Below are 46,522 nucleotides of genomic sequence, written 5' to 3' on the forward strand. Positions count from 1 at the left end.
ACACGACACGCCGCGGCCCGGCTCCGGGCCGCGGCGTGTCGTGTCCGACGTGGGCGTCAGTGCCGCCGGGGGCGGCTGCGCGTCTCGCGCAGTTCGCGGGCGGCGCGGGTGGCGTGGCGGGGGCTGCGGAACACGAGCCCCTCCAGGCGGTAGAAGTCCGGATGGGCGGCGAAGAACCGGTAGCCCCGGTCCTCCGGGACGACGATGCCGGCGGAGGTCTCGTCGACCTCGACGATGCGGGCTGACTGCATGGCGTGCCTGATCCTCTGGGCCGCCGTGCGGGGCAGGCGGCCGGGTGCGTTCGAACGGGGATGTCGGGAAGGGGTCAGCAGCCGGCGCGACAGCAGTCGCGCACGCTCACGGCCATTCGCCGGGCCTGACGGACTCGTCGGGGGTTGGGCTGCATCGCAGCATCTCCGGTGACGCAGGAGGCCGGAACCGTGGGGCCGGCATCGCGGGGGGCGCCCGCCGCGGCCGAGCCGTGATCGGGGCCAGGACAGGATCGGGGCAGCCCCGGTCCCTGTCAACCGGAATGTTCTTTCTATAGAACAGTTTGAGAGAGAAGGTCGGCCTCCGCCCCCGCCTTGCGGCGGAAGGATTGCTGCGTTCGTCGCGATCGCGCCGGCCGAGCTCCGCCGTTGCCGTCGAAATCGTTCTCTTTACCGAACGAGGCGGCGCCTCCCCCTGGCGCGCCGCTCCGGGCTGACGCAGAATGCCTGGACGGCTTCGGGGGAGGGCAGGGCATGTCGGGCGAGGCGCACGATCATCCGCACGGGCACGACGACGAGGCCCCGCGCTGGAAGCACGACGGGGTCCGGGTCATCACCGGCGACCGGCTCGATCCCAACACGGCCCAGACGCCGGGGATGTTCCGGCAGGCGGCGATCAACCATGCGCGGGTCGGCGCGCAGAAGATCTGGGCCGGGACGGTGGCGATCCAGCCCGACGCGAAGACCGGGGTGCATCATCACGGCCCCCTGGAGAGCGTGATCTACGTGGTGCGCGGGCGGGCGCGCATGCGCTGGGGCGAGCGGCTGGAATTCACCGCCGAGGCGGGACCGGGGGATTTCATCTACGTGCCGCCCTACGTGCCGCATCAGGAGATCAACGCCTCGCCGGACGAGCCGCTCGAATGCGTGCTGGTGCGCTCGGACAACGAGGCCGTGGTGGTCAACCTGCCGCATGTCGAGCCGGTCGAGCCGCCCGAGACGGTCTACTGGATCGATCCCATCCACCGTCATCCGTGACGGTCCAACGGGCCCGAGGTGTGTCCCGTCTGCCAGTCAATTTCAATTGATAACGAATCCTGCCCCGCGCCGGACCAGGTTAACACTTCGTTTACCGCGCGGCGCGACCCTAACGGTCATCAACCCTCAGGTGCGCCATGGTGCAGACGAAGCCCGGATCCCAGACGATCGACGAGACCGACTGCCCCGTTCCGCTGGCCACGCTGGGTGCGCTCTACCGCGGCGATGCCGAGACGATCGACACGATCGTCGCCGGCATCCCGGACCGCACCCGGGCGCGGCTCGCGGCCTATCTGTATGGCAAGAGCCACACCCACGAGATCGGCCTGCGCGTCGCCGCCACCTGTGCGGAGACGGATCTGGTGCAGGTCGCGGGCGTGGCCGGGGCGGTGCTCTACGCCCAGTCGCGCAGCCGGCCCCCGCGTCCGGCCGAACGCATCAGCCCCACCGGGCGTCGCATCAGCCTCGCCGGCTCGACGCGCAGCCGTCACGCCTGAGCGCCCTCAGGCGGGTGAGGCGAGCGGCTTGTCCTTCTCCACCGTGTAGGTGATGGCGAGCTTGGTGGTCGCGGAGCCGTTGCGCGCGGCATGGATGGCGCCCGTCGGAACGAGGTAGCCCTCGCCCGCCTTGACGGTGCGGTCCGGCAGGCCGTCGACGCTCAGGTCGAGCGACCCTTCCGTGACGATGGCGGATTCGACGCCCGGATGCGTGTGCCGCGCGATTACGGCGCCCGGCGCCACCTCCACGGCGGCGAGGATCGACACGAACTTGCCGTCGGGCAGGTCGGCCCTGCCGAGGATGGTGCGGGTGATGCCGCCGGTCTGCTGGGCCGAAACGGTGGTGGCGGCCGAGCCGGCCGTGAGCGTGCACAGCACGCACCCCGCGAAACCGCGCCTCGTCAGCATGCGCTCCCCCCCTGTCTTTGGGAGAGCTTAGCCGTTCTCAAGGCGCGATCAAGATGGTGCGGGTCCCCGGACAGAACAAAGGCGGGCCGGCACCGCGTGCCGCCCGCCTCGGTCAGGGCGATCGCTCGCCGCGGTCAGTGCGCTTCGCGCAGGGCCACCGCGTTCGGCGCGACGCCGAAGCGCTCGGCCAAGTGCCAGCGCAGCTCGCGCGACGAATGGTAGCCGTAGCTCCTGTCGATGAGATGGCTTACGTCGGTCGGGCCTTCGCCCGCTCCGAAGCGGCTGATCTGGTCGACATGAAAGGTGACGCCGTCGTTGAAGACGGTCGGGGCGCCGGAGCGCCGGGTAAACTCGAACAACATGCCTTTTCTTCTATCCTTGCGACGCTCCACGTGTAGGGCGCGTCTGTGACGTTTTGATGCGGAGGCCGGATGCGCCGGTCCTCCCGTGCGGTCCCCACAACCGTTGCCGCAGCCCACGGTTCCCGCCTTGTGCCGGAGGCATCGGTGATGCCTCCCGATCATGCCAGAAGGCATCATGGACGCCTCCCAAGCAAGCCAGGAGGCATCGCGGATGCCTCCCGGTGGGGTCTTCGATCGGCCGCCTCGTGCGGGAGACGGCGTCGACATCGAAGCTCAGTCGACGGCCCGGTGCCGCGGCATTCCGGGCCGTGGGCGGTCACGCCGCCTGAAGGTTTCCGGCCGAGGTCTTGCCGCTGCGCTTGTCGGTCTGCAGCTCGTAGGAGATCTTCTGACCTTCCACGAGGCCGCGCAGTCCAGCCCGCTCCACCGCCGAGATGTGGACGAACACGTCCTTGCCGCCATCATCCGGCTGAATGAAGCCGTAGCCCTTCTGGTCGTTAAACCACTTGACAGTACCAGTATTCAAAAGCGTAGTCCTCGTCTCATGCAGAAAATCCCCGGCCGAAGCGGCCTGGCGGGCCGGGTGGCGCGTCAGAGACTGCGGTTGGGGATCGGGCGACCCGGAGTGCTGCGGCGCCTGAGGCGCGTGAGGCCGGGTCCTGCCGCCTCACTCCATGTAGGGTCGGTATGCGGCCGCAACAAGGCCGTGTGACCGCTGGCCCGCCTGGGATCAGGGATTGGTGCGGCCGCGCTGGTCGGGATCGACCCCGCCCTCGCGCGTGACGTCGTTCGCCACATCACCCTCGATGGTGTTGGCACCCTCGATATCCGCGGGATCGCCGCCTGAGCGGGTCATGCCCTTGCTGGTGCCGATCCCGGGATTGCCCTTCAGGTCGGCGTCGGTCGGCGTGGTGGTCTTCGGCTGCTTCGAACTCATGCACTGCGCCTCTCACGACAGATCCACCGGCGATGGGCCGGGTGAGCTCCCTCAACGGTTGAGCGCCTGCTCCAGTTCTCCCCGGCTCATGCGGGAGCGGCCCGGGATGTTGCGGCGCTTCGCCTCCGCGTAGAGCGTCGCGCGCGTGGCCTCCGCACGGGTCTCGCGCTCCTTGGCGCGGGTGCGGCGGAAGGTGGCGCGGTTCTGCGCGGGCGTCTCCTGGTTCGAGGCGCCGGCCTCGCGCAGCGCGATGGCGATCGCCTGCTTCGGGTTCTGCACGGGCGCGCCGTTGCGCTGGTCGAGATCGCCTTCCTTGTAGGCGTGCATCACGCGGGCGATCGTGGCTTTCTGCGCGTCGGTGGTACGGGCCATGACCCTCTCCGGGCGTGTGGGCGCGGTCCTGGTGAGCGCCTCTCTCGTCCCGTCAACGCGCCGATGCGCGGACTGTTCGGGTGCCATACGCAACCTTGCCTGTCGCATCCGTGCCTCTCTCCCCATATAGGAGCCAAGAACAGACGGTCGGATTGCATGGCGGGTATCTCGGTCTCCCTCGAAGGCGGCAACATCCAGCTCTCGTTCCAGAAGGACGATCAGGCGACCGCGGTGGTGATGGACGCCCGGGCGGCGCGTGCGCTGGTGCGCGCGGTCGGTCAGTTGCTCACGGCCATCGACGAGGGCGAGGAGCCGGAGGCGGACGATTTCGACGAGGAGAGCGTCGCCATGCTGGACGTGACCTCCTCGGTGATCGAGGTGGGCACCGACGAGAGCGGGCAGGCGGTGGTCGCCCTGCAGGCCGGGGCGCTGCCGCCCTTCCAGCTGCGCCTCACCGACGAGGAGGCGCGCCACGTCGCCACCAGCCTCAACCAGATCCTGAGCGCGCCGCGCGACGTGCGCACGTCGCACGGCGGCCATTGACGCGCCTCATGCCGGCGGTCGTTGCCGATGACCGCCGGTTCGGTTCTCGATGTTTCGTCAGATCTTCGATCTGGCGTCAAGCAATCGAGATGCCTCGACGGCCCGATGCGTTAGCATCTTGGGCCATTGATATCAGAAGCGCGTTCCGGGGTCCGTCGGTCCGCCCGGCAGGTAGTCGGGCTCGGAACCGGGGCCCTTGGGGTCGGTGACGCCCGGATCGTTCACCGGATAGGGCGTGCGCGGCCCGGTCGGGCCGGTATCGGGCAGGTCGTCGGGCCCCGGGGGAGGGGGGACGTCGCCCGGGATGATGCCGCCCGGGTTCGGGTCGGAATGGGGCATGCCGGGATTGGCCATGCTCGTGCCTCCTCTCGGTACGGGCTGTGCGGGTCAACCGGACCGCGCCGGAGCGGTTCCGCGCGGGAACCGCCGCGGAGGTGCCCGGTTGGCCCCGGAACCCGGCAGCGCGGAGACTCCCCATGCCCGACATCAAGGCGGCGAAGATCCTCATCATGGCCACCGACGGCTTCGAGCAGTCGGAGCTTGAGGTGCCGAAGGCCAAGCTCGCCGAGGCCGGCGCCCAGGTGACGGTCGCGGCCCCCCGGTCGCGGCAGACGCCCGCCTCCATCCGCGGCTGGGACCAGACGGATTGGGGCCGTCTGGTGCCGGTCGATGCCGACATCGAGAGCGTCGATCCGGCGGCCTACGACGCCCTCGTCCTGCCCGGCGGGCAGATCAATCCGGACAAGCTGCGGCTCGAACCGAAGGCCCTCGACGTGCTGCGCAGCTTCCTCGGCAGCGGGAAGGTCGTGGCGGCGATCTGCCACGCGCCCTGGCTGCTGGTCGAGGTCGGCGCCGCCAAGGGCCGCCGGATGACCTCCTACGCCTCGATCAAGACCGACGTGGTCAATGCCGGCGCCGACTGGCGCGACGAGGCGGTGGTCACCGACAAGGGCATCATCACCAGCCGCAACCCCGGCGACCTCGACGCCTTCTCGGCCAAGATCATCGAGGAGGTGACGGAGGGGCGTCACGACGGCCGGGCAGCGTGACGCCCGTCCGACCGGCGGGCCGCCGCCGCTACAGCATGTGGTTGGCGGTCTCCCGGATGAATGCCGAGAGAGCGGGGTGCTCGCGTCCGCTGACGACGCACATCACGATCTCTACTGGGTCGAGGGCTTTCAGGGCGACACCCCCGATGTTCCCCAGCCGCTGAAGCCCGCCCACCTCGAGCTGGCTCTCGGCCAGGGCGGAGATCCCGATGCCCGCGAAGACGGCACTGCGGACGTGAGCGTAGCTCAGTCCCTCATAGGCGATGCGGTGGGGGATTTTCTGCTCGTCGAGCCGAGTCAACACATGCTGCCGATAGATGCAGCTCTCGTGGAACACCACGAGGGGAAGGGGACGGTCGTGGTCCCAACGGAAGCCCGGTCCAGCGGCCCAGACCAGGGGCTCGCGGCGCACCGTGATGCCCGGCGCTGGGCTCGCGTCGGTGACCAGCCGCTTGATGATGGCGACGTCGATGTCGCGCCGCTCCAGACGCCGTTCGAGATGAACCGAGAAATCTGACACGGCGCTCACGTCGCAATCCGGGTGCATGGCCTTGAACCGGGTCACGATGCGCAGGAGCCAAGTGACGTCGATATCGTCCATGATGCCGATGCGGATCTTTCCCCGGACCGACGGCCTCTCCAGACTCGACCAGGCGTCCTCGACCGTCGCCAGGATCTTGCGCGCGAACGGCAGGAGCCGCGTGCCCGCCTCCGTCAATCCTTCGACATGGCCGCGCGTCCGCAGCACCAGCCGCACACCGAGGATGTCCTCGGCGGAACGGATCTGACGGGTGATCGCCGTCTGCGTGCGCATCTGCGAACGGGCGGCGCCGGTGAAGCTCTGCCGCTCCGCCACGGACACGAAGGCCCGGATCTGCTCCAAGGTGAGCCGTCGAAGATCTCCGGTCATGATGTGTTTCCCGCATTATCGTCGAACATTATTCATTTTATTCATGGTGCAAAGCACAATAAGCCTTAGCTTACGGGAGGAGGTGCTTTTCCACAGCAAGGCTGGGATCATTCCCGGCGTCATGCCGCGTTGAATTATGTTTTCTGAAGGGATAGACGATATGGTCATGAGACTTGCTCAAGGTCATGAGTCGCGCTTGTCGGGATTTTCCATCGACGGGATCCTCGACGAGACTTTGCGCGAGGGGTCTGAGCGGTGTATGTTCTCGGTCCCGACATCTAGCAAGCTGCCGTTGATCCGCTGCATTCTGAAGTCCGGCGTGAAGGACGTCATCTTCGGCAGCGGTCCGAACGACCCGAACGATCTGGCCGACGTGCTGGTGCGGCTCCAACGAGAGGGGGCGCTGGCTGATCAGAAGTTCTCATTCATCCTGCTGTTGAATTGCTTCGAGCCGTTGATGCCGCAGTTCCAGGCCATGGCCGATGCTGTGCGTGACAATATCACAATAAGTTTCGGGATGATCACTCACGACAGCGAGACATGTTTGTTCGAAAGAACGGTCGATCAGTTCCGACAAATGGGGTTCTCAAGTTTCCGGGTCTCCCTTCTGAACAAATTTGGTGGGGAGATCGATGAGCGCGATTACGAGTCGATCGTCCACCAGATCGATCGCGCAATGGCAGTCGGGATCGGGACCATCCGCATCAACGATTCGCTCGGCACGCTCTATCCTGAGGCGATGGCCGTGCTCGCCGCCAATCTCCGGTACGATTACCCAACGGCGAGTTTCTGTCTCCATGCTCACAACGATCGAGGCTTCGCACTCCAGAACGCATTGACGTCGATCTATCACGGCTTCAACCTCATCGAGGGCGGCTTTGCCCAGTTCGGAAACAGATCCGGTCTGCCTGCCATCGAATTGCTGGACCGGATCTTCCAGGCGAAATCGATTACGCTGGCGAGCGGCGCGCTCGATGCTGGCGCCGTCCAAGACGCTTCCCGCTTGTCCGAGGAGACGTTTCTTGTCATTCCTGATCTGTTTCGGCCGATCAGCGGGATGATCGTCGATTGTGAGAACATGGGAGTGACGAACATACCTGACTATCTGGGGTCAAGTAGCGCATCGCGCTATTTCTTGAACACGATCGGCCTGCATCAATCGACCCTACGCAACATTGTGCGCGACCTCGGCTTGAACGATCAGGACGCGATTGAAGAAGTGGCCGAAAAATTCAGGACCTATCTCGACGGCCAGATGCGCGAGATCACCGTCAGGAAGTTGTTCGAGTACAAGGCTCTGCGCGGCATGGTCGAGAATTTCTACACTGACGATGTGCTGTTCTCGGAGCGGGTGTACGATCTTGCTCGCGACTACCTTCAGCATCGCACCGGCATGCCGGCGGACTGAAGCGACCGGCTCGGAGCCGGCGTCGAACGCTCCCGGTTCGGTCGACGATCCGGCAGGTCCTCGTACCGATGCCGACACGCATGGCTGTACCGAGACTGATGCAGCCTCATCTCTCGTCATTCACGACACGAAAGTGGGGCCGGCCGTGGCGCGTTGCTGCGGCCGGTCTTTCGCAAGATCTTTCTCGCAAGACTAGGCACGTCTCTCGGTGGGGTGTGAATGATAAAGATCGTCATTCCTGTCTTTCTGGTTATATTGCTTGGGTATCTCTATGGTCGTCGGAGAAAATCCTCAACCGAAGCAGAGAAGTTGATCAACGAGTACGTGCTCTACATTGCGTTGCCGGCGCTCTTGTTTCTGGCGGTGGCGCGCGCCGATCCGGCAGATCTCGCCCAATGGCCCTTCGTTGCGGCAACGCTCGCCGGCATCGCGGCGGCCTATCTCGGCGGCGCGCTGGTCGCACGGTCGCGCGGAACGCACTCACCGGATGCGTCGATCGTCGGCATGGCGAGCTGTTACGGCACGACCGGCTACATGGGCATCCCAATCCTGATCTCCGCCTTCGGGCCGCAGGCTGCGGTGCCGGCGGCTGTCGCGACGATCCTGCACAACATCCCGGCGATCATGGCGGTCATCATCACGCAGGATCTCGCGGGCCGGAAGGATGTCCGGGTCCTGACGAGCGCAGGCCGGGCCCTCCTGATGACGGTGAGGAATCCGCTCACGCTAGCGGTGCTCGCCGGTGCGGCCTTCTCCCTGACGGGCCTGTCGCTGCCCGCCATGGCCGTGTCGTTCAGCCAGTTCCTGGCCGCGGCGGCCGGCCCTACGGCCTTGTTCGCACTGGGCCTCGGTCTTGCGCGGATCGACGTCGGCCGGGCGCAACTATCACGGCAGATGGCCTGGGTCGTGCCGGTCGTGCTGATCAAGATCCTGGTGCAGCCCGCCCTGACGGTCGCCGTTCTTCTCGTCCTCGTCGGAACCCGGATCGACGTCTGGGCGGCCACCGCCATCGTCATGGCAGCGCAGCCGGTCGGAGCCGGAGCCTACGTGTTCGCCAACAAGTACGACTACTTCCGGGAGGAGGTATCGATCTCCATCATCGTGTCCCTCCTCGTCACCGTGCTGACTTTGACGGCGATCCTGCAGATCTTGGGTGACGTGCTGCAGGTCCGGACCTTCTAAGCAGACTTGCGTTGGCAAGCCAACGCTTCGTCCGCTTAGGTTCTTGTTTTTTCGCAGATTTTCATCGCAAAACCGGCGACCACTTTTGCGAAATCTGCTTAGACCGCGCCGCGAAGGCAGAGGGTGGCGCGCCGCGCGGCAGGAGACCGAGCGGCAGAGTGGGCCGGGCGCTACGCCTCGGGCCCGTCGGCCTCGACCAGGATCTCGCGCTTGCCGGCATGGTTGGCGGGGCCGACGATGCCCTCGCGCTCCATCCGCTCCATCAGCGAGGCCGCCCGGTTGTAGCCGATCTGCAGCCGCCGCTGGATGTAGCTCGTCGACGCCTTCTTGTCCCGCAGCACCACCGCCACCGCCTGCTCGTAGAGGTCCGCCGCCGGTTCGGCGAAGCCGCCCTGGTCGAAGACCGGCGTGTCGGCGGCCGCCTCCGCCGCCTCCTCCTCGTCGGCCGTGACCGCGTCGAGATAGGCGGGCCGGCCCTGCCGCTTGAGGTGGGCCACCACGCTCTCGACCTCGGCATCCGAGCAGAACGGGCCGTGCACGCGCGTGGTGCGCCCGCCGCCGGCCATGAACAGCATGTCGCCCTGGCCCAGAAGCTGCTCGGCGCCCATCTCCCCCAGGATCGTCCGGGAGTCGATCTTGCTCGTCACCTGGAACGAGATCCGGGTCGGGAAGTTCGCCTTGATCGTCCCGGTGATCACGTCCACCGACGGACGCTGCGTCGCCATGATCAGGTGGATGCCCGCCGCCCGCGCCATCTGCGCCAGGCGCTGGATCGCCCCCTCGATGTCCTTGCCGGCCACCATCATCAGGTCGGCCATCTCGTCCACGATGATCACGATGTAGGGCAGGGCCGAGAGGTCCATCACCTCGTCCTCGTACACCGCCTCCCCGGTCTCCCGGTCAAAGCCCGTCTGCACCGTCCGGATGATCACCTCGCCCCGCTCGCGCGCCTCCGCCACCCGCGCGTTGAACCCGTCGATGTTGCGCACCCCCAGGCGCGCCATCTTCTTGTAGCGCTCCTCCATCTCGCGCACGGCCCATTTGAGGGCGATCACCGCCTTCTTGGGATCGGTGACGACAGGGGAGAGCAGGTGCGGGATGCCGTCGTAGACCGACAGCTCCAGCATCTTGGGATCGACCATGATCAGGCGGCACTCCTCGGGCTTCATGCGGTAGAGGAGCGAGAGGATCATGGTGTTGATGGCCACCGACTTGCCCGAGCCGGTGGTGCCGGCCACCAGCAGGTGGGGCATGCGGGCGAGATCGGCGATGATGGCCTCGCCGCCGATGTTCTTACCGAGGCAGAGGGCGAGCTTCTGCTTGGTCTCGGCGAAGGCGGGGGCGGCGAGGAGTTCGCGCAGGTAGACGGTCTCGCGCTTGGCGTTGGGCAGCTCGATGCCGATGGCGTTGCGGCCCTGGACGACGGCGACGCGGGCGGAGACGGCGGACATGGAGCGGGCGATGTCGTCGGCGAGCGAGATCACCCGCGAGGACTTGGTGCCCGGCGCCGGTTCGAGTTCGTAAAGGGTGACGACCGGGCCGGGCCGCACCGCCAGGATCTCGCCCCGCACCCCGAAATCCTCCAGCGTCGATTCGAGCAGGGTGGCGTTCTGTTCCAGCGCGTCGGTGGAGATTGCGGCGCTCGGCGCGAGGCCGCGCGGCTCGGCCAGGAGCGCCAGCGAGGGCATCTCGTAGGCGTCCGGACCGGCAGGCGCGGCCGGCGGCGGAGCCGTCCGGCGGGTCGCGAGCGGGGCGGGCGGCGGCGCGACGCGCCCGCGCGGGCCGGGCTCCTCGGCCGGCGCCTGCGGGCGGGGAATGGCGGGGACGCGCTCGTCCGCGAAGACCGGCTCCCGGCGGCCCGGGGCCTCGGCGGGCTCCTCGTCCCACAGGGCCTCGTCGTTCTCCGAGAAGGCGCGCCGGGCCGCCACGACCGGCGAGTCCTCGGCGAAGTCCGCCGGGCGCGCGAAGCGCGCCGCGCGCCAAGTCTCGATGCGCTCGGCGACGCGGTCGCGGGCGCGCAGGGCCACCTGCGCCACGGCGTCGAGCGAGGCGATGCCGAGGCCGGGGCCGTCGTCGTCCGGCACGGGACCGGGGCCGTGGCGCGAGGAACGGCTGTCGTAGCGCGGGGTCGTGGCCGGATAGGGCTCGGCCTCCTCCTCCTCGTCCTCCAGCACGGCGAGGCTGCAGGCCGCCGTGAGGCTGATCACCGCGGCAATCGCGGCGGCGATGCTCGCCAGCGACCCGGCCGGACCGAGGACGGACTTCGCCGCCCCGAGCAGGCCATCGCCCGCAACGCCCCCGAGCCCGGTGGGCAGGGGCCAGCGGGCGGTGAGGGGCAGAGCACTCGCCGTCGCACTCGCCGCCGCCACGCCGAGCAGCCACAGACCGAGCCGGGCGGGCATGCGGCCGAGACGGTGGGTCCGCAGCAGGCGCACGCCCCAGACCGCCGGCGGCAATGCGAGCGCGAGGGACCCCAGGCCCACGAGCTGCATCCCGAGATCGGATACGATGGCCCCCCCGGATCCCAGGAGGTTGCGCGCGGCGTGGTTGGTGGCGTGGTTGAGGCTCGGATCGTCGATCGACCACGTGGCGAGCGAGATCGTGAACGCGGCCGACCCGGCCACCAGGGCGAGCCCGGTCAGCTCGGTCATGCGCCGCTTCAGGAACGAGCGGAGCGAATCGACGAGTGCATCGTAGGGCGATGCCGAGCGACGAAGCGAGCGCATGGGGAGAGCCGGGTACGCGGAACCTCCCACAACCTAGGGCTGGCGTAGTTAATGCCGGTTTAAGGCTGCGGTCAGCGGAAATCGATATATTTCAACAGCTTAGGTATTTTGGTACCGGGCGCATGAGAAAGGCCCCGGATCGCTCCGGGGCCTGAGGGCGGCGCTGGGGCCCGGCCGTGTCCTGGTGCTAGCGGAACAGGTTCAGGAAGCCGCCCGGCTCGGCGTAGACGCCCGGGCTCGCCGTCGAGCCCTGCCACTTGATGGTGCCGATGAAGGCGTCGCCGCACCAGCGCGAGGTGCCGCCGTTGATGTTGCCGCGGAAGTCGCCGGTCAGCTGGAAGCACTGCGTGGGCGTCAGGTCCGTGGTGTGGAAGCGGACGTCGAGCGAGAGGTTCTTGTAGGCCCAGGTCAGGCCGACGTTGCCGTAATTGTAGCTCGGCAGGTTGAATGAGGCGAACTTCTCGCGGCCGCCGATGAAGCCGTTGACCGAGGTCTTGGAGGCGCCGAGGAAGTAATGGCCGCCCTCGCCCGAGAAGGTGAAGCCGCCCGAGGCCCAGTCCGGCAGGAACGGGAACAGCGTGGCCGGGAGCGTGTAGGCGAGGGTGCCGGAGGCGTAGGTGCCCTCGGTATGCTGGCCGAGGTAGTTCGGCGCGAAGAACACGTTGGCGCCGAGCAGCAGTTCCGGCGTGGCCTGGTACAGGGCCTTGGCGGCGTACTCGATGAAGTCGGTGTTGGCGGTGGTCAGGAAGGCCCCGGTGAACGGATTGATCAGCCGCTGCTCGTTCGGGTAGAAGTAGTAGATCACGCCGAGGTCGAGCGTGAGCTTGTCGAAGGTCGGGCGGATGCCGGCCACCAAGTCGAACTCGAAGTCCGGCCGGGTCGGCAGGCGCGTCTGTCAGGTGTAGAAGCCCGCATACGCGAAGTTGTTGAAGAATTGCGCCTCGAAGAAGGTCTGGTAGCTGCCCTGCAGGTTCGACTGCGAGACACCGCGGAAGTTATAGTCCGTGGCGTAGGCGGAGTAGAATGCGAAGCCGATGAGCGGATCCGGCGCCTTCACCTCGGCCGGCATCACCTTCGGCACAACCGGCAGATCGGCGGCCTGCGCGGCACCGGCACCGAGCAGGAAGGCTCCCGCCACCGCCGCTGCCATGCTTCGCACGAACGTCTTCACAGTCATCGGACCCAGACCCCTTATTCGTATATAGCCAAGGTGCAGGAGTCGAAGCTTGGGCGCAAAAGCAACTTCTATGCATTTGCCTATTTTGTGAGCATTTTCGGGCTTCCCGTGAGGGATGACGCTCCGTTGTTGCGGCCTTGCAACAATCCGGAACCGGGCCAAGACACGGCCGCGACAGCTCGGCCGGCTGCCGACCTTGCGTCCGCCCGGCCGGCCTCGCCTGGAATGGCGTTCCGGTCTCGCCGATCGAGCCACCCGGGCCCAACAGCAAGAAGCCCCGGCTCGCGAGAGCCGGGGCTTCTGGTCGACGACCCGGGGATCGGCCGCCCGGAGGCGGCCGGAGGGGATTCAGTAGTTGTAGGCGCGCTCGCCGTGGTCGGCGAGATCCAGGCCCTCGCGCTCCTCCTCCTGGGTGACGCGCAGGCCAACCAGCAGATCCACGAGCTTGTACAGGATCGCCGAGCCGATGCCCGACCACAGGATGGTGAAGCCGACCGCCTTGATCTGGGCCATGAAGGCCGGGCCGAACTCGTAGGCGGCGGCCACCAGCTCGCCGGGCTTCGTGGCGTAGTCCGGCGCGCCCGAGCCGCCGAGGGCCGGGTTCACCAGGATGCCGGTGGCGAGCGCCCCGATGATGCCGCCGACGCAGTGCACGCCGAACACGTCGAGCGAGTCGTCGTAGCCGAGCGCGTTCTTCACGGTCGAGCACATCACGAAGCAGACCGCGCCCGCGACGAGGCCGAGCACGATCGAGCCCATCGGGCCGGCGAAGCCGCAGGCCGGGGTGACCGCCACGAGGCCCGCGATGACGCCCGAGACGAGGCCCAGCAGCGACGGCTTGCCCTTGGTGGCCCATTCCACGAACAGCCAGGACAGGCCGGCGGCGGCGGTGGCCACGAAGGTGTTGAGCATCGCCAGCGCGGCGGTGCCGTTGGCCTCCAGGTTCGAACCGGCGTTGAAGCCGAACCAGCCCACCCAGAGCAGCGCGGCGCCGATCATGGTCATGGTCAGGGAGTGGGGAGCGAGCAGGTCGCGGCCGTAGCCGATGCGCTTGCCGATGAGCAGGCAGCCGACGATGCCCGCCATGCCGGCGTTGATGTGCACCACGGTGCCGCCCGCGAAGTCGAGGGCGCCCCACTTGAAGAGCAGGCCCGCATCGGCGTTGACGGCGTCGAGAGCGGCCTGCGCGCTCGCCTTGGCGGCGTCGTCGCTGGCCGCGGCCAGCGCCTTGGCGGCGTTGCCCACCGCGTCGGGGCCGCCCCAGTACCAGACCATGTGCGCCATCGGATAGTAGATGAACACCAGCCACAGCACGCTGAACAGCAGCAAGGCCGAGAACTTCATCCGCTCCGCGAAGGCGCCGACGATCAGCGCGGGCGTGATCATCGCGAAGGTCATCTGGAAGCAGATGTAGACGAATTCGGGGATGACGACGCCGTTCGAGAAGGTGGCGGCGACGGAGTTCGCGTCGACACCCTTGAGGAAGGCCTTCGAGAAGCCGCCGACGAAGTCGTTGAGGCCGCCGCCGTTGGTGAAGGAGAGGCTGTAGCCGAAGAACACCCAGAGCAGGCAGGACAGGCAGGCGATGGCGAAGACCTGCGTCAGCACCGACAGCATGTTCTTGGTGCGCACGAGGCCGCCGTAGAACAGCGCGAGGCCCGGCACGACCATCATCAGCACGAGGGCCGAGGAGATCAGCATCCAGGTCGTGTCGCCCTTGTTGGGGACCGGCGCCGGCGGCGCGGCCTCGGGGGCCGGCGTCTGCGCCAGCGACGGCTCTATCAGGAGGAGCGCCAGGGCGGCGCCTCCCAGGCCGACAGCCAGGAGGTTGCGAAGCTTCATGGGAACGGGACTCCCGATCGGTGTCGAGGTGGAGGTTGCGTTGAGGTGTGGCGGGCGGCCCGTCAGAGCGCGTCCGCGTCGGTCTCGCCGGTGCGGATGCGGACGGCCCGCTCGAGGGGCATGACGAAGATCTTGCCGTCGCCGATCTGGCCGGTGCGGGCCGCCGCCGCGATGGTGTCGACGACGTTGGCGACGAGGTCGGCCGCGACCGCCACCTCGATCTTGAGCTTCGGCAGGAAGCTCACCGCGTATTCGGCGCCGCGGTAGATCTCCGTATGGCCCTTCTGCCGCCCGTAGCCCTTGACTTCGGTCACGGTCAGGCCGTGCACGCCGATGCTGGTGAGGGCGTCGCGCACCTCCTCCAACTTGAACGGCTTGATGATGGCCATGACGATCTTCATGGGTCGTGCCCCCTTTCCGACTGGGCACGCCGCCCCCGTCCTCAGCGTCGGGCGGTCGGCGGCGCGGCGTGGGGAGGCACTCGGCGTGCCCCCGGTCGCGCCGGGGCATATCAAGGAACGTGCCAGCGATCGGGCCGGCCGCTACGGACAAGCTGCCCGGTTCCTGGGCCGAATGCGGAGATTCGAGTCGGCGCCGGCGGCCGAGCCGTCTAAAACTTAGGCAAATGACTGCGAAATATGCATGAACCGCAGCGGCACGGGCGCTCGCGTCCTCACTCCGGCGCCTGGGGCTCCTCGCGCACCTGGCGGATCATGCCCTCCTGGGCCACCGAGGCCACGAGGGTGCCGTCGCGCGTGAAGATCAGCCCGCGCGAGAAGCCGCAGGCGCCCGAGGCGCTCGGGCTGTCCTGGGCGTAGAGCAGCCACTCGTCCGCGCGGAACGGCCGGTGGAACCACAGGGCGTGGTCGAGGCTCGCGGGCTGGATGGTGCGCTCGAACACCGTGCGCCCGTGCGCCGCGAGGGCCGTGTCGAGGAGAGTCATGTCGGACGCGTAGGCGAGCACGCTCTGGTGCACGGCCGGATCGTCCGGCAGGGGGCCGGTGGCCCGGATCCAGACGTGGAAGCGCGGCGGCTGGGGCTCGCGCGAGATGTAGCGTTCGAGTTCGACGGCCTTGAGCTCGATCGGGCGCTCGCGCTCGAAATAGGCCCGCACCGGGTCGGGCATGCGCGGCATCACGGTGGCCTTGAGGCTGCGCTCGTCCGGCAGCTCCTCGGGCATCGGCACGGCCGGCATCGGCACCTGATGGTCGAAGCCCGGCTCGGCGACGTGGAAGGAGGCCGACATCGAGAAGATCGGCCGGCCGTGCTGGATGGCGACCACCCGGCGCGTGGTGAAGCTGCGCCCGTCGCGGATGCGGTCGACCTCGTAGATGATCGGCACCCGCGGGTCGCCTCCGAGGAGGAAGTAGGCGTGCAGCGAGTGGGGCCGGCGCTCCGGCGGCACCGTGCGGGTGGCCGCCACCAGCGCCTGCCCGATCACCTGCCCGCCGAAGACCCGCTGCCAGCGCGCCTTGGGCGAGCGCCCGCGGAAGAGATCGTGTTCGAGCTGCTCCAGATCGAGGATGCCGAGGAGTTCGTCGACCGCATGCGTCATGGAAAGCCCGCTCCGGAGGTCCCGTGCCCGGGCGATGTGGCGCGGGCGCCGCACCCCCGTCAAGCGACGCGCCGGCGCGGTTCGTGGTATGGCGGGCGGCCTGAGGAGACGGACGCGAGGTCGGCATGGCGGCGCAAGAGGGGGCCCAGCGGCGAGCCCACCGGGAGATCGTCGTGGCGGGAGGCGGGCTGCCGGGCCTGTCCTTCGCGCTCGCGCTGCGGCAGGCCCTCGGCGAGGCGGTGCAGCTGACGGTCTGTGATCCGGCCTTCGGGCGCCCGGCCCGGCCGGACCTGCGTGCCTACGCGGTGGCGGCCGGCGCGCGGCGGATGCTGGAGCGGCTGGGCGTCTGGTCAGCGGTCGGCCCCACCGCCCAGCCGATCCGCGAGATGGTGATCACCGACAGCCGCCTCGCCGACCCCGTGCGTCCGGCCTTCCTCACCTTCGCGGGCGAGGTGGAGGAGGGCGAGCCCTTCGCCCACATGGTCGAGGGCACGGGCCTCGTGGACGCCCTGCGGGAGGCCTGCGCGGGGGCCGGCATCGCCCTCGAACCGCAGCCCGTCGCGCAGGCACGCCCCGAAGCGGGCCGGATCGCGGCGCGCCTGCCCGACGGGCGCGTGCTGCACGCCGCGCTCGTCGTGGCGGCGGACGGCGCCCGCTCGCGCCTGCGGGAGGCCGCGGATCTCGGCTGGATCGGCTGGTCCTACCCGCAATCGGGCATCGTCGCGACGGTCGCCCACGAGCACGACCACGAGGGGCGGGCGATCGAGCATTTCCTGCCCTCCGGCCCCTTCGCGGTGCTGCCCCTGTCGGACGGCGGCACGCTCGGCCACCGCTCCTCCATCGTCTGGACGGAGCGCAACGCCGACGTGCCGGCGCTCCTCGGCGGCGGACCGGAGGAGGCCCTGCGCGAGGTGGAGCGGCGCTTCGGCCACACGCTCGGCCGCATCGCCCTCGAATCCGACCTGCGCGCCTATCCGCTCGCCTTCGGCCTCGCCCGGCGCTTCTGCGGCCCGCGGCTCGCGCTCCTCGGGGATGCCGCCCACGTCATCCACCCGATCGCCGGCCAGGGTCTCAATCTCGGCCTCAAGAGCGCCGCCGCCCTCGCCGAGGCGCTGACGGATGCGATGCGCCTCGGCCTCGATCCGGGCGGGCCGGACGCGCTGCGGGCCTACGAGCGCAGCCGGCGTTTCGACACGCTCGCGATGGGCGCGGCGACGGACGGGCTCAACCGCCTGTTCTCGAACGACGTCCTGCCGGTGCGGCTCGCGCGCGACCTCGGCCTCGGCCTCGTGGACCGGATGCCGGCGCTCAAGCGCCTGTTCATCCGCGAGGCGGCGGGCCTACGCGGCACGCAGCCGCGGCTGATGCGGGGTGAGGCGCTCTGAGGCGCGGCGCGCATCGGCGCAGGCGATCGCGGCGGCGAGGTAGCCGACCGACGACACGAATACGGTCTGGGGACGGATCGGCTGTTCGAAATGGGCGCTGACGCTCATCGCTGTCTCCCTGATCCCGACCCCGTGCTACTGCCGGTCCGTGCCGCGCCGCAAGGGGGGCGCACGCGTCCGTGAAGACGGGGACCGGCTCAGAACCGTCCGGCCGCCGTGACCTCCCCGATCGTCCTCTCCGGGGTGGCGAGGAGAAGCCGCGGGGCGGGGCCGGAGAAATTCAGATCCTCCGCCGCCGCGGACGGCAGCGGCTCCAGCCGCACGGGGCGGCCCTCGGCCTGGAAGATCGGGACCGTCGCGCTCGCGGCCCCCGCGAAGACCCCGTCGATCTGGCCCGCGCGCAGGGACCCGTCCGCCGTGAGCACGCGCCAGGACAGCGTCTCGCTGCGGGTGACGTCCCGGTCGCGGCCTGCCCCCGGCAACAGCGCGCCGAGATCCTGGCGCAGGTCGCCGCCCTCGCTCACCAGCAGGCAGGACGCGGCCCGGGTGGTGCCGAAGACGAGGCCGACATGCGGGTTGGTGATGCAGGTGAGGGTGCCGGCGGGCTGCAGCGGCCGCGCTTCGGTTGCGGCGAGCGCCAGGGTGGCGGCGGCCGCAAGCAGGCCGGACGAGAGGGCGATGGTGATCGTACGCATGGCGATGGTCCCCGGTGGAGCGTGTGGCCGCTCCGAAGCGTGGCGTTAACCATGGGGCGGACGCGTTGCCGGGAGATGGCGTCGCCGATTGCGTCCGTGTTGCGTGCGCGGCCGCAAGGCCGGCGGGGCGGGCCGGGGCGAGGATCCGCTGCTGCGGCCGGCTCCTGGCGGGAGACCCTCGGTCGGCGGGGGGCGGCCCCGACGCACGTCGATCCGAGGTGCATGGCCGGAGCCGGTGCACCCCGGAGGCAGGGCCTTCGTGTCAGAGCACGAAATCGGCGGCGGTGAGCGCGATGGTTCCGGCCAGCTCGATCGCGAGATCCGCCGTGCGGTCGCCGTTCAGGTCGGCCTGGATCAGGGTCGAGCCCGCGGTGGTGGGCGCGGCGCGCAACTCGCCCGCCTGACCGGTGAAGGCCGCGTTCCCGCGCCACGCGAAGCTGTCGTTGGCCGCGGTCCCGCTCACCGCATCGAGGGCGGAGAGATCGATCACGTCCTGGCCGGACGTGAAGTCCGTGATGTAGTCGCGGCTCTGCGGCAGGCTGTCGGCGACGGCCTCGTAGACGATCCGATCCCGGCCGGCGCCCGTGCTGATGATGTCCTTGCCGCCGCCGCCGATCACGACGTCGTCCCCGTCGCCCGCCTTGATCGAGTCGCCGCCGTTCCCGCCGGAGATCAACTCCGCCTTCGCGGTTCCGGCCAGGAAGTCGGCCCCGTCGGTGCCGCGGATGACGAGAGCCGGCAGCGGAGGGGCCGGGGGCTGCGGCGGGACCACGATGGTGTCGGCCGGTGGCGCGGTGACCGGGGGCGGATCCGCGGGGGCGGGCGCCGCCGCGCGGATGCCGAGGATGAAGTCCGTGACCGCGAGGGTGTGGCGCCCGGCGAGTTCCACCTCGAAATCCACCGCCATGTCGCCGTCGCGGTCGAGCTGGATCATCGTGTTGCCGTTGGCGGTGGTCTCGGTGCGCAGCTCCCAGGCGTTGCCGTCGAAGCGCTCCGTGCCGAGCCACGTCCAGGCCGCGGCATCCTTCGGCGCACCCGGCAGATCGGCGAACCGGATCTTGTCCGTGCCGCCGACGAAGTCGCTGATCAGGTCGCGCCCGTCCGAGAAGGAGGTGTACACGAAGGTGTCCGCACCCTCCCCGCCGTACAGGTAGTCGCGTCCCTCGCCGCCCTGGATCACGTCGTCGCCCGTGCCCGCCGAGATCCAGTCCTGGCCGCCCCCGCCCATGATGTGGTCGCGCCCGGCCGTGCCCAGGAGGGCGTCCGCCTGGGCCCCGCCGAGGATCGGCGTCGTGCCGGCGACGAGGTCCGCGAACTTGGTTCCGGTCGAGCCCGCGCCACCCGCTTGGCCCTTGCCGTTCTTGCCGTGGTTCTCGGTGTAGACGAGATCGCCCGGCCGGTCGCTGAAGTACAGCGCCCCGTATTGTCCCTCGTCCACGACGTTGTGCTTGATGGTCACGCCGCTGACGTTGCCGGCATCCTTGTTGATGTCGGTCACCGACACCGTATAGCTGCCTCCGAGCAGCACGTTCTCGCGGACCGTGATGGCCGAGGCATCGCCCTTCTCGGCCGTGATGCGGATGGCATTGTTGGTCTCGGCCTTGGCGTCGGGGGCATTGCGCCAGTCGACGAGGTTGCCTTCGATCGTCACCGGTCCGGTCGTCTTGCCGATCCAGATCGCGTCCGCATGGGCGCCGACCTGATAGCCGCCGCCGCCGATGTAGTTGCCCGCCACGCGTCCCGATTCAATGTAGATCGCGTCGCTCGGCGCGTTCAGGAAGGCGTTGTTGGTGATCGTGGTGTTCGTGCCCTGCGCCAGCACGAAGTCGAGATAGTATTTGTTGAGCTTCATGCCGTCGAACGTCGAGCGATCGATGGTCAGGCCCGAATAGCCCGGATAGCCCACGACGGCCGCGGTGCCGGCCTGCGCGTCGAACAACGAGTTCTTCAGGGTGACGTCGTTCGCTTGGACGAAGACGGTCATGCCCCGGAAATCGATCGTGTCGAGCGTGACGCCCGCCTTGTAGATCACGACCGTGTTGAGCGCCTTGTTGATGTAGACGCCATCGGCGGCGGTCAGCGTCGCAGCCGAGCGCAGCGGCGTCGGGCCTGCGACGTAGCCGACCGGGGCGTCGATCCCGGGGATCGGCGTCACGTCGCCGTTGGCTGCCCGCAAGGCCGCGAAGTAACTCGTGTTGAGCGAAACCATCTCCAAAGCCCCTGGACCGATGTTCGGGCCCGCCGTTCGCGGCAACAGCGCCGCTCGGCGTCTCCTGCGGTCATTCGAGTGATAGACCGTATTTCTTTCGGCCTGATTAAACGGAATTGCGCCTATTGACCCGACGAATGTCGTCGTTTTGAGGAGCCGGCACATGTATCGACGGCCACAAACCGATGCGAGCGGTTTGGATCGACTGGCGCGACCGTCCGTTTACCACGATGCCGGGCGCCCGACGGTGAGTTGGGCGACGCCCGACCGGAAATCGCCGACGCCAAGACCGTCGGCGCGAACTCTGGCTCGATGATTCGCGGCCGCATATCAAGCACAGGTTGCGCTGTTGGCGCGATTCAACCGAGATGTGGCGCCACGGCCATGCCGGCCCGGGCCGTGCGAGCCGGCCGCTGCGCAGGAGCGAGGTCGCGTCGGAACGGAGAATGCGCCGGGCCGGGCCGATCTCGGCGCCGCCGGCAGTCGATCCGGGTCAGCCGGACGGTGGCTGCTCTCGGCCCGGTCAGGCGAGAGCGGCGGGCTCCGGCGTCGCGGCGAGCTGCAGCAGATCGGGTTCCCGGGCGACGAGGTCCCGCAGCGCCGTCCGGTCGAGGGTCCACCACCGGCTCGCCTCGATACGCGCGATGGTGGCAGGCGGGAACCGGCTGCGGATCACCCGGCCCGGCACGCCCGCCACGATGGCGTAGGGGGGGACGTCGCGGGTGACCACCGCCCCGGTGCCGATGATCGCGCCCCGCCCGATGCGGGCGACGCCCGGGGCCACCGTGGCGTTGTGCCCGAACCAGACATCGTCCTCGATCTCGACCCGCGTCGCCGACACCCGGCTCTCCGGCACGACGCCGAAGGCCGGGTCGTACAGGAAGGGATGCGTGGAGAGCGCATCGATCGGGTGATTGGCGTTGAGGATGCGGACCGACTTCGCGAAGGAACAGTAGCGGCCGATCCGGGTGCCGGGGGGGATGCGCCAGCGGTCGAAGCAGCCGTAGGAGTAGAGGCCGATCTCGATCCCGTAGCGCGACCGGAATGCGTCGCGCAGGTAGACGCTGTCGAATTCCCGTCCGCGCAGGAGCGGGACGACGACGCGGTCGAACAGGCGGTCGGGCAGCGCCATGGGGGCCTCGTTCCTCAGCGGGCGGGCCGTCCGGCCGGCGCGGGTCCGGCCGGCAGGCCGCGGCTCAGGATGCGGTACAGGCCGCGGGCGGCGCGGTAGGCCTCCGGAAAGCGCCAGCGCAGCCGCGTCTTCAGGTGCGCGAGCCGCAGCCGGCTCTCCTGGGGCACGTCCGCGAAGTAGCGGGCGCGCAGGTCGGGATCGAGCCGCCGCAGGCAGGCGAGGTACTCGCCCCCGTAATGGATCGCGAACGGATCCTTCCAAGGCTTATGCGGAGTGGTGAAGTGCACGATGGCGGGCCTGTCCCGGATGCGCCGGAAGACCTCCGGCGCGCAGGCGAGGTCCCGCGCGGTCGCATCCGCCATGCGCGGCTGAAAGTTCCAGCGCGGGTCGGCGAACAGGATCCGGCCGCGCAGCACGAGGTTGAGGGCGTCCTGGTCGAAGTAGGTCAGCCGCGGCCCGAGGCGCGCGATCTCGCCCGCCACCGCCTCGGCGATGCCGTCGCGGCGCCAAGCCTCGAGGTTCATCAGCAGCACCCCGGAGTTGAAGTACGGCTCGTCCGGGGCGAAGCCGATCGCCGCCCGGCTGTCGCAGAACGGGTCGCGGATCGCCGCCGCCGCATGCTCGCGGATGTCGAGCCGCCAGAGCGGAGCGATGTCGTCGAGCACGATCAGGTCCGCGTCGAGGTAGAGCACCTTCTCACGCCGCGGCATCAGGTAGGGCAGGAGCAGGCGCGCGTAGATTCCCGCCGAGAAGGCCTCGCTCACCGGGAAGCCCTCGAAGCGGTCGAGGGAGATCTTCTGGAAGTGGCAGAAGTGCCGGTCCTGACCCTCGAACAGTGCGGCGATCCGGGCCATGCAGGCCGGGTCGGTCTCGGCGTGGAAGATGTGGACGTCGAGCGGCAGGCTCGGGCCGGCGTCGAGGAGCGAGGCCACCGTCACCAGCGCGTGGCGGAGGAAGGCCCGGTCGATGCAGAGGGCGACCGCGACGCGGTCGGTCTCGTCGGTCTGGGTGGCGGTCATGCGTCTGCGCTCGGTTGGCCCGGGCGGCCGCGGCCGCCCGCCGGTGGTCGGGGCGGGGTGTCGGAGGTTTGCGTTCTGCCATCGCCCCAGGATGCGGACGCATCGATCTCGATCCCGGGCTTGCCCGGGATCGACGGGGCCGATGACCCATCTCGACGTTTCGATGCCGAGCCGGAGGCTTGGCGACGATTCGAGTACGGAACCAAGGGTCGTCCTCGACGGCCGTTGGTCTTACTGCGTGGGCTTGAAGTCGTACTCGACCTTGAGGGCCACCTCGATCGTGTCGCCGGGCTGCAGATCGGTCTCCTCGTCGGCCGGGATGCGCGTGCGCTGGGCCGGGTCGGTCCGGCGATAGACGGCGATCTCGGGCGTGCCGCCGCCGCCGCGCACGAGCTGCGAGCGCACGACGCCCGTGTAGAGCAGCTTCTCGCCCACCGCCTGCAGCTTGGCGCGGGTCTGGGCGAGCTTGATGTCGTTGTCCTGCAGGTCGCGCAGCACCTCCGCCCGGCGCTGGTCGACGAAGCGGTCGACCGACCGGGCCGCATCCTGGCGGTCCTTCTTCGCCTGCTCCGTCTGCACGCCGATCTGGAGCGCGCGGGTGGAGGAGAGCAGGCTCAGGCGGCGGGTCTCCAGGGCGCGGGTGATCGGCACCACGCCGCGCCGGTTGAGGTCGTTGATGCGCTCGATCTCGCTGGAATCGAGCTGGGCGCCCTCGTCCTCCTTCTTGCGCTGCTCGGTCAGGACCTCGATGCGGTCGTCGTAGAGCTTGACGGTGCGCTTCAGGTGGTCGCGCTCGCGCGAGAAGTCGCCGGCGCGGGCCGCCAGCAGCTTCTGCTCGTTGTCGAGGATCTGGTTCAGCACCGGGGCGGGCAGCGGGGCATCGAGAACCGCCTTGCGGTCGAACTCGGATTTCCCGTCGAGTTCGGCGCGCAGCCGCGCGGCCGTCGCCTGTCCGCGCGCGAAGTCGGCCCAGAGCGACTGGTACTCCCCGCGCAACTCCGCGGTCTGGAGGATCGGGCTCTCCATCCGGAAGCGCTGCAGGTCGTAGCCGCCCGCCAGCGACACCGCCTGCCGCACGCTGAGGCCCGGCCGGTAGGGCTGCTCGCCGGGCTTGGCCACGTCGCCGCTGACGTAGATCGGCCGGTACTCGGCGATGGCGAGCGTGATCTCGTCGCCGGAGATCACCGTGAGGTTCTCCTTGCCGTCCTGGCCCCGGATGGTGAGGCTGCGGTTGGGCAGGAGCGTCTTCACCTTCTCGCGCGCCGCCGCGACCGGAAACCCCGCGACCCTCACCTCGCCGATCAGCGGGAAGGACACCTCCCCGTCGAGGTTCACCGTGAGGCGCTGCTTCATCTCCGGCACGCCCGCCACCGAGAATTCGAGCACGTCGCCCGCCTGGAGGCGGTATTCCGCGGCCGTCGCGGCCCCGCCGACCAGCAGCGCACCCGCCGCCGCCACGGCGCGCGCCGCCCGCACCATCCCCGCTGCTCCTGCTGTCCGACCCGTCATCCTCCGGTTCCTCCTGATGGTGATTGCACAGATGTAATCAATCCGCGCGCCGTGCGCGGAAATGCTTTTTGAATCAGCGTGTACCGTGTAGAATACATCGCATCATGGCAAGAATATCCAGAAATAGCCCGTAGACGGTCTGCACATTGCTGAGTTAGACTGATGCTCGAAGGGCGCGGCAGGCCCGATTGCCGCCCGGCGGCTGCGGCCTGCTCGCCCCGTCCCCGATCGTGGAGATGTCTTGCATGATGCGCCCGCTCATGACCCCGCTCGCCGTGCTGGCCTGCCTCGGTGCGACCCTGCCCGGACGCGCCGCGTCGCCGGCCGTCGTCTCGGGCTTCGCGGTGGAGGGGGCACGGGCACTGCGCGGGCAGCCCGCCGGTGCGGCCGCCTGCCCGGCCCCGGTCGAGCCCGTGGCGGACATGGCCGGCCTGCAGTCGCGCTACGATCCGAAGGACCCGACCCAGTCGCGCGTCAGCGCCGAGCGGGAGCGCCACGAGGCCGATCGCGGCGGGCGGCTGATGGCCTTCGCCACCGCGCTCGCCCGGCTCGCCGACCAGGCGGTGGCGAGCCGGCCGGCCAATCCCGACCTCGCCCGCTGCGCCCTGCACCAGATCGCCGTCTGGGCGCGCCGGGACGCGCTCTTCGCCGGGTCCGAGCGCAACGACGAACTCGGCCGGCACCAAGCCGTGATGACCCGGGCGTGGCACCTCGCCAACGTCGCGGCGGTGATGCTCAAGGTGGCGCCCGGCCCCGGCGGCGCCGACGGGGCCGCGTCCCGCGCCTGGATGGCGCGGCTCGCCCGGTCGGTCATGGACGAGTACGGGGCCGACAACCAATGGTCCCGGCACGGCGCCAACCACCTCTACTGGGCCGGCGTTGGGGTCGGACTCGCGGGTGCGGTGCTGAACGATCCCGCCATGCGGGACTTCGCGGTCGCGGCCCTGCGGCGGGGCCTCGACGACATCGACGCGAACGGCGCCCTGCGCAAGGAGATGGCCCGCGGCGAGCGCGCCCTGTTCTACCAGCACTTCGCGGCGCTCGCCCTCGTGGTGCTGGTGCGCTACGCCGACGCCAACGGCATCGCCCTCGATGCCGCGCAGGAGACGGCGTTCCGGCGCATGCTCGCCTTCACGGCGGCCGGGACCCGCGATCCGGGCAAGGCGCAGGAGATCGCGCGCGCCCGGCAGCTGCCCACCCGGGACCGCCAGTCGCTGGCCTGGATCGACCCGGTCCTGCCCTGGCTGCGCCCGCGCGACCCCGACCTCGCCGCTGATCTCGACGCCCTGGCGACCGAGGCGCGGGCACGCCCGGCCTGGCACGTCTGGCTCGGGGGCAATGCGAGCGCGGTGCTCAACCCGGAGGGCAGCCCGCGCCCGCGGAGCGAGCGGCCCTGACGCCCTGCGTGCAGACCGGCTGCACTGCACGCAGGCGTGGTGCGATGCCGCAGGAACGGTCCGGTCGTCATGCCGTTCCAAGGCGCCTCGGTGAACCCTCACACCCTGGGAGCCTGAACGATTGACGATCGACCTTTCCCCGACCGGCCACGAGCAGTCGACCGGCTCCGCCGCGGAGCCGTTCGAAGCGACCATGCTGGCGCTGAGCCACGCCATCAGCGATCACGAGGAGCGGCGCCGCGCGCAGCTCGGCCAGATCGAGCAATTGGCGCGGTGCGGACAGAAGCGGGAGACCGCCCTGCTGGCCTTGGGACGGACGGAAAACGCGCTCGCGCTGATGCGGTCGCGGCAATCCTACCTGCGGACGGTGCTGCGGCTCGAGCCACCCCGGCTGTAGCCGACGCTCCGACGGCCGCGGCCCGGGGGGATTCCCTCCGGGCTGCATCGATGCCGGCCTCGCACGCCGGCCGGCCGCATCCGCCCCGCCCGAGCGCCGGGGCCGGCCTGCCGGTCATCTTCCGCGTGCGGTGCAGGCTGGTGTAGAAGCCCGGCGGCCGGGCGATCGGGGCGTCGCGCCCGGCGCGGCGCGGCGCGGGGGAGGTTCGGGAGATCGTGCGGTGAAGCGTGTCGCCGCCCCGGACCCGGGAGCCTCGCATCCGAGGCTCTCCCTGATGGACGAGTGGCGCCGCCGGCCCGGCGACGGCCTCGTCTACTGGCCGGCCCTCGGCGGGCGCTCGCTGGCGGTGTTCGGCGACATCCACGGCCGCGACGACCTCCTGGCCGACGCGCAGGCGCGCCTCGACGCCGTGGCGGGCGCCCGGGGCCTGCGCCCGCTGGAGATCTATCTCGGAGACTACGTCGACCGCGGCCCGGACAGCCCGGCGGTGCTCGATCGATTGATCGCCCGCGGGCGGGAGCGGGAGACGGTCTGCCTGCGCGGCAACCACGAGGCGCTGCTGCTCGGTGCCCTCGACGACCGCGCGGTGCTGCGCTCCTGGCTCGGCTGGGGCGGCGACGCCACCCTGCGCGCCTACGGCTGCCCGCTGCCGCGCAACCAGGAGCCCGCGGCGGCGGACCTCGCCGCGCTGCAGCAGCACCTGCGCCGGGCGCTGCCGGCGCACCACCGCGCCTTCCTGGCTGGCCTGCCGGTCGCCTACACGATCGGGGCGCTGCTGTTCGTCCATGCGGGCATCCGTCCCGGCCGCCTGATCGAGCGGCAGGACGAGGCGGACCTGCTCTGGATCCGCGAGCCGTTCCTGTCGTCCACGCGCGATCATGGCCTCCTCGTGGTGCACGGGCACACGCCGGTGGCCGCGCCCGATTTCCGCTTCAACCGCATCAATCTCGACACCGGCGCGGTCTATACCGGCGTCCTCACCTGTCTCCTGGTCTCGGACCGGTCGATCGAGGTGCTGTAGGCGGCACCGCGCTCACCCCTGACCATCCGTGCCGCGCGGCAGGGACCGCCCGGGCCGGGCGGGCGAGCAGGCCTCGCTCCAGGCCGCCCGGGGCACGTCCTCGCCGGCGAAGAGCTGGGCGTAGGCGGCCAGCAGCTTGGGCTCCTCGTAGGTCCAGGCCAGCTCCTCGCGCACGCGCCGCCGCCCGAACGCGCCCATCTCGGCCCGCCGGGCCGGATCGGCGAGGAGGTCGAGGATCTTGTCGCCGAAATCCGCCGGTTCGGTGTTGCGGGCGTAGAGCGAGGCGGCCCCGGCCGAGACGCGGCCCTCCGTGAGGTCGAACTGCACGATCGGCTTGGCGAGCGCCATGTACTCCATGATCTTGTTCATGGTGGACTTGTCGTTCATGGCGTTCGGCCGGTCCGGGTTGACGCAGACATCCGCCGTCGAGAGCGCGCTGAACAGCACCTCGTCCGTCACCCGGCCGGTGAAGGTGACGTAGTCCGACAGGCCCATCCCGGCGCAGGCGCGCTCCATCTCGGCGAGCGCCGGCCCGCCGCCGACGATCACGAACTGCACGTCGGTGCGCCCGCGCTCGACTACGACGTGGCGCGCCGCTTCGAGCAGCAGGTCGATGCCCTCCTGCTGCCCGATCACCCCGACATAGCCGACGAGGTGAGCGCGCCCGTTGCGCCAGTGCGGGTCGGGCGGCAACTCGCGGATGCGCGCCAGGCTCGGACCCGAGCGCACCACGTGCACGCGCGCCGGGTCCATGCCGCCGCGGGTGATGGCGATCTCCCGGTAGGAGCCGTTCGTGGCAATCGACACGTCGGCGGTCCGGAAGGTCAGGCGCTCGAGCAGCAGCATCAGCCGCCAGCCCCAGTCCCGGCGCCCGAACTTCGCCTCGTAGAGTTCCGGGTTGATGTCGTGGTGGTCGAACACGAACTTCTTGCCGAACAGCTTGAAGAAGCCGCCGACGAGGAAGATCAGGTCGGGCGGGTTGCAGGCGTGGATGGCATCGAAGCCGCGCTCGCGCAGCACCCGGAGGGCGAGCCGGAACTCCCAGAACAGGGCGGCGGAGTACTCGGCGAGGTAGCCGAGCGCGCCGTGCCCCTCGACCGGCAGCGGATGCCGGTAGATATGGACCCCCTCGATGACCTCGTGGCGCGCCTGCGCGTCGCGGCCGGTGGGGCAGATGACCGAGACCTCGTAGCCGGCCCGGCGCAAGGCGGTCGCCTCCGACCACACCCGCCGGTCGAAGGGGACCGGCAGGTTCTCGACGATGATCAGGATCCTGCGCATCGGCCTACCACAGGAAGCCGTCGTAACGGTCCTCCAGCGCCTCGGCCTCGGGCAGGCGCGCGAAGTCGAGGATGCGCTGGTCGGGACCGAGGAGGTCGGCCACCGCGCGGTACTCGGGCGACTTCGCGGTCACCACCACCGCCTCGGCATCCGCCACCGCCTCCTCGATCGAGCCGACCATCAGATCGGCGATGTGCGGGATCACCCCGTACAGGTAGTTGCGGTTGGCCCCCGTGAGCCGGGCGAGTTCGACGTTCCGGTCGAAGATCCGGACCTGACACCCCTTGCCGATCAGCCGCTCGATGATCTCGAGATAGGGGCTCTCGCGCAGATCGTCGGTGCCGGCCTTGAAGCTGAAGCCCAGGAAGGCGACGCGCTTGGCGCCGGTCTCCAGGATCCACTCGGTGCCACGCTCGATCTGCTGGCGGTTGCTGCGGCCGATATTGGCGATCACCGGCAGATCGAGGTCGTGCGAAAGCGCGTGGTGGGCGAGCGCGCGGGTGTCCTTGGGCAGGCACGAGCCGCCGAAGGCGAAGCCCGGCTTGAGATAGGCCTTCGAGATGTTGAGCTTCTCGTCGGCGCAGAACATCTCCATCAGGGCGTGGCTGTCGATGCCGGTCTGCTTGCAGATCGCCCCGATCTCGTTGCCGAACGTCACCTTCAGCGCGTGCCAGACGTTGTCGGCGTACTTCGCCATCTCGGCGATTTCGAGCGAGGTGCGGAAGGTCGGGCCGGGCAGCCCGTCGTAGAGCCCGACGAGCCGCTCGGCGGTCTCGGGGTCGATCTCGCCGATCACCGTCTTGGGCGGATCGTAGAAATCCGCGATCGCGGTGCCCTCGCGCATGAATTCGGGATTGCTCGCCAGGCCGAACCGCTCACCGACCTGCCCGCCGATCTCCTGTTCCAGGATCGGCAGGACCCGTCCGCGCACGGTGCCCGGCAGGACGGTCGAGCGCACCACGATCGAGTGGTAGGCGTTCTTGCCCGCGATCGCCTTGCCGATCTGGCGCGCCACCGTCTCGACCGCACTCGTGTCGAGGGAACCATTCGGGCGGCTCGGCGTTCCGACGCAGATCAGCGACAGGTCGGTGTCGAGGGCGGCCTCCTCGACATCCATCGTCGCGCGCAGGTTTCCGGCCGCGACGGCATCGGCCACGTATTCGGCCACGTCCTTCTCGACGATCGGCGCTCTGCCGCTCGTCAGCAGGTCGACCTTCGTCTGATTCAGGTCCACGCCGACGACGTGATGGCCCATATGCGCCAAGCAGGCCGAGCATACGGTGCCGACGTAGCCGAGGCCGAACACACTGACATTCATGCCTTGAATCCTCTTTCCGCGCAGGAATTGGGATGCGACCGTCGTCGTGGCGCCGGCTAAGCTCTCCGGCGGACACGGCATGATGTGACGTGGACTGGGGCAGTCCGATCGATTGCCGAGCTTGGCTCTATCGCACCGCAGTAATCGTGCGATCTGGGAGCGGGCCGCGTCAACCCCGAAAAATAAACCAACTTAGACCAAATATGACTAATTATTAGGCAAAATATGATTAATTTTTAGGCTTCCTAGGGCCGACCCTAGCCGATAACGTCCGGCCTCATCCAGAGCGGTTGTGCAGTGCGGTATGTCGCGGATCCGCGAGGAAGCCGGGCGGACCAGTAAGCAGGGACTCAGCAATGGTGGCCTCGTTCGAACCGTACCGCGCCCATGCCCGCCATGCGCCGCAGCCGATCGACAGGCGACAGACCCTCACCCTCCCGGTTCCGCTTCTCAGCCTCGCCGCCTGTCTGGCCGACATCCTGGCGATCATGTCGGCCGCCGCCGCCGCCGGCTTCCTCTATCATTGGGCCGCGTTCGGCACGCTCGGTCCGGTCGACGGATGCGTCGCGGCGGGCGCCGTGCTCGCCTCCCTGTTCGCGATCCGGATGCACGCCCGGGGGCAGTACGCCCTGGAGCGGCTGACCGCGCGGGGCCTCGGCGTCGCCGATATCCTCTCGACGTGGTTCATCGCCGCCGCGATCCTGATGGGGCTCGCCTTCCTGCTGAAGGCCGGCAGCGATGTCTCGCGGGGCTTCTTCGTCACCCTGGTCGCGGCCGGCCCGCTCGCGGTCTGCGCCGGCCGGGCGGGCGTCCGTGCGCTGGCGCGCCGGGCGGTGCGCGAGCACCGCGTGGTGGAGCGGCGCGTCCTGCTCATCGGCGAGCGCGGGGAGGCGCTGAGCCTCGGCCTGCAGCGGCGCCTGCGGGATTCGGGCACCCGCATCGTCGACGTGATCGCCTGCGACTTCCCGGGGGGCGACATCGAGGCCTGCGCGGCGGCGGCGATCGGGCGGGCGCGGGCCGAGCGGGTGGACCAGATCCTGATCTGCCTCAACTGGTCGCGCTTCGGCGAACTCAACGAGGTGCTGGCGCGCCTGCGGGTGCTGCCGCTGCCGGTCCTGCTCGTGGCCGATCACGGCCTGCGCAGCCTGCTCTCCAACCCGCTCACCCAGATCGGCTCGGTGCCGGCCGTCGAGGTGCAGCGCAGCCCGCTGAGCCTCGGCGAGCAGGCGGCCAAGCGCCTGTTCGACCTCGCCGTCGCCGCCTGCGCCCTCGTCGCCCTGCTGCCGCTCCTCGCGGCGGTGGCGGTGGCGGTGCGCCTCGACAGCCCGGGCCCGGTCCTTTTCCGCCAGACCCGGATCGGCTTCAGCGGCCGGCGCTTCCGGATCTACAAGTTCCGCACGATGACGACGCTCGACGACGGGGCGGTCGTCCGGCAGGCGCGGCGGGACGACGCCCGCATCACCCGGGTCGGCCGCTTCCTGCGCAGCTCCAGCATCGACGAGCTGCCCCAGCTCCTCAACGTGATCCGGGGCGACATGTCCCTCGTCGGCCCGCGCCCGCACGCGCTCGCCCATGACGACGAATACACCCGGCTGATCGCGAACTACGCCTTCCGCCACCACGTCAAGCCCGGCATCACGGGCCTTGCGCAGGTGAGCGGCTGCCGCGGCGAGACCCCGACCGTCGATCACATGGAGCGGCGCGTGGAGCACGACATCGCCTACGTCAACCGCTGGAGCCTCTGGCTCGACCTCAAGCTGATCGTGATGACGGCCGTCCAGGTCCTCAAGCACGACGCCTACTGAGTGCCACGCCGCGTCGGCGGCCTGTCGAGAACCCCAGAGCCGGTCGGGCGCGCGGCCACCCGCCGCCCGGACCCTCGTCCCGTTCGCCCGTCCGATTGAGGTGAGAATGACCCCGACGGCTGCGGCCCTGACCACCCTGAGCCCGGCGGGCCTGCCCACGGCGCGCCGCTCCGCCCGGCTGCGCGCCGCGGCGCCCGCGGGGTACCGGCCCGAGCCGCGCGCCGCGCTGGTCTGTGCCGCCATCCTGCTCGGCGGCCTGCTCTTCCCGAGCGAGGCGGCGATCAAGGCCGGGATCGTGCTCACCAGCCTGCGCATCGCGCTGCTCGTGCTCCTGCCCTGGAGCCTCATGGTGCTGGGGCGCAAGCTCACCCGCGGCGGCTACGTGCCGGTGATGTCCGACGTGGTCGTGCTCCTCCTCGTCCTGTGGATGGAGCTGGCGCTCGTGGTCACCCAGGGCCCGGCCGCGGTGGCGAGCGCCAGCGGGCTGCGCCCGGTGGAGTTCCTGAGCGCCTACCTCGCCGGCCGCTGCCTGTTCGGCACCCGCGCGGGGCTGGAGCCCTTCGCGCGCGTCCTCCTGGTGGTGGCCGGCATCCTGCTCCTCATGGCGATGATCGACCTCGCCTCGGGGGAGAACATCTTCGCACGCATCGCCCGTCAGGTCTTCGGCGTCGACCGGGGTGCCCTCTACATGACGCAGTACCGCTTCGGGCTGCCGCGGGCGCGGGCGTCGTTCGAGCACGCCATCCTGTTCGGCACCTTCTTCGCGACCTGCGCGACGCTGCTCTACCACCTCCTCGACAGCCCGACCCTGAAGGCGGCGGCCGTCGCCCTCTGCCTCGCCGGCGCCCTCTCGGCCCTGTCTTCGGCGCCGCTCCTCGCCTTCATGCTGTTCGTCGGCTTCGTCACCTACGACCGGCTGCTCTGCCACGCGACCTGGCGCTGGACGGCCTTCGTCGGCGTGCTGCTGTACGGGCTCGCGATGCTGCTGCTGCTGGTCGACGATCCGCTGCGCACGCTCATCGACCTGTTCACCCTCGACCCCCAGACGGGCGTCTATCGCTTCCTGATCTGGGAATGGGTCGCCTACAACCTGCAGGCTTCGCCGTTCTTCGGCATCGGCACCCGCGACTGGGTGCGGCTGTCCACCATGGTGTCGAGCGTCGACGCCCTCTGGCTCGCCCAGGCGCTCAATGCGGGCTATGTCGGCACGGCGCTGCTCGCGCTCTCGGTGCCGAGCGCCTTCTTCGTCTGGACCCCGCGCGCCACGCCGCGCCGCGACGATCCCTGGCACGCGCAGGCCCGCAAGGCCCTGACCATCGCGCTGGTGCAGCTCTGCTTCATCTCCTTCACGGTGTTCTTCTGGGGCACCGCCTGGGCGTGGTTCGCGCTCCTGATCGGCATCCGCGCCGGTCTCTCGGAGGCGCGCTACCTCGGCCCGGCCGCGCGCGGCGAGGACGGCGCGGGCGGCCTCGCCGCCCGGCTCCCCGCGCGCCTCGCCCGCCCGGCCGGCGCCGCGCTGCGCCGGCCCCTCGCCGAGGAGGTGCGTCGCGCCGATGCTTGACCGATCCGCCTCCGGAGCGCGCCCCGCGGCGCCCGCGTCCACCAAGCCGACGATCCGCCGCCGGATCAGCGATCCCGGGGACGTCTCCTACCTGATCTCGGTCGCAAGACGGCGCTGGCGGATCATCGCCGGCCTCGCGCTGGCCGGCCTCGCGCTCGGCGGCGCCTACCTCGCCGCGGCGACGCCCCAGTACCTCGCGACCGCCCGCATCCTGGTGGATTTCCGCCGCCTCGCCGACATCGGCCAGGACCAGCTCGCGATCAACAACAAGGTCAACGACTCGGCGGTCGACAGCCAGGCGACGATCATGACCTCCGACGGCGTGGTCGGGACCGTGGTCCGCGACCTCGGCCTCGACCGGGATCCCGAATTCGTCGAGGCCTCCTCCGGCGTCTCGCGCCTGCTCGCCCTGGCGGGCCTCGCCGAGGCGGCGCCCGAGACCGACGAGGCGCGCCGGCGCGTGGCGATCGAGGCGATGGGCAAGCGCCTGCGCGCGGTGCGCGTCGGCGTCTCCTACGTGATCGAGGTGCGCGCCCTGACGCGGGACGCCGCCAAGTCCGCCCGGATCGCCAACGGCATCGCCCGCGCCTACATCGACGACCAGCTCGCCGCCAAGCAGGAGACGGCGGGCAGCGCCAACGACTGGTACCGGCGGCGCGTCGCCGATCTCCAGGCCCAGGCCGGCGAGGCCGAGAAGGCCGCGGTGGAGTATCGCGCTCGCAACGAGATCATGCTGGTCGACGGCAAGTTCGTGGACGAGCAGCAGCTCGGCGAGCTCAGTACCCGCCTGATCACCGCCCGCAGCGACCGCGCCCAGGCCGAAGCCAAGCTGGAGCAGATCGAGGCGATCCTGCGCAACGGCGCGCAGGGGGCGGTGGCGGACGAGTTCCGCAACACCGTCATCGTGGCGCTGCGCCAGAAGCGGGCGCAGGTGAGCCAGCGCATCGCCGAGAACACCGACCGCTACGGCCCGACGCACGAATCCGTCGAGCGCGCCCGCGCGGAGCTGCGCGAGGTGCAGAACTCCATCGCCGAGGAGTTCCGGCGCCTCGCGGCGGGTACCCGCAGCGACGCGGCCGTGGCCAAGCTCAACGAGGAGGCGATCAGCCGCGGCCTCGAGGACCTCGCCGCCCGCTCGGGCCGCGCCCAGGCGATCCGGGTCGAACTCGCCCAGCTCCAGAGCAAGGCCGACACCTACAAGGCGATGCGCGACGCCTTCATGTTCCGCTTCACCGAGGCCGCGCAGGAACAGACCTACCCGGTCACCGAGGCGCGCGTGGTGAGCGAGGCCTCCGCGCCCCTGCGTCCGGCCTCCCCCGACCCGTTCCGCTCGCTGGTGGGCGGCCTCGCGGCCGGCCTCGGCCTCGGCTGCGTGGTGGCGCTCGCCCGCGAGATCACCTCTCGCCGCGTGCGCGACCGGGAGCAGCTGGAGGCGGCGGTGCGCGCGCCCTGCGTGGCGGTGGTGGGCGAGATGCCGGCCCTCGCCCGCTCCGGCGGGCGGGCCGTGCCGGGGGGCCGGCCGCTCGAATTCGCCGCGCGCGATCCCCTGGGCGCCTTCGCGGAGGCCCTGCGCGGGGTGCGGCTCGCCGCCGACGTGCAGCGCCCCCCGGAGCCCGGCCGCAACGGCATCGTGCTCGGCGTGATCGCGGCCCTGCCCGGCGAGGGCGCCACCACGGTGGCCTCGAACCTCGCCTCCGTGATGGCGGCGGCGGGCAGCCCGACGCTCCTCGTCGACCTCGATCTGCGCCGCCGCCGCCTCAGCGCGCTCGTGCGGCAGGACGCGGGCGGAACGGAGGCTGCGGGCCAAGAGGGCGGCCAAGGGGCCGGCCACGGCCTGCAGGAGGTGCTCGACGGCACGGCGCCGCTGCGCGAGGTGATCGACCGCCGGGAGGCGACCGGGCTGCACGTCCTGCCGTCGAGCGCGGTGCGCGACCGCCTGCATCCCGCCGAGCGCATGACCTCGCCCGCCCTGGAGACCCTGCTCGATGCCGGGCGCAAGGGCTACCGCTACGTGGTCCTCGACCTGCCGCCGATGCTGCCGGTCGCCGATGCCCGGGCGCTCGCGCCCCACGTCGATGCCTTCGTCCTCGTCACGCGCTGGAATCACACCACCCTGGAAGATCTCCAGAACGCCATGGCGCTGAACCCCGGGATCGCCGGCAAGCTCGTCGGCGTCGTTCTCAACCGGGCCGACCCGGTGATGCTCCAGCGCGCGGACGACCTCGTGCTGATCCGCAGCCTCGCCTACCTCGACGAGACGGCCCTCCGCCAGGAGGCCGCGTGATGCTCCCCTCCCGCCCCGATCGCGATCGCCCCCGCGGGCGGTCGGTGACCCCGACCGTCCCGGCACCTGCCCGGTGCGCCGCATCCCGTGGAGCCGTGCCCGCATGACCTACATCGATCAGGATCTCGCGCTCGCGCCCTATCCGGGGCGGGGTGCGTCGGGGCCGACGCTCCAGAACGAGATCCGCGCGGTTCTCGCGCTGCTGCGCCGCCGGCTGCCGCTGATCCTCGCCTGCGCGCTCCTCGGCGGGATCGTGTTCACGGTCTTCGCCTACACGGCGACGCCGCTCTACCGGGCGAGCGCCGAGATCTCGGTCGATCCCCGCCGCCTCAGCGTCCTCGACACCAAGGACGAGCGCCGCCGCCAGGAGCCGGTCTTCGACCCGGCCCGCGTCGACAGCCTCGTGGAGACGGTGCGCTCCGAGCGCATCACCCGCGCGGTGGTGGCCGACCTGAACCTCGACGAGGATCCCGAGTTCAACGGCACCCGTCCGGGCACGCTCGCGCGCCTCACGGCGTGGATCACCGGAGAGGCGCCGGACGCCCCGAGCCCGGCCGAGCGCCGGCAGGCCGCCGTGGAGGCGGTGGCCGGCGGCCTCTCGGCCGCCCGGGTCGAGAACACCTTCGTGATGGAGGTCCGTTTCCTGGCCGAGACCCCCGAGAAGGCCGCGCGGGTCGCCAACGGCTTCGCGCAGGCCTTCCTGCGCGACCAGATCCAGGCCAACAGCGACACCACCCAGCAGGCCGCGGGCTGGCTCAAGAAGCGGCTCGACGATCTCGCCCGCGAGGCCACCCGGGCCGAGGCCGCGGTCGCCGCCTACAAGCGCCAGAACAACATCGCGACCGCGGACGGCAAGTCGATCGACGATCAGGCGCTCGCCTCGATCAGCACCATGCTCACCGAGGCGGCGGGCACCACCGCGACCGCACAGGCCAAGCTCGACCGCGTGGTCGCGGTGAACCGCGCCGCCACGCCCGACCTCGCGGTGGCCGACGCGCTGACGAACGAGGTCATCACCAAGGTGCGCCAGCAATACCTGGAGACCACCTCCCGGGCGAGCGAACTCGCCTCGCGCTTCGGCGAGGAGCATCCGGTGGTCAAGCGCCTGCGGGGGGACGCCGCCAACATGATGGAATCGATGCGCAGCGAGCTGCGGCGCATCGAGGAAGTCTACCGCAGCGATCTCGAGATCGCCCGCAAGCGCGAGGCGGCGTTGCGCCAGAGCCTCGACGAGCAGTTCCGCAAGACCAGCGACATCGGCGCCCATCAGGTCCGGCTGCAGGAGCTGGAGAGCACCGCCCGCACGGCGCGTCAGGCCTACGAGGATTACGCCCAGCGCTACATCCAGACGGTGCAGCGCGAGACCTTCCCGGTCAGCGAGGCCCGGCTGATCGCCGAGGCGACCCCGCCCACCAAGAAGTTCTCGCCCAAGCGCACGCTGCTGATGGGGCTGGGCTTGGTCGGCGGCGGCGCGCTCGGCCTGCTGCTCGGCTTCGGAGTCGACTTCGCCGACCGCAGCCTGCGCACGCGCCGCGAGGCGGCGGAGGCGGTCGGCTGCGACTGCCTGGGCTTCATCCCGGCCGCCCGCGACGAGACCGGCCGCCAGGGCGCGGGCGACCCGGCCGGTCAGGGCCGGAAGGCCGCGCCGGGCCTCGCCTGGGACCACGTCCTGCGCCAGCCCTTCTCGATCGGGGCCGAGACCCTGCGCGCCATCCGGGTGGCGGCCGATCAGGCCCACGAGGGGCGGGGCGTGCGCTGCATCGGCGTCGTCTCGTGCCTGCCGGGGGAGGGCAAGACCTCGGTCTCGGCCAACCTCGCCCGGCTGATCGCCCGCAGCGGCCGGCGCGTCCTGCTCATCGACGGCGACCTGCGCAATCCGACGCTCACCCGCGGCCTCGCCCCGGAGGCCGTCACCGGCCTCGCCGACGCGCTGGACGGGGCCGATCTCGGCGCCGCCGTGCAGGGGAGCGCCGACCTCTCCCTCGACTTCCTGCCCGCCACCACGGGCGGCGCCCAGGCCGACGCCTACGAGATCCTGGGCTCGCCCGCGATGCGCGCGCTGCTGGCCGAGGCGCGCGAGCGCTACGACTACCTCGTGGTCGACCTGCCGCCGATGATGCCCGTCACCGACGTGCGCGCGCTCGCCTCCAGCATCGACGCCTTCGTGCTGGTGATCGAGTGGGGCGCCACCTCGCGCGAGCTCGTGGCCGACGCCCTGCGCTCGGCGCCCGTGGTCTGGGACCGCCTGCTCGGCACGGTGCTGAACAAGGCCCGCCTCAAGCAGCTCAAGCGCTACGGCGAGGCGCCCAGCACCTACTACCACGAGCGGTACATCAAGGCATGAGCACCGCCTGCGCCCGACACGAGAGGCCGGCGGGCACGGCCGCGACCGGCACCGCGCCGACCGGGACGGGCCCTGCCGTGCTGCAGGGATCGCACATTCCGGGTCTCGACGGGGTGCGGGCGATCTCGATCCTGTGCGTGCTCGCCGGGCATTACGGCTTCGGCCGCGTCGTGCCGGGCGGCCTCGGCGTCACCATCTTCTTCTTCCTCAGCGGCTTCCTGATCACCACGCTGCTGCTGCGCGAGCAGCAGCGGACCGGCGGCATCGACCTGCGCAACTTCTACATCCGGCGTGCCCTGCGGCTGACCCCCGAGATGGCTGCCTTCGTGCTGATCATCGCGGGCGTCGCCTGGGTCCAGGGCTACCTGATCCGCCCGGTCGAACTCATCGCCGCGCTGTTCTACTTCACGAACTACTACCACCTCACGGTCGGCATGTGCGGCTATGATGCCTGCGCGGGCTGGCACATGCTGTGGTCGCTCGCCGTCGAGGAGCACTTCTACCTCGTCTTCCCGCTCGCGCTGATCCTGATCGGCCCGCGGCCGCGCCTGCTCTTCGCCGCGCTGAGCGGGGTTCTGGTCCTCGGGCTCGTGTGGCGCCTCATCGTGGTCCTCGGCCTCTCGCTCGACCCCGACTGGACCTACAAGGCGAGCGACGCGCGCCTCGATTCCATCGCCTATGGCTGCTGGCTCGCGGTGGTCTTCGCCCGCTTCCCCGAGCGCCTGCGCTGGGCTTGGCGGCACGGCCAAGTGCTGTTCGCCGTCGCCGCCGCCCTCCTGCTCGCTTCGCTCGCCCTGCGCCACCCGGTGTTCCGGGAAACGGCGCGCTACTCGCTGCAGGGCCTCGCCCTCGCGAGCGCCTTCGTGGCGCTCTACGGCAGCGAGGCCGGCGGGCGGGTGCGCACGGCGCTCGAACGGCCGGCGCTGGTCCGGCTCGGGCGGCTCTCCTACGGCGCCTACCTCTGGCACTTCGTTCCCCTCGACATCGTCCTGCGCCAGCTCGGCGTGGCGCAGGCCGCGCTGCTCCCGCTCCACCTGAAGCTCGTAGTGGCTCCGCTCGCCGGGCTCGCGACGGTCGGGCTCGCCTACCTGTCCTACCGCCTCATCGCCCAGCCGGCGGCGGGCCTGCGCCACCGCTTCGGTCCGCGGGGGCGCTCCGCGCCGACCCCATCCCAGCCCACCCATCGGGATTCCGCGCCAGAGGGCGCGATGAGCCCGGCGGCCGGGCGGTCCTGAACCGGAGAGACGCCGTGCGCATCGCCTTCCTGTCCCCCGGCTCGCCGGAAACGCCCGCCGCCTGGAGCGGCACGCCCTATTTCTGCCTGCGCGCCCTGCGCGCCCAGTTCGAGACCGTCGTGCCGGTGCAAAGCCCGGCGATGCAGAGGCTGCAGCGGGCCCTGCGCCGGGCGGGGAGCCGCCTGCGCACCGACCCGGCGCGCGAGCCCGCCTTCGGGCGGCTCTACGCGCTCGCCCTGCGCCGCCAGCTCGACCGGCTGCGCCCCGACGCGGTGTTCGGGCTCGCCAGCACGACGCAGCTCGCCGGCCTCGTCGGCGACTACCCGGTCGTCCACTGCTCGGACGCCACCTTCCGGGGCATGTGCGGCTACTACCCCGACTGGTTCTCCGGCCTCTCGCCCCGTTCGGTGCGCAACGGCGAGGCGATGGAGCGCCGGGTGATCCTCGGCGCCGCGCTCGCCCTCTACCCCTCGGACTGGGCCGCGGCCTCGGCGCGCGACGATTACGGCGCGCCCGCTGAGCGCGTCCACACGGTGCCGTTCGGGGCCAACCTCGCCGATCCGCCGGCCCGGGATCCATTCCGGCGCGACGGCGTCTGCCGCCTGCTCTTCGTGGGCGTCGACTGGGCGCGCAAGGGCGGCGACCTCGCCCTCGCGGTGCTGCGCGGCCTCACCGCCGCGGGCGTCGCGGCGGAACTGCACGTGGTCGGCTGCACGCCCCCGCCCGAGGCGGCCGCCGTGCCCGGCCTCGTCGCCCACGGCTTCCTCAGCAAGGGCGATCCCGACCAGGTGCGGCGCCTGCAGGACCTCTTCGCCCGGGCCGCCTTCCTGATCGTGCCGAGCCGCCAGGAGGCCTACGGGCTCGTTTTCTGCGAGGCCGGCGCCTACGGCCTGCCGAGCCTCGCCACCGAGACCGGCGGCATCCCGACGATCGTGAGGCCGGGCGTCAACGGGTTCCTGTTCGCGCCCGAGGCCGGCCCCGGCCCCTACGTCGAGGCGGTGCGGGAGCATTGGTCCTCGCCCGACGCCTATGCGCGCCTGCGCGAGAGCACGCTCGCCCGCGCCCGTGCCGTGCTGACCTGGGACGCCTGGGGGGAGCGCAGCGCCGGACTGATCCGCCGTGCCGCCCGGCCGACCCCCGCGCCGGCCGCCGCCCGGCTCGCCCCCGCCGCCGAGGGCGCACGCTGATGGCGGCCCGCTCGCGCCTGCGCTCCGGGGCCACCCTCCTGTCGGCCAACCTCGCCGACATGCTGTTTCCCTTCGCGCGCAACGTCGCGCTCTCGCACACCCTGCCGGCCGACCAGTACGGGCTGGCGATCTCGCTCTCGGTGGTGGCGGCCTTCGCCGAACTCGCCACCGATATCGGCCTGCAATATTCGGCCGTGCGCGGGCACGGCGACATCGACCCGGACGAGGTCTACGGCACGCTGCACGCGGTGGCGCTGCTGCGCGCCGGCCTCATCGCCCTCGGCCTGCTGGCGGCCGCCCCGCTCGTGGTCTGGTCGCTCGATGCCGGGCACGCCCTCTGGGCCTTCCTGGCGCTCGCCGCCGTGCCGCTCATCCGCGGCTTCCAGAACCTCGGCGTCAAGGAACTGACCCGCTCCTACGAGTTCGGGCCGGACGCCGCGACGGTGGTCGCCGCGCAACTCGCCTGGACGCTGGTGGCCGTGGGGATCGCCCTCGTCGTGCGCGACTACCGCTGCATGCTGGCCGGCATCCTCGGCGGCGCCCTCGTCAGCGTCGTGGTCTCGCAGGCGATGGCGCGACGGCCCTGGCGGCTCGCCTGGAACCGCGAGGTCGCCCGCGAGGCCGAGCGGTTCGGGCGCCCGCTGATCCCCAACGGCATGGCCAACGCCTTCAGCATCATGGGCGACCGGCTCCTCGTCGGCAGCGCGCTCGGGGTCTCGGTGCTCGCCCTCTACAACAACGCGATGGGCATCGCGCTCATCCCCCGCGGTCAGCTCATCAAGTTCCTCACCAGCGTCTACCTCCCGGCCTTCGTCACCCGCACCCCGGCGGAGGCGGCGCGGGCGCGGCTGCACGACCAGTGGGCGGTCTGGCTGTCGCTGGCGGCCTTCGCGTACGGCCTCGGGCTTCTGGCGCTCGGGCGCCCGGTGATCGGCCTCGTGTTCGGCCCGGCCTACACGCCGTCGCTGGCGCTGATGAGCGCCATCGCGGTCGATGTCAGCGTCAAGACGCTGCTCGCCTTCCCGGTCCCGCCCTGCCTCGCCGCCGGCCAGACCCGCTTCGTGCTCTGGGGCTCGATCGCCGGGGCGGGGGTGGTGCTGATCGCCGCCGCGACCATCCCGCTCCACCGCTCGCTTGCGGGCTTCGTGGGCGGGCTGGCGGCGGGCGAGACCCTGGTCCTCGCCGGCATCGTCTGGCGCACGCTGGGCTGGCACGGCTTCTCGCCGCGCCTCGCGTGGTTCCTGGTGCTCTTTCCCGTGGGCGCGCTCCTGGCGCTCGCGGCCCTCGCGCCGCAGGCCGCCGCCCTGCCGGTCGGGCACTGGTTCGCGCTCTGCGTCGCCTACGGGCTGGCCGGGCTCGCCGTCTACGCGGTTGCCCTGCGCCTGAGCGGCCTCTCGCCCGCCGACCTCGTGCGCATGCGGGCGCCCGCGGACCGCACCGTGCCGGCGGCCGAGCCGGCGGAGGCAGCCTGAGATCATGGAGGCACTCATGCACGATTCCGCTGACGCGCCACCGACCGGCCTCGTCTCGGTGGTGATCCCGCACGTCGACGATCTCGCCAATCTCGACCGCTGCCTCGCCTTGCTGGCGGGCCAGACGCTGCCGTCCGGCCGCGTCGAGGTGGTGGTGGCGGATAACGGCTCGGCCGCGGGGCTCGCGGCGGTGCGGGCCGTGGCGGCGGGCCGGGCCCGGGTGATCGATGCGCCCGAGCGGGGGGCGGGGCCCGCGCGCAACGCCGGGGTCGCGGCGGCCCGGGGCGACATCCTGGTCTTCCTCGACAGCGATTGCCGCCCGGAGGCCGACTGGCTCGTCCGGGGTCTCGCAGCGCTCGGCGGGGCCGACGTGATCGGCGGCGCCGTCCGGGTGGTGGCCGAGAACGCCGCCGCGCCGACGCCGGTCGAGGCGTTCGAACTCGTCTTTGCCTTCCGCAACGACCTCTACGTCGCGCGCAAGGGCTTCACCGTCACCGCCAACATGTTCGTGCGCCGCGCCGTGTTCGAGGCGGTCGGCCCCTTCCGCAACGGCATGTCGGAGGACGTGGAGTGGTGCCACCGCGCGCGCGCGGGGGGCTACCGCCTCGCCTACGCGCCGGGGGCCGTGGTGGCCCATCCCGCGCGGCGGACCTGGGACGATCTCGTGCGCAAGTGGCGGCGCACCACCCGGGAGGCCTACCTGCTGGCGCGGCCCGGCGGCCTGCGCGTGCTGCCCTGGCTCGCCCGGGCTTGGCTGGTTCTGCTCTCGGCCCTGCCGCACGCCCTCAAGGCGATGCGGGCCGCCGAGATCGGGCCGTTGCGCGACCGGCTCGGCGCCGCCCGCGTGCTGCTGCGCATCCGCGGCTTCCGCTTCCTCGAGGCGCACCGCCTCGCCTTCACCCGCCAGGAGGCCGCGCGATGACCGGCGTGGCGGTGGGCATCGTCGGTTACCGCTGCCCCGAGGCGATCGCGGCCTGCCTGACCGGCCTCGATCGCTCGACCCATCCGGTGCGCACGGTGGCGATCTGCGAGAATGGCGGCCCGGAGGCTTTCGAGGCCCTGGCGGCCGCCCTCGGCGGCCTCGGATTCGCGATCTCCACGGATTCCGCCGGGGGAGGGGAGGCCACCGACCGATCCATGCGCCTCGCCCGGCCGGCCCGGGCGGGCGCCATTGCGGAGGTCGTCCTGTACCGGGCCGTGCGGAATCTCGGCTATGCGGGGGCGATCAACGCGATCCTCGATGCCCTGGCGCCGGATCCGCATTGGTCGGCCCTGTGGATCCTCAACCCGGACACCGAGCCGGCGCCAGACGCGCTCGCCGCCCTGGTGGCGCATGCCGGGCGGGGGGGCTACGGCATCGTGGGCAGCCGCCTCATCGTCAAGGGCTCAGGCCGGGTCCAGCTCTACGGCGGGCGCTGGCGCCGCTTCCTCGGGCGCGGCTACAACATGGGGCTCGGCGCCGCCGCCGAGGCGCCGGTCGACCCGGACGCGATCGAGCGCGACCAGCACTACGTGTCGGGCGCCGCCATGTACGTGACGCGCGACTTCGTGCGCCAAGTCGGCCCGATGAGCGAGGATTACTTCCTCTATGCCGAGGAGGTGGATTGGTGCCTGCGCCGGGGCGCCTTCCGGCTCGGCTACGCGCACGACGCGGTGGTGCAGCACGACCACGGCGCCACGATCGGCTCGAACCTCGACCGGCGATCGCGCTCGGCGATCTCGGTCTTCCTCGACGAGCGCAGCCGCCTGCTGCTCACCCGCCGCTTCTATCCCTACGCCTTTCCGGTCGCTGCGGCCGCGACCCTGCTCCTGACCCTGCAATACGTCCGGGCGGGCGCGGTGCGGAACTTCCGGGTGGCGCTCGCGGGCTGGTGGGCCGGGCTGTGCGGCGAGACCGGCGTCCCGGCCCGCCTCGTCCCGAAAGGCCAGTGAATGAGACCCGTCACCATCGATCCCGCCCTGAACGCCGGCCTCACGGCGCCGCGCGCCGCCGCGCGCGGGCCGGACCTGTCCGAGCCGGGACTGCGGCGCTCGAAGCGCCTCGCCTTCCTCCTCACCATCCTCGGGCGGCGCCTGCCGGACAGCTGGGTCTGGCGTCTGATCCGCCGCTGGGAGGGCGGTTCGGCGACGAGTGCCACGCTGCGGCAGGTGCTGTGGGAGCGCAACCGCGTGGTGGCCGGCGCCTTCTCGTACGGGTCGCTGCTCTACCCGACGCGCCATCTGCGCGAGGGCCTCGTCATCGGCCGCTACGTCTCGCTGGCCCAGACCGCCTTCTGGTCGTTCAACCACCCGACCGACCGCATCAGCAGCAGCCCGGCCTTCTACGAGGAGGGCGAGTACGGCCGCTTCACCAACCTGCCCGAGCCGCATCCCCGCCTGGAGGTGGGGCACGACGCCTGGATCGGCGACTACGTGGTCATCACCCCGCGCTGCCGCCGCATCGGCATCGGCGCCGTGGTGGGAGCCGGCGCGGTGGTCACGCGCGACGTGCCGGACTACGCGGTGGTGATCGGCGCGCCCGCGCGGGTGATCCGCCACCGGTTCCCGGAGGAGCTCCGCGCCCGCCTCCTCGCCTCGCGCTGGTGGGAATTGTCGCCCGACGACCTGCGGCCCTGGCGCGCCGCGCTGGCCCGGCCCGCCGAGGACGCCGCCAGCCTGCGCGCCCTCGACGAGATCGCCGCCCTGGTGCGCGCACGTACCAAGGACGCCGCGTCCGCCTGAGCATCATTCCGCCGGTCGCGAACGACAGGTGCCGAAGTGGTCACCGGTTCGGCGGCAAAGATGATGCAAGAACAAGAACTCAGCAGAGTTGCCCCGCGCAACTCTGCTTAGATCCCGGTCGTGCCGCAGGGTCGTGTCGGGCAACCGATGCGCGGCGTCCCGGCCCCCGCTCGAAGGAGATCATCATGAAGGGGATCGTGCTGGCCGGAGGCTCCGGCACCCGGCTCCACCCGGCCACGCTGTCGATCAACAAGCAGCTCCTGCCGGTCTACGACAAGCCGATGATCTACTACCCGGTCTCGGTGCTGATGCTCGCCGGCATCCGCGACATCCTGATCATCTCGTCGCCTGAGCACCTCGACAACTACAAGCACCTGTTCGGCACCGGCGAGCAGTTCGGCCTCTCCTTCTCGTACGCCCTCCAGCCCCGGCCCGAGGGCCTGGCCCAGGCCTTCGTCATCGGACGCGACTTCGTCGGCCCCGACCCGGTCTCCTTGATCCTGGGCGACAACCTGTTCTTCGGCGCCGGCCTGCAGCAGATGCTCGGGCGGGCGCGCGAGCGCAGCCGCGGCGCGACGGTGTTCGCCTACCATGTCGATCATCCGGAGGCCTACGGGGTGGTCAACCTCGACGCCGCGGGCCGGCCGACGAAGCTGGTGGAGAAGCCGACGCACCCGGAATCGACCTGGGCGGTGACGGGTTTGTACGTCTACGACAACCAGGTGCTGGACATCGCGGCGGCGGTGCGGCCCTCGGCGCGGGGCGAGCTTGAGATCACGGACGTGAACCAGGCCTACCTGGAGCGGGGGGAGCTGCACGTGGAGTGCATGTCGCGCGGCTATGCGTGGCTGGACACGGGCACGCACGACAGCCTGCTGGAGGCCTCCGAGTTCGTGCGGGTGATCCAGCGCCGCCAGGGCATGCAGGTCGCCTGCCTGGAGGAGATCGCCTACCTCCAGGGATTCATCTCCCGCGAGCAGGCGCTGGCGCGCGCTCATGCCTTCGCGAAGACCGGCTACGGCCAAGCGCTCCTGCGCACCATCCGCACGGTCGAGCCGGGCGGCGCGGCGGCCCGGTTGCTGCAGGCCGCCGAGTGACCGCCGGGACGCGCGCTTTGCGATTCGCACGGCTCCGCTTTGCTGCATATTGACAACGCGACGTCCGGTCCTCTTCAACAAAGCTGGCTCTCTAAGCTTCCTGCCGGCATAGGCGTTGAGGAACGGGACGATGTTTCTGCTGGCGGCGGCGGCCCTCCTCGGTGGAGCGGCGACATGGGCCGTGTTGGGCATGCTGGGCGTCGCCTTCGCCTGGATCGGGTTCCCGCTCGGCGGAAGCGTGGCGGCCCTGGCGGCGGGCGGTCTCGTGGCGCTGAGCCGCCGGCAGGCGCGCGCCCGATCCGGGCCGGTCTCCCGGGCCGATGCGACGGGCCGCACCCCCTCGATCCTCTGATTCGGTTTCCGGACGATCCGTTCCAGGAGCCGCATCGCGATGCGACTGCAACGCAGGCGCCGAGCGATCGATCGGATTTCGTGTGACGGCGCGATCCTTGCAAGCGCGGCCATGCCCCGGGGAGAGCGGGCGCGAGGAGAGGCCATGCTCAACGTCGACGCGATCGACCTTCATTACGGCGCGGCGCAGGCCCTGCGCGGCGTGTCGCTGACGGCCGAGGTCGGTCAGGTCACCGCCGTGCTCGGGCGCAACGGCGTCGGCAAGACCTCGCTGATGCGCGCCATCGTCGGCCAGCAGCCGGTGTCGAAGGGGGCAGTGCGCCTCGCGGGCGAGGACATCAGCCGGCTCGCCCCCTACGACCGGGCGCGGCGCGGCATCGCCTTCGTACCCCAGGGGCGCGAGATCTTCCCGCTGCTCACCGTCAAGGAGAACCTCGAGACGGGCTTCGCGCCGCTCAAGCGCCGCGACCGCCACGTTCCGGGCGAGATCTACGACCTGTTTCCGGTGCTCAAGGACATGCTGCACCGGCGCGGCGGCGACCTCTCGGGCGGGCAGCAGCAGCAGCTCGCCATCGGCCGTGCCCTCGTCACCCGGCCCCGCCTGCTCGTCCTCGACGAGCCCACCGAGGGGATCCAGCCCTCGATCATCAAGGATATCGGGCGGGCCATCAGCTATCTGCGCTCCAAGGGCGAGATGGCGATCGTGCTGGTCGAGCAGTATTTCGAGTGGGCGCGCGACCTCTGCGATGCCTACGCGGTGATGGACCGCGGCCAAGTCGTCGAGGCCGGTCCCCGCTCCGGCATGGTCGAGGCGCAGGTGCGCCGCTGGCTGTCGGTCTAAGCAGACTTGCGTTGGCAAGCCAACGCTTCGTCCGCTTAGGTTCTTG

Annotated in this window: 45 protein-coding genes; 23 read left to right on the forward strand and 22 right to left on the reverse strand. The window is 70.8% G+C overall.

All coding sequences use genetic code 11. The annotated features are described in order from the left end of the window. Positions 1–56 precede the first annotated feature (56 nt). Complete coding sequence (locus MFF61_RS30410) at positions 57–251, reverse strand: hypothetical protein (protein WP_238241430.1); 195 nt, start codon at positions 249–251, stop codon at positions 57–59. Positions 252–743: 492 nt separating this feature from the next. On the opposite strand from MFF61_RS30410, the gene MFF61_RS30415 reads away from it, so the two are divergent. Both MFF61_RS30415 and MFF61_RS30420 read left to right on the forward strand, forming a co-directional pair. After that, on the forward strand, positions 744–1,247 hold the full coding sequence (locus MFF61_RS30415; protein WP_238241431.1) for a cupin domain-containing protein: 504 nt from the start codon (positions 744–746) through the stop codon (positions 1,245–1,247). A 137-nt stretch (positions 1,248–1,384) separates the two neighbouring features. Further along, positions 1,385–1,744 (forward strand): hypothetical protein, encoded by a 360-nt coding sequence (locus MFF61_RS30420; RefSeq protein ID WP_238241432.1) that lies wholly within the window; start codon positions 1,385–1,387, stop codon positions 1,742–1,744. Between the two features lie 6 nt (positions 1,745–1,750). Here the strand turns inward: MFF61_RS30420 and MFF61_RS30425 are convergent, their stop codons facing one another. From MFF61_RS30425 to MFF61_RS30445, 5 genes are all read right to left on the reverse strand, one after another. Then, a complete protein-coding gene (locus MFF61_RS30425) occupies positions 1,751–2,152 on the reverse strand; it encodes a cupin domain-containing protein (protein ID WP_238241433.1) in 402 nt (133 codons plus the stop codon). A 134-nt stretch (positions 2,153–2,286) separates the two neighbouring features. After that, complete coding sequence (locus MFF61_RS30430) at positions 2,287–2,514, reverse strand: AsnC family transcriptional regulator (RefSeq protein ID WP_238241434.1); 228 nt, start codon at positions 2,512–2,514, stop codon at positions 2,287–2,289. 316 nt (positions 2,515–2,830) lie between these two features. After that, positions 2,831–3,040 (reverse strand): cold-shock protein, encoded by a 210-nt coding sequence (locus MFF61_RS30435; protein WP_238241435.1) that lies wholly within the window; start codon positions 3,038–3,040, stop codon positions 2,831–2,833. A gap of 204 nt (positions 3,041–3,244) precedes the next feature. Then, positions 3,245–3,451 (reverse strand): hypothetical protein, encoded by a 207-nt coding sequence (locus MFF61_RS30440; RefSeq protein WP_238241436.1) that lies wholly within the window; start codon positions 3,449–3,451, stop codon positions 3,245–3,247. A 51-nt stretch (positions 3,452–3,502) separates the two neighbouring features. Then, on the reverse strand, positions 3,503–3,823 hold the full coding sequence (locus tag MFF61_RS30445; RefSeq protein ID WP_238241437.1) for a DUF6496 domain-containing protein: 321 nt from the start codon (positions 3,821–3,823) through the stop codon (positions 3,503–3,505). A 156-nt stretch (positions 3,824–3,979) separates the two neighbouring features. On the opposite strand from MFF61_RS30445, the gene MFF61_RS30450 reads away from it, so the two are divergent. Next, positions 3,980–4,366 (forward strand): hypothetical protein, encoded by a 387-nt coding sequence (locus MFF61_RS30450; protein WP_238241438.1) that lies wholly within the window; start codon positions 3,980–3,982, stop codon positions 4,364–4,366. A gap of 132 nt (positions 4,367–4,498) precedes the next feature. On the opposite strand, the gene MFF61_RS30455 is transcribed toward MFF61_RS30450, so the two are convergent. Further along, a complete protein-coding gene (locus tag MFF61_RS30455; RefSeq protein ID WP_238241439.1) occupies positions 4,499–4,720 on the reverse strand; it encodes a hypothetical protein in 222 nt (73 codons plus the stop codon). A gap of 122 nt (positions 4,721–4,842) precedes the next feature. On the opposite strand from MFF61_RS30455, the gene MFF61_RS30460 reads away from it, so the two are divergent. Beyond that, a complete protein-coding gene (locus tag MFF61_RS30460) occupies positions 4,843–5,415 on the forward strand; it encodes a type 1 glutamine amidotransferase domain-containing protein (protein ID WP_238241440.1) in 573 nt (190 codons plus the stop codon). A gap of 28 nt (positions 5,416–5,443) precedes the next feature. On the opposite strand, the gene MFF61_RS30465 is transcribed toward MFF61_RS30460, so the two are convergent. Continuing rightward, on the reverse strand, positions 5,444–6,298 hold the full coding sequence (locus MFF61_RS30465; protein WP_238241441.1) for a LysR substrate-binding domain-containing protein: 855 nt from the start codon (positions 6,296–6,298) through the stop codon (positions 5,444–5,446). Positions 6,299–6,485: 187 nt separating this feature from the next. Here MFF61_RS30465 and MFF61_RS30470 point away from each other — a divergent pair, with 187 nt between their 5' ends. Together MFF61_RS30470 and MFF61_RS30475 are read left to right on the forward strand one after the other, a co-directional pair. Beyond that, entirely contained in the window at positions 6,486–7,733 is a 1,248-nt protein-coding gene (locus MFF61_RS30470) for a hydroxymethylglutaryl-CoA lyase-like TIM-barrel protein (RefSeq protein WP_238241442.1), read from the forward strand. 219 nt (positions 7,734–7,952) lie between these two features. Next, complete coding sequence (locus MFF61_RS30475; protein WP_238241443.1) at positions 7,953–8,915, forward strand: AEC family transporter; 963 nt, start codon at positions 7,953–7,955, stop codon at positions 8,913–8,915. Between the two features lie 170 nt (positions 8,916–9,085). Here MFF61_RS30475 and MFF61_RS30480 read toward each other — a convergent pair whose 3' ends face one another. The 6 genes from MFF61_RS30480 to tesB form a co-directional block, all read right to left on the reverse strand. Next, entirely contained in the window at positions 9,086–11,641 is a 2,556-nt protein-coding gene (locus tag MFF61_RS30480) for an FtsK/SpoIIIE family DNA translocase (protein ID WP_238241444.1), read from the reverse strand. A 187-nt stretch (positions 11,642–11,828) separates the two neighbouring features. Next, on the reverse strand, positions 11,829–12,494 hold the full coding sequence (locus MFF61_RS30485) for a TorF family putative porin (protein WP_238241445.1): 666 nt from the start codon (positions 12,492–12,494) through the stop codon (positions 11,829–11,831). A gap of 42 nt (positions 12,495–12,536) precedes the next feature. After that, complete coding sequence (locus MFF61_RS30490; RefSeq protein ID WP_238241446.1) at positions 12,537–12,818, reverse strand: hypothetical protein; 282 nt, start codon at positions 12,816–12,818, stop codon at positions 12,537–12,539. A gap of 348 nt (positions 12,819–13,166) precedes the next feature. Then, a complete protein-coding gene (locus tag MFF61_RS30495; RefSeq protein ID WP_238241447.1) occupies positions 13,167–14,660 on the reverse strand; it encodes an ammonium transporter in 1,494 nt (497 codons plus the stop codon). A gap of 62 nt (positions 14,661–14,722) precedes the next feature. Further along, entirely contained in the window at positions 14,723–15,061 is a 339-nt protein-coding gene (locus MFF61_RS30500; protein WP_238241448.1) for a P-II family nitrogen regulator, read from the reverse strand. Between the two features lie 272 nt (positions 15,062–15,333). Continuing rightward, positions 15,334–16,215 carry an acyl-CoA thioesterase II gene (tesB, locus tag MFF61_RS30505; RefSeq protein WP_238241449.1) on the reverse strand — a complete coding sequence of 294 codons (882 nt, stop codon included), beginning with the start codon at positions 16,213–16,215 and terminating at the stop codon, positions 15,334–15,336. Between the two features lie 125 nt (positions 16,216–16,340). Between tesB and MFF61_RS30510 the strand changes: the two genes are divergently transcribed. Beyond that, the gene (locus MFF61_RS30510; protein WP_238241450.1) at positions 16,341–17,600 is read left to right on the forward strand and encodes a ubiquinone biosynthesis hydroxylase; all 1,260 of its coding nucleotides are present in this window, start codon (positions 16,341–16,343) and stop codon (positions 17,598–17,600) included. On the opposite strand, the gene MFF61_RS30515 is transcribed toward MFF61_RS30510, so the two are convergent. The 6 genes from MFF61_RS30515 to MFF61_RS30545 all read right to left on the reverse strand — a co-directional run bounded on the left by MFF61_RS30515 (position 17,556) and on the right by MFF61_RS30545 (position 24,164). Continuing rightward, positions 17,556–17,708: a hypothetical protein gene (locus MFF61_RS30515; protein WP_238241451.1), complete on the reverse strand. Its 153-nt coding sequence runs from the start codon at positions 17,706–17,708 to the stop codon at positions 17,556–17,558. The genes MFF61_RS30510 and MFF61_RS30515 overlap by 45 nt on opposite strands. Before the next feature lie 89 nt (positions 17,709–17,797). Next, complete coding sequence (locus MFF61_RS30520; RefSeq protein ID WP_238241452.1) at positions 17,798–18,295, reverse strand: DUF992 domain-containing protein; 498 nt, start codon at positions 18,293–18,295, stop codon at positions 17,798–17,800. Positions 18,296–18,557: 262 nt separating this feature from the next. After that, on the reverse strand, positions 18,558–20,504 hold the full coding sequence (locus MFF61_RS30525) for a calcium-binding protein (RefSeq protein ID WP_238241453.1): 1,947 nt from the start codon (positions 20,502–20,504) through the stop codon (positions 18,558–18,560). A gap of 523 nt (positions 20,505–21,027) precedes the next feature. After that, positions 21,028–21,636 carry a CatB-related O-acetyltransferase gene (locus MFF61_RS33950; RefSeq protein ID WP_283206055.1) on the reverse strand — a complete coding sequence of 203 codons (609 nt, stop codon included), beginning with the start codon at positions 21,634–21,636 and terminating at the stop codon, positions 21,028–21,030. A 14-nt stretch (positions 21,637–21,650) separates the two neighbouring features. Continuing rightward, complete coding sequence (locus MFF61_RS30540; RefSeq protein ID WP_238241454.1) at positions 21,651–22,655, reverse strand: glycosyltransferase family 8 protein; 1,005 nt, start codon at positions 22,653–22,655, stop codon at positions 21,651–21,653. Positions 22,656–22,886: 231 nt separating this feature from the next. Then, complete coding sequence (locus tag MFF61_RS30545) at positions 22,887–24,164, reverse strand: polysaccharide biosynthesis/export family protein (protein WP_238241455.1); 1,278 nt, start codon at positions 24,162–24,164, stop codon at positions 22,887–22,889. A gap of 245 nt (positions 24,165–24,409) precedes the next feature. Here MFF61_RS30545 and MFF61_RS30550 point away from each other — a divergent pair, with 245 nt between their 5' ends. From MFF61_RS30550 to MFF61_RS30560, 3 genes are all read left to right on the forward strand, one after another. After that, positions 24,410–25,561, forward strand: coding sequence for an alginate lyase family protein (locus tag MFF61_RS30550; protein ID WP_238241456.1), 1,152 nt, complete (start codon positions 24,410–24,412; stop codon positions 25,559–25,561). A gap of 121 nt (positions 25,562–25,682) precedes the next feature. Next, complete coding sequence (locus tag MFF61_RS30555; RefSeq protein WP_238241457.1) at positions 25,683–25,958, forward strand: hypothetical protein; 276 nt, start codon at positions 25,683–25,685, stop codon at positions 25,956–25,958. A gap of 220 nt (positions 25,959–26,178) precedes the next feature. Next, positions 26,179–26,979, forward strand: coding sequence for a metallophosphoesterase (locus tag MFF61_RS30560; protein ID WP_238241458.1), 801 nt, complete (start codon positions 26,179–26,181; stop codon positions 26,977–26,979). A 12-nt stretch (positions 26,980–26,991) separates the two neighbouring features. Here the strand turns inward: MFF61_RS30560 and MFF61_RS30565 are convergent, their stop codons facing one another. Further along, the gene (locus MFF61_RS30565; RefSeq protein ID WP_238241459.1) at positions 26,992–28,260 is read right to left on the reverse strand and encodes a glycosyltransferase family 4 protein; all 1,269 of its coding nucleotides are present in this window, start codon (positions 28,258–28,260) and stop codon (positions 26,992–26,994) included. A gap of 4 nt (positions 28,261–28,264) precedes the next feature. Next, positions 28,265–29,578, reverse strand: a complete 1,314-nt coding sequence (locus tag MFF61_RS30570) for a nucleotide sugar dehydrogenase (RefSeq protein WP_238241460.1) — start codon at positions 29,576–29,578, stop codon at positions 28,265–28,267. Between the two features lie 356 nt (positions 29,579–29,934). Between MFF61_RS30570 and MFF61_RS30575 the strand changes: the two genes are divergently transcribed. The 13 genes from MFF61_RS30575 (at position 29,935) to urtE (ending at position 46,476) form a co-directional block, all read left to right on the forward strand. Beyond that, on the forward strand, positions 29,935–31,383 hold the full coding sequence (locus MFF61_RS30575; RefSeq protein WP_283206056.1) for an undecaprenyl-phosphate glucose phosphotransferase: 1,449 nt from the start codon (positions 29,935–29,937) through the stop codon (positions 31,381–31,383). Between the two features lie 106 nt (positions 31,384–31,489). After that, on the forward strand, positions 31,490–32,944 hold the full coding sequence (locus MFF61_RS30580; protein ID WP_238241461.1) for an O-antigen ligase family protein: 1,455 nt from the start codon (positions 31,490–31,492) through the stop codon (positions 32,942–32,944). Then, positions 32,937–35,228, forward strand: a complete 2,292-nt coding sequence (locus MFF61_RS30585) for a Wzz/FepE/Etk N-terminal domain-containing protein (RefSeq protein ID WP_238241462.1) — start codon at positions 32,937–32,939, stop codon at positions 35,226–35,228. Before MFF61_RS30580 ends, MFF61_RS30585 begins: the two co-directional genes overlap by 8 nt. 103 nt (positions 35,229–35,331) lie before the next feature. Continuing rightward, a complete protein-coding gene (locus tag MFF61_RS30590) occupies positions 35,332–37,572 on the forward strand; it encodes an AAA family ATPase (protein ID WP_238241463.1) in 2,241 nt (746 codons plus the stop codon). 77 nt (positions 37,573–37,649) lie between these two features. Then, positions 37,650–38,807, forward strand: coding sequence for an acyltransferase family protein (locus tag MFF61_RS30595; protein WP_238241464.1), 1,158 nt, complete (start codon positions 37,650–37,652; stop codon positions 38,805–38,807). Positions 38,808–38,821: 14 nt separating this feature from the next. Next, a complete protein-coding gene (locus MFF61_RS30600) occupies positions 38,822–39,994 on the forward strand; it encodes a glycosyltransferase family 4 protein (protein WP_238241465.1) in 1,173 nt (390 codons plus the stop codon). Beyond that, entirely contained in the window at positions 39,994–41,466 is a 1,473-nt protein-coding gene (locus MFF61_RS30605; protein WP_238241466.1) for an oligosaccharide flippase family protein, read from the forward strand. The genes MFF61_RS30600 and MFF61_RS30605 overlap by 1 nt, the downstream gene beginning before the upstream one ends. A 16-nt stretch (positions 41,467–41,482) precedes the next feature. After that, a complete protein-coding gene (locus tag MFF61_RS30610) occupies positions 41,483–42,388 on the forward strand; it encodes a glycosyltransferase family 2 protein (protein ID WP_238241467.1) in 906 nt (301 codons plus the stop codon). Beyond that, on the forward strand, positions 42,385–43,398 hold the full coding sequence (locus tag MFF61_RS30615) for a glycosyltransferase family 2 protein (protein WP_238241468.1): 1,014 nt from the start codon (positions 42,385–42,387) through the stop codon (positions 43,396–43,398). Before MFF61_RS30610 ends, MFF61_RS30615 begins: the two co-directional genes overlap by 4 nt. Continuing rightward, a complete protein-coding gene (locus MFF61_RS33955; RefSeq protein WP_283206057.1) occupies positions 43,399–44,187 on the forward strand; it encodes an LbetaH domain-containing protein in 789 nt (262 codons plus the stop codon). It begins immediately after the preceding gene. A 185-nt stretch (positions 44,188–44,372) separates the two neighbouring features. After that, entirely contained in the window at positions 44,373–45,284 is a 912-nt protein-coding gene (gene rfbA, locus MFF61_RS30625) for a glucose-1-phosphate thymidylyltransferase RfbA (RefSeq protein WP_238241469.1), read from the forward strand. Between the two features lie 130 nt (positions 45,285–45,414). Continuing rightward, a complete protein-coding gene (locus MFF61_RS30630; RefSeq protein WP_238241470.1) occupies positions 45,415–45,636 on the forward strand; it encodes a hypothetical protein in 222 nt (73 codons plus the stop codon). A 144-nt stretch (positions 45,637–45,780) separates the two neighbouring features. Further along, complete coding sequence (urtE, locus tag MFF61_RS30635) at positions 45,781–46,476, forward strand: urea ABC transporter ATP-binding subunit UrtE (protein ID WP_238241471.1); 696 nt, start codon at positions 45,781–45,783, stop codon at positions 46,474–46,476. Positions 46,477–46,522 lie beyond the last annotated feature (46 nt).

The organism is Methylobacterium isbiliense (genome assembly GCF_022179325.1).
GTDB classification, from domain to species: domain Bacteria; phylum Pseudomonadota; class Alphaproteobacteria; order Rhizobiales; family Beijerinckiaceae; genus Methylobacterium; species Methylobacterium isbiliense.

Excerpts from the sequence above, each read along its gene's own strand:
- MFF61_RS30410 (WP_238241430.1), bottom strand. The coding sequence starts at position 251 with ATGCAGTCAGCCCGCATCGTCGAGGTCGACGAGACCTCCGCCGGCATC.
- MFF61_RS30415 (WP_238241431.1), top strand. The coding sequence starts at position 744 with ATGTCGGGCGAGGCGCACGATCATCCGCACGGGCACGACGACGAGGCC.
- MFF61_RS30420 (WP_238241432.1), top strand. The coding sequence starts at position 1,385 with ATGGTGCAGACGAAGCCCGGATCCCAGACGATCGACGAGACCGACTGC.
- MFF61_RS30425 (WP_238241433.1), bottom strand. The coding sequence starts at position 2,152 with ATGCTGACGAGGCGCGGTTTCGCGGGGTGCGTGCTGTGCACGCTCACG.
- MFF61_RS30430 (WP_238241434.1), bottom strand. The coding sequence starts at position 2,514 with ATGTTGTTCGAGTTTACCCGGCGCTCCGGCGCCCCGACCGTCTTCAAC.
- MFF61_RS30440 (WP_238241436.1), bottom strand. The coding sequence starts at position 3,451 with ATGAGTTCGAAGCAGCCGAAGACCACCACGCCGACCGACGCCGACCTG.
- MFF61_RS30445 (WP_238241437.1), bottom strand. The coding sequence starts at position 3,823 with ATGGCCCGTACCACCGACGCGCAGAAAGCCACGATCGCCCGCGTGATG.
- MFF61_RS30450 (WP_238241438.1), top strand. The coding sequence starts at position 3,980 with ATGGCGGGTATCTCGGTCTCCCTCGAAGGCGGCAACATCCAGCTCTCG.
- MFF61_RS30455 (WP_238241439.1), bottom strand. The coding sequence starts at position 4,720 with ATGGCCAATCCCGGCATGCCCCATTCCGACCCGAACCCGGGCGGCATC.
- MFF61_RS30460 (WP_238241440.1), top strand. The coding sequence starts at position 4,843 with ATGCCCGACATCAAGGCGGCGAAGATCCTCATCATGGCCACCGACGGC.
- MFF61_RS30470 (WP_238241442.1), top strand. The coding sequence starts at position 6,486 with ATGGTCATGAGACTTGCTCAAGGTCATGAGTCGCGCTTGTCGGGATTT.
- MFF61_RS30475 (WP_238241443.1), top strand. The coding sequence starts at position 7,953 with ATGATAAAGATCGTCATTCCTGTCTTTCTGGTTATATTGCTTGGGTAT.
- MFF61_RS30480 (WP_238241444.1), bottom strand. The coding sequence starts at position 11,641 with ATGCGCTCGCTTCGTCGCTCGGCATCGCCCTACGATGCACTCGTCGAT.
- MFF61_RS30490 (WP_238241446.1), bottom strand. The coding sequence starts at position 12,818 with ATGACTGTGAAGACGTTCGTGCGAAGCATGGCAGCGGCGGTGGCGGGA.
- MFF61_RS30495 (WP_238241447.1), bottom strand. The coding sequence starts at position 14,660 with ATGAAGCTTCGCAACCTCCTGGCTGTCGGCCTGGGAGGCGCCGCCCTG.
- MFF61_RS30500 (WP_238241448.1), bottom strand. The coding sequence starts at position 15,061 with ATGAAGATCGTCATGGCCATCATCAAGCCGTTCAAGTTGGAGGAGGTG.
- tesB (WP_238241449.1), bottom strand. The coding sequence starts at position 16,215 with ATGACGCATGCGGTCGACGAACTCCTCGGCATCCTCGATCTGGAGCAG.
- MFF61_RS30510 (WP_238241450.1), top strand. The coding sequence starts at position 16,341 with ATGGCGGCGCAAGAGGGGGCCCAGCGGCGAGCCCACCGGGAGATCGTC.
- MFF61_RS30515 (WP_238241451.1), bottom strand. The coding sequence starts at position 17,708 with ATGAGCGTCAGCGCCCATTTCGAACAGCCGATCCGTCCCCAGACCGTA.
- MFF61_RS30520 (WP_238241452.1), bottom strand. The coding sequence starts at position 18,295 with ATGCGTACGATCACCATCGCCCTCTCGTCCGGCCTGCTTGCGGCCGCC.
- MFF61_RS30525 (WP_238241453.1), bottom strand. The coding sequence starts at position 20,504 with ATGGTTTCGCTCAACACGAGTTACTTCGCGGCCTTGCGGGCAGCCAAC.
- MFF61_RS33950 (WP_283206055.1), bottom strand. The coding sequence starts at position 21,636 with ATGGCGCTGCCCGACCGCCTGTTCGACCGCGTCGTCGTCCCGCTCCTG.
- MFF61_RS30540 (WP_238241454.1), bottom strand. The coding sequence starts at position 22,655 with ATGACCGCCACCCAGACCGACGAGACCGACCGCGTCGCGGTCGCCCTC.
- MFF61_RS30545 (WP_238241455.1), bottom strand. The coding sequence starts at position 24,164 with ATGACGGGTCGGACAGCAGGAGCAGCGGGGATGGTGCGGGCGGCGCGC.
- MFF61_RS30550 (WP_238241456.1), top strand. The coding sequence starts at position 24,410 with ATGATGCGCCCGCTCATGACCCCGCTCGCCGTGCTGGCCTGCCTCGGT.
- MFF61_RS30565 (WP_238241459.1), bottom strand. The coding sequence starts at position 28,260 with ATGCGCAGGATCCTGATCATCGTCGAGAACCTGCCGGTCCCCTTCGAC.
- MFF61_RS30570 (WP_238241460.1), bottom strand. The coding sequence starts at position 29,578 with ATGAATGTCAGTGTGTTCGGCCTCGGCTACGTCGGCACCGTATGCTCG.
- MFF61_RS30575 (WP_283206056.1), top strand. The coding sequence starts at position 29,935 with ATGGTGGCCTCGTTCGAACCGTACCGCGCCCATGCCCGCCATGCGCCG.
- MFF61_RS30580 (WP_238241461.1), top strand. The coding sequence starts at position 31,490 with ATGACCCCGACGGCTGCGGCCCTGACCACCCTGAGCCCGGCGGGCCTG.
- MFF61_RS30585 (WP_238241462.1), top strand. The coding sequence starts at position 32,937 with ATGCTTGACCGATCCGCCTCCGGAGCGCGCCCCGCGGCGCCCGCGTCC.
- MFF61_RS30590 (WP_238241463.1), top strand. The coding sequence starts at position 35,332 with ATGACCTACATCGATCAGGATCTCGCGCTCGCGCCCTATCCGGGGCGG.
- MFF61_RS30605 (WP_238241466.1), top strand. The coding sequence starts at position 39,994 with ATGGCGGCCCGCTCGCGCCTGCGCTCCGGGGCCACCCTCCTGTCGGCC.
- MFF61_RS30610 (WP_238241467.1), top strand. The coding sequence starts at position 41,483 with ATGCACGATTCCGCTGACGCGCCACCGACCGGCCTCGTCTCGGTGGTG.
- MFF61_RS30615 (WP_238241468.1), top strand. The coding sequence starts at position 42,385 with ATGACCGGCGTGGCGGTGGGCATCGTCGGTTACCGCTGCCCCGAGGCG.
- MFF61_RS33955 (WP_283206057.1), top strand. The coding sequence starts at position 43,399 with ATGAGACCCGTCACCATCGATCCCGCCCTGAACGCCGGCCTCACGGCG.
- rfbA (WP_238241469.1), top strand. The coding sequence starts at position 44,373 with ATGAAGGGGATCGTGCTGGCCGGAGGCTCCGGCACCCGGCTCCACCCG.
- MFF61_RS30630 (WP_238241470.1), top strand. The coding sequence starts at position 45,415 with ATGTTTCTGCTGGCGGCGGCGGCCCTCCTCGGTGGAGCGGCGACATGG.
- urtE (WP_238241471.1), top strand. The coding sequence starts at position 45,781 with ATGCTCAACGTCGACGCGATCGACCTTCATTACGGCGCGGCGCAGGCC.